We start from the raw sequence: 50850 nt of genomic DNA, 5'->3' as shown, positions 1-50850 counted from the left end.
TGCCGCACCGGCCCCCGCACCCGCTGCTGCCGCCGCACCGGCTCCGGCCGCCGCCGCTCCTTCGCCCGCGGTGCGCGAGCGGGCCCCCGCGGCCGCCCGGTCGGCAGCCCCCCGCTGAGCATGCGAGCGTCCCGCCTCCGGCGAGGCGGGACGGCCCGGATATCCGATAGGCCCCGGCGGCCCGTACGGCCCCGGGCTCCGCCGTCAGAGTGCCCCGCCCTTCGTCGCATGGCGGCCGAACTGCTCGTCCAGGACGGACAGTCGGCGCCAGTACTCGTCCTCGTCGATCTCACCGGCCGCGAAGCGACGGCCCAGCACCGCGATCGGCGATCGCTCGCCGAAGTCCACGGGGCCGGGGCCGTGCCGCCAGGGGGCGCGTCCGCGCCATCCGGCGCGCCGCAGCAGGAAGACCGCGCCGCCGACGACCAGCGCCCACATCAGCGGGACGAGCAGAATCCACGGTCCGGGGCCATCGCCGTCGGCGAAGCCGTGCGCCAGGGTGTTCATGGTGATCGCGCTCCTCTGGAGTGGGTTTCTCATGGCCCTCGTCTCGTGGCCACTCCCGAGGATCACTCCCTTACGGCGCCCTGGTCGTCGTACGGCCGACGACAGTTCCGGTACCTCCCGGGGAGTACGCGCACCGGCGCGACCTCGTTCTGTACCTACTAGTGTGTACGATCGGGGCCGAGGACGACCGCGTGCGAACGCACGCCCCGCCGACAGGAGTTCACCGATGCTCGCCATGCAGTACCGGATCACCCTGCCCGCCGACTACGACATGAAGATCATCCGGCACCGGGTGGAGACGAAGGGGCCGCTGCTCGACGACTTCTCAGGGCTGGGCCTCAAGGCGTACGGGATCCGGGAGCGCGGTGTGGACGGCTCGCCGGTCCATCAGTACGCCCCGTTCTACCTGTGGACCGCGCCCGAGGCCATGAACCGCTTTCTGTGGGGCCCCGGATTCCAGGGCATCGTCCGGGACTTCGGCAGGCCTCCGGTCGAGCACTGGCAGGGGCTCGCCTTCGAGCGGGGCCCCGCCGCTGGCGCCGTTCCGCGCGCCGCCACCCGCCACGCCGAGCCGGTTCCGCCCGCCGCCGATCCCGCCTCCGCCGTCGAGGGCGCGCTGGCGCGGCTGGCCGAGCGCGCCCGTAAGGACGGCGTCCACACCACGGCCCTCGGCATCGACCCGCGCGGCTGGGAGCTGATCCACTTCACGCTCTGGGAGGAGTCGGCACCGCCCTCGGTACCCGGCGACCGCTACCAGGTGCTCCATCTGTCGACCCCGGGCCTGGACGCGCTGCCCCGGGGGCGGCACTGGTGACCGCGCGGACGGCGCTACTTTCGAAACACGCTTAGGCGGGTCAGCCCACGCCCAGGACCGCCAAGGGGTCGTCCAGCACCGGCTGCCACGCCAACTCCGCCGCCCCGACCAGGCTGTTGTGGTCCAGCGTGCACGGCAGGATCGGTACGCCCCCGCTCCGGCCCCACAGGCTGCGCTCCGCCACCACCGCGCGCAGCCGCTCCGGGTCGGCCTCCAGGAGCTCGCGGTGCAGCCCGCCGAGGATGATGCGGTCCGGGTTGAGGATGTTGACCAGACCGGCGAGTCCGAGGCCGAGGCGGTCGATGAGCTGCTCGGTGGCCGCCCTTACGGACGCCGCCGTGGCGTACTCCTCACGCAGCAGATCGCGGGCCTGCTGCAGCAGGGACACCTCCGGGCCCGGTTCGCGCCCGGCCGCCGTGAGGAAGGCGAGCGGATCGGCCTCGATGTCCAGACAGCCGCGGCTGCCGCAGTGGCAGGGCGGGCCCTCGGGGTTGACGGTCAGGTGGCCCACCTCGAGGGCGAGCCCCGCGCTGCCCGTGTGCAGCCGTCCGTCGAGCACCAGCGCCCCACCGACGCCCCGGTGCCCGGTGGCGACGCAGAGCAGGTGCTGGGCGCCGCCGCCCGCGCCATGCCGGTGTTCGGCGAGCGCTGCCAGGTTGACGTCATTGCCCGCGAAGCCGGCGACCGGCTCCCCGTCGTCGCCGCGGATCCCGGCCGCGGCCAGGCTGCGGCTGAACAGCTCGCGCACCGGAGCGCCCGCGGGCCAGGCGATGTGCAGCGGGTTCAGGGCGGTGCCCTCGGGTTCGGCGACCGCGGACGGGACGGCGAGCCCCGCGCCCACACAGCGGCGGCCGGTCTCCCGCAGCAGCCGGGCACCGGCCTCGACGACCGCGTCGATCACATGCGCCGGGTCCGCGGGCACGGTCATGCAGCCGGGCGCGGTGGCCACCGTCTGCCCACCGAGCCCGACCAGCGCCGCGCGGAAGCCGTCGGCGTGCACCTGGGCGGCGAGCGCGACCGGCCCGTGGGGGGCGATCGACAGCCGGTGCGAGGGACGGCCCTGTGCCCCGGCGGCCCCGAGCGGCCGCGAGTCGACCTGGATCAGGCCGAGCGCCTCCAACTCGGCGGCGACGGCGCCCGCGGTCGCGCGGGTCACCCCGAGTTCGGCGGTGAGCACGGCGCGGGTGGGGGCGCGGCCGGTGTGGACGAGTGCCAGTGCCGGGCCAAGAGCGCTTCGGCCGCGCTCGAGCCTTGTCCGTGTCTGGGTCACGCCTCTATTCTCACTTTGTGCCGACTCCAAACAAAACACGGACGGCCACCCCGGGCGCGCGCCGCTCCGTGTCCACGGATCGCGACCTCACCCGACTCCGCGCCGCCATCACCGCGTTCTTCTTCCTCGACGGATTCGTGTTCGCCGGGTGGGTCGCCCGGATCCCCGCGATCAAGGACCAGACGAGCGCCTCGGAGGGCGCGCTGGGGCTGGCGCTGCTCGGCGTGTCGGCGGGCGGCACGGCCACGATGATGGCCACCGGACGGCTGTGCCGCCGCTTCGGCAACCATCCGACGACGGTGGCCGCCGGTGTGCTGCTCGCGGGCTCCGTCGCGCTGCCGCCGCTGACCCACTCCGCACTCGCCCTCGGGCTGGTGCTGCTGGTCTTCGGCACCGGGTTCGGCGCGCTCAACGTGGCCATGAACAGCGCGGCCGTCGACCTCATAGCCGCCCTGCGGCGCCCGGTCATGCCCGGCTTCCACGCCGCCTTCAGCCTGGGCGGGATGGCCGGGGCCGGGCTGGGCGGGCTGATCGCCGGCCATCTCTCCCCCACCCGCCATCTGTCGCTGCTCGCGGCCTTCGGGCTGCTGCTCACGGCCGCCGCGGGCCGGACGCTGATCTCGCTGCCGGTGCCCACGCCGCGGGGCGGCACGGGGCCCGCGGCCGCGTCCGAGCAGGCCGCCGGCCTCGAATCGTCCCCCGGTGTACGGCGGCCGGGCCGGGCCCGGTGGCTCGTCGCCGTGTTCGGCCTGATCGCGCTCTGCACGGCGTACGGCGAGGGCGCGATGGCCGACTGGGCCGCGCTCCACCTGCACCAGGACCTCGACGCGTCGGCCGGGCCGGCCGCCGCGGGCTATGCCGTCTTCGCCCTGATGATGGCCGTCGGACGGCTGAGCGGCACCGCGCTGCTCGAACGGCTCGGCCAGACCAGGACATTGATCGCGGGCGGTGCCACGGCCGCGGCCGGAATGCTGCTGGGCTCGCTCGCGCCCACGATCTGGCTCGCGCTCCTCGGCTTCGCGGTCACCGGGCTGGGCCTGGCCAACCTCTTCCCCGTCGCCATCGCGCGGGCGGGCGCGCTGACGGGGCCGGGCGGGGTCGCCGCGGCCTCCACGCTCGGCTACGGCGGCATGCTGCTGGGCCCGCCCACGATCGGCTTCCTCGCCGACTGGTACTCGCTGCCGGTCGCGCTCACCACGGTCGCGGCCCTGGCCGCCGTGGCGGCCGTGGTCGCCTACGGGACGCGGAACGCCGCGCGCACGGCCGGAAGCTGATGTTCCCTCGGCCCGGCCCGGGGTTGTCAGAGGCGGCTGGCATGATTCCGCCATGGAGACTGCCGAGTTGATCGAAATCGTGGACCGCGAGGGCCGGCTGCTGGCCGACGCCGCGGCCGAGGCCGGGGTGGACGCCCCGGTGCCCACCTGCCCGGACTGGCGCGTCCGGGACCTGCTGTCCCACATCGGCCGGGTGCACGGCTGGGCCGCCCGGTTCGTCGCCGAGGGCCTGACCGAGCCGGTCCGGCCGGCGGTCGAGGCGGCACCGGCCGACGGAGAGCTGGTGTCGTGGTACCGCGAGGTCCATGGCCGTCTGGTCGACGCCCTCACCCATGCCGACCCCGAGGTGAAGTGCTTCACCTTCCTGCCCGCGGAGTCCCCGCTGGGGTTCTGGGCGCGGCGCCAGGCCCATGAGACGGCCATCCACCGGATCGACGCGGAGTCGGCGCGCGGCGGGGACTTCTCCCCGTTCACCCCGGAGTTCGCGGCCGACGGGGTCGATGAGCTGCTGACCGGATTCCACAGCCTGGACCGGTCAAGGGTGCGCACGGACACCCCGCGCACGCTCCGGGTGAGGGCCACGGACCAGGGCGCGGTCTGGACGATGCGGCTGTCCCAGGACGCTCCGCGCACCGAGCGGAGCGGCGAGGGGACGGCCGACTGCGAGCTCAGCGGCCCGGCCGGCGATCTCTATCTCGCCCTCTGGAACCGGCTGCCGATCACCGCGCTGACCACGGAGGGGGACGAGAAGCTGGCCGATCTGTGGCGGGAGCACTCGGGGATCTGACCGCCCGGCCGCCCGGGGCGCGACCGCCGCCCGTGGCGCGCCCACCGCTCAGGTTGCGCGCCCCGCCCGGGTTGCGCGCGCCGCCCGGGTTGCGCGTTGCTCGCGCAGCGCGCGCCACTCGGTCGCGCCCACCGCTCGGGTACGCCGACCGCCGGGTTACTGGCGAGTAATAACCCGTGTTAGCTTCCTGTTATGTCACGTCGATCGATGTCGCCGCGCGGACTGCGCCGCGCGATGAACTGGTGGCCGCCCTATCTCTTCGCCGGAGTGCGGGTGGTCCACCTCGCGGAGGACTGGAGCAGCGCCCGCGTCAGGCTGCGGCTGCACCGCTTCAACTCCAACTACGTGGGGACCCATTTCGGCGGTTCGCTGTTCTCGATGAGCGACCCGTTCTGGATGCTGCTGGTGATGCGGCGGCTGGGCCGGGACTACACCGTCTGGGACAAGGCCGGCGAGATCGACTTCGTCTCGCCCGGCCGCGGCGACGTGTTCGCCGACTTCGAACTCACCGAGGAGCGGCTGGAGGAGATCCGCGAGGCCACGGCGGACGGCGGCAAAGCGCTGCCGTGGTTCGAGAACGAGGTGGTCGCCGCGGACGGTACGGTCGTGGCACGCGTGCGGAAGCAGCTGTATGTGCGCCGGAAGCAGCGCGACGGGCAGCGCGGGCCGGGGCCGGGGAGTACCAACCCGGCGGCGGCCGCCGGACACCAGGCGAAGGGCTGAGACGAGATGACCGGACCCCGTACCCAGAACGAACGCGACGCGCTCACCATCGAGATAGTGTTCGCCCTGGTCACGGCCGGTCTGCTGGCGGCCGTGCTGTACGTCGCGGTCGCGAGCCCCGCCCTCTTCGGCGACCTGGGCCGGGCCCAGGAGCGGGCCTGGCAGGGAGCCGCCGTCGCGGTGGCCACCGTCGGATTCGCCGTCCGCCTGGTGCGGGCGCTGTGGCTCTTCTCCCGGCAGAAGCGCTGATGCCGCAGGGCCGGGGCCAGAGCCAGGGCCGGGACCAAGGCCAGCACCCGCGGCCCGCACGGTGGCAGTGCGCCGGGGCGCGCTGGGGCCACGGCGGGCCCGAGCTGGTCTGGCGCCATCCGGCCCAGGGGGAACGGCTCTCCCCGCTGACGCCGGACCGCCCGCTCTCCTTCACCACCGGGCCGCGACGCGCCTGCGTCGGCGTCCGCAGGGGCGCCCGGCACACCCCGTGCCCGGCCGGGGCCGAGGTCCCGGCCTCCGCGGTGTCGGCGCAGTGCCCGGACTGCGCCCGGCTGGACCGCTCGTACTCCGTGGCCGCCGACACCCGTACGGACGATCCGCGCCCCTACGACGTCTATCTCGCCTGGTTCGGCCCGGAGCTGGTCAAGGTCGGGATCACCGCGGCCGAGCGGGAGGGGGCCCGGCTGCTGGAGCAGGCCGCGCTCTCGTACTGCCTGCTGGGCCGTGGCCCGCTGATGGCCGCGCGCCGCGCCGAGGCCGTGCTGGGCGCCGCGCTCGGCGTCCCGGACCGCTTCCCCTACGCCGCCAAGCGCACCGCCCGCGAGACCCCACCGCCAGCTGAGCGGCGGGCCGCCGACCTCGCCGCGCTCCACCAGCGGGCGCGCGGCCTGGGCGGTCTGCCGGAGTCGCTGGCCCTGGCCCCGTTCGAGCCGGTGCACCATGACGCGGCGTTCCATCTGGACCGGGTGCGCCCCGCGCCGGGGCTGATCCGGCTCGTCCCCGAGGCCACCGTGGCCGGTCGCATCGACGCCGTGGCGGGCCCGGACATCCATCTGACCTCGACGGACGGCCGGGCCCTGCTGCTGGACACCCGTCAGCTGGCGGGCTGGGCACTGGCGGCGGCCGCGGCGGACGCCCCGACGACGGCGCCGGTGGCGGCACGGGAGCGGGAAGCGGAGGCCCCGGAGGGGCTGTTCTGAGCGGAGGGGTCGTTCTGAGCGGAGGGGCCGTGCTGAGCGGAGGGCTGGGCAAGGGCTGGGCGAGGGGCCCGGAGCACGAAGCCCGGACCGCACAGCCTCGCTCAGCCGAGCCAGCCCGGCCGGACCAGGCCCGACTCATAGGCGAGCACGACGAGTTGGGCGCGGTCCCGAGCGCCCAGTTTGACCATCGTCCGGCTCACATGGGTCTTGGCGGTGAGCGGGCTGACCACGAGCCGCCGGGCGATCTCCTGGTTCGACAGCCCCATGCCGACCAAGGCCATCACCTCCCGCTCCCGCTCGGTCAGCTCCGCCAGCGCCGCCGCGGGCGCGGGTTCCCTGGAGCGGGCCGCGAACTCGGCGATGAGCCGGCGGGTCACCCCGGGCGACAGCAGCGCGTCGCCGCCGACGACCGCGCGCACCGCCCGCAGCAGCTCATCCGGTTCGGTGTCCTTGACCAGGAAGCCGGAGGCACCGGAGCGGATCGCCTCGAAGACGTACTCATCGAGTTCGAAGGTGGTCAGCATGACCACCTTCACCTCGCCGAGGGCCGGGTCCCCGGTGATCCCGCGGGTGGCGGCGAGGCCGTCGAGCACCGGCATGCGGATGTCCATGAGGACGACATCGGGGCGCCGCTCCCGTACGAGCGTCAGCGCCTGCTCCCCGTCGGCCGCCTCGCCGACCACCTCGATGTCCGGCTGCGCGGCCAGCAGGGCGCGGAATCCGGCGCGGACGAGGAGCTGATCGTCGGCGAGCGCGACACGGATCACGGTCTCGGGCCCGTCCTCATCCCTCATGGGGTCTTCCTCCCACCCTTGAACGGGATCCTGGTCCGGACGCGGAAACCGCCGTCCGGGCGCGGGCCCGCCTCCACTGTGCCGCCGAGCGCGGCGGCCCGCTCACGCATGCCCACCAGGCCGTTGCCGCCGCCCGTCGCCCCGTCCCCGGTCGCGGGGCCGTCGTCGTCCACCCGCAGCTCCAACTCACCGGGGGCGTAGCGCAGCAGCACATGGGCGTTCCGGGAGCCGGAGTGGCGGACGATGTTGGTCAGGGCCTCCTGCACGATACGGAACGCCGCGAGATCGGCGCCGGGCGGCAGGGCCGTCCGTACGCCGTCCACCTCCACCCGCACCGCGAGCCCCGCGTCCGCCGCCTGCCCGGTCAGCTCCTCCAGCCGGTCCAGGCCGGGCGCGGGTGAGCGGGGCGCGGCGCCGGGCGCGCCGGAGCCGGAGGTCCGCAGGGTGTCGAGGACCTGGCGGACCTCGCCCAGCGCCTCCTTGCTGGCCGCCTTGATGGTGGTCAGCGCGGTGCGGGCCTGCTCGGGGTCCTGGTCGAGGAGGGCGAGCCCGACGCCCGCCTGGACGTTGATGACGGAGATGCTGTGGGCGAGGACATCATGCAGTTCGCGGGCGATCCGCAGCCGCTCCTCGTCCGCCCGGCGCCGCGCCGCCGCCTCCCGTTCGGCCCGCTCCCGGGCCCACTGCTCACGCCGTACGCGGACGAGTTCGGAGGCGGCCACGATCGCCGTCGCCCAGGCGGCGACCGCCAGCTCCTGCCCCCATCCGACGGGCCCGTCACCGCCCGGCGGCAGCCAGCGGTAGAGCCAGTGACCGATGAGCAGATGGCTCCCCCACAGCAGCCCGAGCGCGCTCCACGCGGCGATCCGCCGCCCGGCCGCGACGGCCGCCACGCAGGCGACGACGACGCTGAGGAAGACGGGCCCGTACGGATATCCGGCGGCGAGGTAGACGGCCATCACCGCCGCCGTGCCGACCACGACCGTCCCGGGGCGGCAATGGCGCATGAGCAGCAGCGCGGGCCCGGCGAGCAGCAGCGCGGCGCTCCCGGGCCCGAGGCCCATCCGGTCGGGCTGATTGTGAGCGGCGAACCCGGTGCCCACCATCTGGATGGCGGCGATGGCGACCGAGGAGCGCCAGGGCACGGCCGAACGCGATGGGTCGAAGGGCGCCCCGCGCCACCATCCGCCCGGCCGCTGCCCCGGGCCGTGCTCCCCCGTGAATCCGTGCATACGGGCAACGCTAAACCGGCCGGGAGCCCCCGGCGTCCCCCCTGCGCGGTGCCCGCGCCTACTCCCGGCGGAGTAGGCGCCCCTGCCCTGCCGGGCAAATCGCGGGACAGCTCGCGGGACGGGGCCGAGCCGAGCCCAGCCCCCCGCCGGGGTGCGGCGGGCGTGGGGAAGCCCGACCCGAACCTCCGCGGCGCCCAGCGACGAGCCGCGCGGGCGCGCGCAGGGGCAGCGGGTCGCCCAGCATGCCCGCCAGGGCCCTCGCTTCGCCCGTCCCCGGCAGCGCGGCCTCTTCCCGTACGGGCGGGGCGCCCCCGGCATGGGCGTCGCGGGCCCCGCGAAGATCAGCCCGATGCCGCCGAGCCCGGGCCCCAGGGTCTTGTCGTCAAAGGGGGCGCCCGGCCGCGAGCAGGGGGCACCTCCCAGCGGTAGCTGGGGGAGGCTGGTGCGGTCGACCGCAAGGCGGAGCGTCGCCCTCGTTACTTGGGCGTACTCGGGTGACGCGACAGCGCGGCGAGCGGCCGTGCCAGGCGTCGGGAACGGGGCGCCCCCTTTGTCGCCCTTTGTCGACAGACCCTAGCCCCGGTCCATCGCCGCCAGGGCGCGGCGGGCGGCCGGGTGGGTGCGGACGAGGTCGCCCAGCGTGGTCGTACCGCGGGTGATCTTGGTGAAGGCGCGCCACGCCGGGCGGAAGCCGGTGATCGCCGCGTGGAACATCCCGGGGCGGCGGGCGAAGACCGTGTGCAGGCGGCGGCCGACACCCATCTCCACGCCGAGCCCCGCCTTGATCGCGAAGGCGTAGTTCAGGGCCTGGCGGCGGGCGTCCACCGCGTCATGGGCCTCGGCGACGCGCACCGCCCACTCCCCCGCGAGCCGACCCGAGCGCAGGGCGTAGGAGATGCCCTCGCGGGTCCACGGCTCCAGCAGCCCGGCCGCGTCGCCGCACACCAGGACCCGGCCGCGCGACAGCGGCGAGTCGTCGGAGCGGCAGCGGGTCAGATGGCCTGAGGAGATGCTCGGCTCGAATCCGGCGAGGCCGAGCCGGGCGATGAAGTCCTCCAGGTAGCGCTTGGTCCCGGCGCCCTCGCCGCGCGCCGAGATGACGCCGACGGTCAGGGTGTCGCCCTTGGGGAAGACCCAGCCGTAACTCCCCGGCATCGGGCCCCAGTCGATGAGCACCCGGCCCGCCCAGTCCTCCGCGACGGTCTGCGGAACGGGAATCTCCGCCTCCAGACCGAGATCCACCTGGTCCAGCTTCACGCCGACATGCGCGCCTATGCGGCTCGCGCTGCCGTCGGCACCGACCACGGCCCGGGCCAGCACCGTCTCACCGTCGGAGAGCACCACGGCGACCGTGCGCCGGTCGGGCACGGCCGGGCCGTGCTGCTCGACGCGGGTGACCGCGACGCCCGTACGGACCTCGGCGCCCGCGTCCCTGGCGGCGTCGACCAGGGCCGCGTCGAACTCCGGCCGGTTGATCAGCCCGAAGAGCGCCTGCTTGGAGCGGCGGGTGCGGGACAGCTTGCCGTTCAGCGAGAACGTGACCGCGTGCACCCGCTCCCGCAGCGGCAGTTCGAAACCCGGCGGGAGGGCGTCACGCGAGGGGCCGATGATGCCGCCGCCGCAGGTCTTGTAGCGCGGCAGCTCGGCCTTCTCCAACAACAGCACCCGGCGCCCGGCGCAGGCGGCGGCATGGGCCGCGGAGGCACCCGCGGGGCCCGCGCCCACCACGACGACGTCCCATACCGTCTCATTGTCCGGGGCTGCGTTGTCGCTGCTCACGTGTGGATCCGCTCCCAATCGACCGACCTGATGCGCCTACCCGGCATCCTACGGCTCCCCGGCGGATGACCCCGCTGTGGGATGATCGGCCACGCGGTATCAAGCCGTACATACGTGCCCATCGCCGCGCATCCCGCCGCCAGCCCGTCGCACCCCAGGAGGGTCCCCCCATGGAGAAGGCGCCTCTCGCCGCCACCGTCGCCGCCCTGCAGCCGCGCGCCAGGGCCGAGCTGGCCGAGCTGGTGGCCTTCAGGTCGGTGGCGGACCCGGCGCAGTTCCCGCCCGGCGCATGCGAGGCCGCCGCCCGGTGGGTGGCCGACGCCCTGCGCGCCGAGGGGTTCGAGGACGTGGCGCTGCTGGACACTCCCGACGGCACCCAGTCCGTCTACGGCTTCCTGCCCGGTCCGGCCGGGGCCCCGACCGTGCTGCTCTACGCGCACTACGACGTGCAGCCCCCGCTGGACGAGGCCGCCTGGCACACCCCGCCCTTCGAGCTGACCGAGCGCGACGGCCGCTGGTACGGGCGGGGCGCCGCGGACTGCAAGGGCGGCGTGATCATGCACCTCACCGCCCTGCGCGCGCTCAAGGCGAGCGGCGGGGTCCCGGTCAACGTCAAGGTGATCGTGGAGGGTTCGGAGGAGCAGGGCACGGGCGGTCTGGAGCGCTACGCCGAGGCCCACCCGGAGCTGCTGACCGCCGACACCATCGTGATCGGCGACGCGGGCAACTTCCGGGTCGGGCTGCCGACGGTCACGGCCACGCTGCGCGGGATGACGCTGCTGCGGGTCTCGGTGGAGACCCTGGAGGGCAATCTGCACTCCGGCCAGTTCGGCGGGGCGGCCCCGGACGCGCTCGCCGCGCTGATCCGCGTCCTGGACTCGCTGCGCGCCGAGGACGGCTCGACCACCGTCAAGGGGCTCGACGCGGACGCGGAGTGGGACGGGCTGCAGTACGCGGACGAGGAGTTCCGCAAGGACGCCAAGGTGCTCGACGGGGTCGGGCTGATCGGCTCCGGCACGGTCGCCGACCGCATCTGGGCGCGCCCGGCGGTCACCGTGCTCGGCATCGACTGCCCGCCGGTGGTCGGCGCCACCCCGTCCGTCCAGGCGAGCGCGCGGGCGCTGATCAGCCTGCGGGTGCCGCCGGGCGTGGACGCGGCCGAGGCCAACCGGCTGCTCGCCGAGCACCTGCGGTCCTCGGTGCCGTGGGGCGCGCGGCTTTCGGTGGAGCAGATCGGCCAGGGCCAGCCGTTCCGCGCGGACACCACGAGCCCGGCGTACGCGGCGATGCGGGAGGCGATGCGCCTGGCGTACGACGGCCAGGAGATGGCGATCGCCGGGCAGGGCGGCTCGATCCCGCTGTGCAACACGCTGGCCTCGCTCTACCCGGAGGCGGAGATCCTGCTGATCGGGCTGAGCGAGCCGGAGGCGCAGATCCACGCGGTCAACGAGAGCGTCTCGCCCGAGGAGTTGGAGAAGCTCTCGCTCACCGAGGCGCTGTTCCTGGGGATATACGCGGCGGGCAAGGGCTGAGCCGCCCCCTTCCCCTCGCACCCGGTCAGCGGGCGGCCCCGCGGGCCGGGCCGGTGTGATCAGCCCGTGGGGACGCCCGCTTCGAGGTACAGCGGGCGGCCCTGCTCCCGGGCGCGCAGCGCCCAGCGCAGCCGGCTCAGCCGCACCGGTGGCAGCAGCGCGGCGGCCTCGCTCTCGGTGACGAAGCGCCAGCCGCGCAGTTCGGAGCCGGGCAGCAGCACCTCCCGGGCGGCCGCGCTGGAGAGCTTGCCGCCGTCGAAGAGCAGCCGCAGGCCGCCGTAGCCGGGCGGCTGGGGGCGCTCCCAGTCGGCCACCAGCAGCCGCAGCGGTTCGTCCAGCCGTACCCCCAGCTCCTCGGTGACCTCGCGCACCCCGGCGCACATCGGGGGTTCGCCCGGCTCGACGACGCCGCCGGGGAACTCCCAGCCGGGCTTGTAGGTGGGGTCGACGAGCAGCACCCGGTCCTCCTCGTCGAAGAGCAGGACCCCGGCGGCCAGCGTCTCCGCCCTCGGCTCCGGGGTCTGCACGATGTCGCAGATCCCGGCGCCCTCGCGGACGGCGTCGGCGATGTGCTGGGCGGTCTGGCGCGGGGTGAGCCCGGTGGTGTCCACGACATGGGCATCGGTGGTCAGCCAGGTCAGGGCCGCCCGGTAGGGCGCGAGATGGGCCAGGCACCACTGGCGTACGGACTCGCTCGCGCCCGCGTCCCCGGGTATCTCCTCGCGCTCGGCTATCCGCTCGCGAAGGATCGTTTCATCGGTGTGCAGCAGAACATGCCGTACGGGGATGCGGCGGGCCGCGAAGCCACCGAAGATCTCATCCCGGTACTCCTGTCTGAGGACCGTCATCGGGACCACGAGCGGGCCGCCGACCTCCGCGATCAGCGCCGCTCCGGTGTCCACGACCAGCCGGCGCCAGGAGGGCAGATCCTGGTAGTCGGACACCTGTTCAAGGCGTTTCCGCGGGAGCATCATCCGCAGACCGTTACCGACCAGCTCCGGGTCGTAGAACGTACTGCCGGGCATGAAGTCCACCAATTCGCGGGCCGCGGAGGTCTTACCCGCACCGAACGCACCGTTCAGCCAGACGATCACATTTCCCCCTATTCCATCGCCTCCTGACAGTTGCCCGCATCACCCTGCCACGGAAACGCGCGAAGACGACCGAGTGACGGATCGCGTCGCTCCGGAGCGATGGGCGCGCGGGACGCGGGGCGGGGGGCTGGTGCGGGATGAGCCGGGGCTGGGCGACGGCGGCGCGTGGTCGAGGATCCTATGGCCCCTGTGTCATAGGGGCCATAGGGGCCATAGGGGTCACAGGGGCCACCGTGGCCACGTGAGCCACAGTGCCCCCTGTCGTATCAGCCCTTGCTGGCGCCGAGGGTGAGTCCGGCGATGAAGTGGCGCTGCAACAGCAGGAAGACCAGCACCGTGGGAAGCGCCACGATCACCGAGCCCGCCGCGAGCAGGTTGTAGTCGGTGAAGAACTGGCCGCGCAGATTGTTGAGCGCGGAGGTGATGGGCAGCTTGTCGCCGTCGGAGATGAAGACGAGCGCCCACAGGAAGTCGTTGTACATCCAGGTGAATTGCAGGGTGGCGAGCGCGGCCAGCGCGGGCCGGCACAGCGGAAGCGTGATGTTCCAGTACTGCGTCCAGACCCCCGCCCCGTCCACCCGCGCCGCCTCCACGATCTCATCGGGAATGGTGCGCATGAAGTTGGCGAGGACGAAGACGCAGAATCCCACCTGGAAGGCGACCTGAACGGCGAGCACGGCCCAGTAGGAGTCGTACATCGTCATCGAGTCCGACATCCAATAGGGCAGATCGATCTTGGTGAAGAGCACATAGAGCGGGGTGACGATGACCTGCTGCGGCAGCAGATTGCCCGCCGTGAACACCATCAGCAGCACCAGCCCGCCGCGTATTCTCAGCCGGGTCACGCAGAAGGCGACGAACGAGGCGAGAAACAGCGTCAGCAGCACCCCGGGCACCGCGATGATGAGCGAGTTGACGAAGTACTTGCCCATCCCGGAGTCGTTGAACGCCTGGGCGTAGTAGTCGAACGACAGATGGCGCGGCAGCGAGAAATAGCCGTATTTCGCGGTCTCCTCGTACGGCCGCAGCGAAGCGTAGACGGCGAGCAGCAGCGGGGCGAGGAAGGCGAGCGACACGACCATCAGAAAGGCGTGCAGCCCGAGCCGTCCGCGGGTCACCCGGCGCTTGCCGGTGCCGGTCACCGGGGTCACGGTCCGTACGGGGGCGGGCGGAGTGGTGACGGTCATCCCTTCTTCCCCCCTCGCAGTTCCTGGACCAGATAGGTCACGATGAATCCCAGGGACACGGTCAGCAGGACGACGGCGATCGCGGAGCCGAATCCGATCCGGCTGGCCTCGCCGATGATGTTGTCGGTGACCAGCACCGAGAGCAGTTCGAGCCCATTACGGCCGTGATTGATGGCGTAGACGATGTCGAAGGCGCGCAATGCCTCGATCACGGTGATGACGCCGACGATGATGTTGACCGGCCGCAGGGTGGGCAGCACCACCCGGAAGAAGGTCTGGGTCTCACTGGCGCCGTCGATCGCGGCCGCTTCCTTGAGCGAGGGATCGACGGATTTCAGCCCGGCCAGATAGAGGATCATCACATACCCGGTGTGCCGCCAGGCGGCCGCCAGCAGCACCATCCAGATATTGAGGTCCGGGTCTCCGAGCCAGTCCACCGGGTCGTGTCCGTTGGCGAGGATCGCGTTCAGCGCACCCTGGTCACGGGAGAAGACCAGCTGTGCGATGAAGCCGACGATGGCGAGGGAGAGCACCACCGGCATATAGAGGGTGGACTGGTAGAAGCGGCTGAACCGGACACCCTTGTCCAGCAGCACGGCCAGCAGCAGTCCGAAGGGCGTCGCGACCAAGCCGAGAAAGGCCACCCAGAGCAGATTGTTGCGGACCGCGGGCCAGAACGGCGGATAGTCGGTGAAGAGGGTCTTGTAGTTGTCGATGCCCACCCAGTGGATATCGCCGATGCCGTCCCAGTTGGTGAAGGACAGGCCGATGGAGGCGAGGGTCGGGCCCCAGATCAGGGCCAGGTCGAGCAGGATGGGTATGCCCAGCAGCACGCCGATGACGGCGAGGTCGCGGGAGGTGAATCTCCGCGGACCCCGCCGTTTGGCACGCCGCGCGGTCGTGAGCGGCACGGCGCGAATCTCCTAGTCGCTGGCGAAGATGGTCTTCTTCTGGGACTCGATGTCCCTGGTGAGGGTGTCGATGTCGTTCGGCTTGTTGATGAACTGCTGAATGGCCCGGATCATCACCTGGGACGCGAAGTCCGGCCGGGTGTCGCGGTCCATGAACTGCGATATCTGCTTGGCGTTCGAGACGAGGTCGACGGCCTTCTTCTGGAGCGCGTTGTACGACGCGGTGGACGCCTTGTCGTTGACCGCGATGTTGTTCGGGTCCCGCTTCAGGTAGATCTCCTCGGCGGCGGGGGTGGCGAGGTACTTCATCAGCTCCTTGCCCTCCTTCTGCCGCTTGGACTTCTTCGCCAGCAGAAAGCCGTCGATCGGCGCCTCCACCGCGTCCTGCCCATAGGCGGAGTCGATCTCGGGGAAGGGGAAGAAGTCCAGATCCTCGCGGTCGGCGGCGGAGAACTGCTGCCCGGGGTGGGGCAGCCCGAAGACCGCCATACCGGACTTCTTCTGCGCCAGGCTCTGGGCGGCCTCCTGCCAGGTCCGCCCGTTGGCGCCCTTCTGGTGGTACGGCATCAATCCGCGCCAGAGGTCGAAGACGTGTCGGACCTTGGGATCGGTCCAGGACTCCTTGCCGCCCATGAGGGAGATATGGAAGTCGTAGCCGTTGGCCCGCATATTGAGATAGTCGAAGGTCCCCATGGCGGGCCAGCCGTCCTTGTCGCCGAAGGCGATGGCGTCGAGACCGTCCTTGTCCATCCGCTTGGCGAGCGCCCGGAACTCGTCGAAGGTCTTCGGAACCTCGTAGCCGTGCTGGGCGAAGACGCTCTTCCGGTAGAAGACGGCCCAGGGGTAGTAGTAATACGGCACCAGGTACTGCTTGCCGTCCTTGCCGGTGGACTGCTTTTTGAGCGCGTCGGAGAAGCCGTCGAAGCCCTTCCAGAGGTCGCTGATCTCGGCGAGCTGCCCCTGTTCGGCGAAGAACTGCATGCGGTACCCGGCGAACCACATGAAGACGTCGTCGGGGGTGCCCTTCAGATAGCGGTTGATGCCCTCCTGGAAGGCCTCGTGGTTGACGGTGTTGACCTTGACCTTCTTGTCCGACTTCTTCTCGTACGCGTTGAACACCTCGGCGAACGCCTTGCGGGGCACAGCGTCGGAGGCGTTGGAGCCGATCTTCACTTCGTTGCCCGGACCACCGCAGGCGGTCAGCAGCGTCGGAAGGGCGACCGCGCCGGCTCCGGCCGCGGTGCCTCGTAGTAGCGCACGGCGGGAGATCCGATGTCCTGACGATGACGGTGCCATGTGCCCCTCCACAGAGGTTCAATCAAACACAACCGAACGCGAGTGAGGGGATCTCACCCGGCGGCCAGGCGAACCGTCAAGGGTTTTGACGAGATATCGGACAACTGTTATCGCATCTCTTCCAACAGACTCCAACAGGGTCTACCGTAAACGCTCGCATGTGACGCAGCCATGACACTGCGTTACCCCGTTGGGAACGGAGGAACCGCATCGTGCGCCACCGCTGTTTTCGACCCGCGAGACGAAGAGTCATCGGAGCACTGAGCGCCGGCCTGCTGGCCACGGTCGGCCTGGCCCTCCCGGCCGTCGCCCAGCCCTCGCATCCCGCCGAGGTCACCTCACCGGCCTCCGCCCCGGGCGCCGCGCCCGGTGACGGGCTCGCCCTCACCCCTCCGATGGGCTTCAACAACTGGAACTCCACCCACTGCCGCGCGGAGTTCAACGAGGCGATGGTCAAGGGCATCGCCGATATCTTCGTGGCGAAGGGGTTGAAGGACGCCGGATACCAGTACGTCAACCTCGACGACTGCTGGGCGCTGCCGCAGCGCGACGCCAACGGCAAGCTCGTCCCGGACCCGGTCCGCTTCCCGAACGGCATCAAGGCCGTCGCCGACTACGTCCACTCCAAGGGACTGAAAATCGGCATCTACACCAGCGCGGGCACCAAGACCTGCAACAGCGCCGGCTTCCCCGGGGCGCTCGGCCATGAGGAGTCCGACGCCCAGCAGTTCGCCGACTGGGGCATCGACTACCTCAAGTACGACAACTGCAATAACCAGGGTGTCGACGCCAAGCAGCGCTACCGCGCCATGCGCGACGCCCTGAAGGCCGCGTCCGAGACCACCGGCCGCCCCATCGTCTACAGCATCTGCGAATGGGGCCAGAACAAGCCATGGGAGTGGGCCGGGGACGTCGGCCATCTGTGGCGGACCACGGGCGACATCAGCGACAGTTGGGGCAGCATGCTGTCGATCGCCAAGCAGAACCTGCCGCTCGCGAAGTACGCCGGGCCCGGCCACTGGAACGACCCCGACATGCTGGAGGTCGGCAACGGCGGGATGACGGCCACCGAGTACCGCAGCCACTTCTCGCTGTGGTCGATCATGGCCGCACCGCTGCTGATCGGCACCGATCTGCGCAAGGCCAACGCCGAGACCTATGAGATCCTCGGCAATCGCGAAGTGATCGCCGTCGATCAGGACCCGCTGGGCAAGCAGGGCACCGTGGTCTCCTCCGAGGGCGGGCGCTGGGTCATCGCCAAGGAGATGGCGGACGGCAGCCGCGCCGTCGCGCTGTTCAACGAGACCGACCGGCCGCAGCACATCGCCACCACGGCGACCGGGGTCGGGCTGCCCCGGGCGACCGCGTACAAGCTTCGCGACCTGTGGTCGCACCAGGACTACAACACCGCCGGAGCCATCTCGGCCACCGTCCCCGCCCATGGCACCGTGCTCTACCGGGCCTCGGCCGACACCCGCTGGGCCTCCTACCCGCCCGCCGCCGAACTCGGCCTCGACGGTACGGCGCTGACGGAGGCCGGGGCCGCGGCCCAGGTCGACACCGCGCTCACCGACCTCGGCCGCACCCCGGCCCAGCAGGTCTCGGTCCGGCTCACCGGCCCCGACGGCTGGCGGATCAAGGCCACCTCCCCGACCCGGGCCGCCTCGCTGCCCAGCGGCTCGAAGCTGGCCACGCGCTGGCAGGTCACCGCGCCCGCCGGTGCCGCGCCGGGTGCGTACGACCTGACGGTCAGCGCCGACTACCGCTCACCGGGAGGCGACAAGGCCACCGCACGGCTGGTCTCGGCGGTCCATGTGGTGGTCGCACCGCGCTCCGGCACCTCGTACGCGAGCGATCTGCCCTGGCTGAGCGCGCTCAACGGCTGGGGCCCGGTGGAGAAGAACACCAGCGTCGGCGAGAACGAGGCGGGTGACGGCCATCCGCTCACCCTCGACGGCGCCCGTTACGACAAGGGCCTGGGCGTGCACGCGCCGAGTGAGGTCACGTACTACACCGGCGGCCGGTGCTCGCGCTTCACCGCGAAGGTCGGCGTGGACGACGAGGAGGGCACCGCCGGGACGGTCGGCTTCGAGGTCTGGGCGGACGACGCCAAGGTGGCGTCGTCGAAGACGCTGACCAACGCCGATCCGGCCACCGCCCTCGACGCCGCCATCGGCGGGGCGCGGACGGTCCGGCTCGTCGTCATCGACGGCGGGGACGGGGTCACCAGCGACCACGGGGACTGGGCCGACGCGGCCTTCACCTGCTGAGACGCCGTTCAGGCCGCTCCACTCCGCTGAGATCCACCGCCGAGATCCACCGCCGAGTTCCACCGTTGAGATCCACCGATGAGATCCGTCCCTTCCCGTGGCCGTCCCGGGCTCAGCACTCGGGCAGCCCGGGAAGGGGTTCGTCGTCGTTATCGCCGCCCTTGACGCAGACGACGAGCCGCCGGGCCGCTCCGGTCGCCGTTGCCGCCGTCCGGAGCGGGAGAGGCCGTGTCATCCGGCTCCGCGCCGCCCGGCCCGGCCGTGGCGCGCACCACCTTGACCGCGCGGCCTCAGTCGCCGGTGGGGCGTGCGCCCGCCGCCGGGCCGAACCCCTCCAGCCGTGCCTCCTGCGCCGCCGCGGCGGCCGCGCCCACCACGCCCGCGTCGGTGCCCATCTGCGCCGGGACGACCTCCAGCCCCTGGACGAACGACAAGGTCGCGTAGTCGCGCAGGGCGCGCCGCAGGGGCGCGAAGAGCACATCCCCGGAGCCCGCCACCCCGCCGCCGATCACCGCCACCTCGATCTCGACGAGCGCGGCGGTCGCGGCGATCCCGGCGGCCAGGGCCTGGGCGGCCCGTTCGAAGGAGGCCCGCGCGACCGGGTCACCGGACCGCGCCGAGGCGGCGACGGCCTTCGCGCTGGTGTCGCCGTCCGGCCCCGGGCGCCAGCCGCCGTCCAGGGCGCGGCGGGCGATGTTGGGGCCGCTGGCGATCCGCTCCACGCAGCCGCGTCCACCACACGGGCACGGGTCGCCGTTCAGCTCCACGCTGATGTGGCCGATGTGCCCGGCGTTGCCGGTCGGGCCCGGGTGCAGTCGGCCGCCCAGGACCAGCCCGCCGCCCACGCCGGTGGAGACCACCATGCACAGCGCGCCCTGACGGCCGCGCGCCGCGCCCTGCCAGTGCTCGGCGGCCGTCATCGCCGGCCCGTCGCCGACCAGCGACAGCGGCAGTGCGCCGGTGGTCTCCCGGACCCCGGCGACCAGCGGGAAGTCACGCCAGCCGGGGATGTTGACCGGGCTGACGGTGCCCACGGAAGCGTCCACCGGGCCCGCGCTGCCGATGCCGACGGCGGCGACCCGCGACCAGTGCGCGGTGGCCGCGAGCTCCTCGAGCACGGCGGTGACCTGGCGCATCACCGTGGCGCCGTCCTCCTGGGCACGGGTGGCACGGCGGGCCCGTACGACCAGTTTTCCGCTCCCGTCCACCAGAGCGCCCGCGATCTTGGTCCCGCCGATGTCCAGTGCGGCGATGAGGTCACGTGGCATAGGTGTCGACTCTCCTGGTGGGCATGCTGGTGGGCATGGGCGTGTTCGCTGTGCGGCAATAGTCTTCCCGGCGCTGACAACGTTGTCCAGGGGCTATGCTCGTCACTCCCTCCCCCACGACGACCAGCGACGGGACGAGCGCACTGTGACCGACACCGCCCCGGGCACCGCCAGCCGCACCCCCACACGCCGTTACGGCACCCGGCCCACTATGAAGGATGTCGCCGCACGGGCCGGGGTCGGCCTCAAGACCGTCTCCAGGGTGGTCAACGGCGAACCGGGCGTCACCCCCGACACCGAGCGCCGCGTCCAGGAGGCCATCACCGCGCTCGGCTTCCGCCGCAACGACAGCGCCCGCATTCTGCGCAAGGGCCGTACGGCGAGCATCGGACTGGTCCTGGAGGATCTGGCCGACCCTTTCTACGGTCCGCTGAGCCGCGCCGTCGAGGAGGTCGCCCGGGCCCATGGCGCGCTGCTGATCAACGGGTCCAGCGCGGAGGACCCCGAGCGGGAGCAGGAGCTGGTGCTCGCGCTGTGCGCGCGCCGGGTCGACGGTCTCGTCATCATCCCGGCCGGTCATGACCACCGCTATCTGGCGCCCGAGATGGCGGCCGGGGTCGCCACCGTCTTCGTGGACCGGCCGGCGGGGCGCATCGACGCCGACGCCGTGCTCGCGGACAGCTTCGGCGGTTCCCACGACGCCGTCGCCCATCTGATCGCCCACGGCCACCGCCGGATCGGCTTCCTCGGCGACCTGCCGGGCATCCACACCGCCGCCGAGCGGCTGCGCGGCTATCACGCGGCGATGAGCGAGGCCGGGTTGCCGGTCCATGACGCCTGGGTCTCGCTCGGCCCCACCGATCCGGAGCGGGTCCGGGCCGCGGCCACCACGATGCTGGACGCCGCCGAGCCGGTCACCGCGCTCTTCGCGGGCAACAACCGGGTCACCGTCACGGTCGTCCGGGTCCTGGCCGAGCGCCCCGCGCCCGCCGCGCCGGTGGCCCTCATCGGCTTCGACGACTTCGAGCTCGCCGATCTGCTCTCCCCCGGGATCACCGTCATAGCCCAGGACTCGGCCCAGCTCGGCCGCACCGCCGCCGATCTGCTCTTCCGCCGCCTGGACGGCGCGGGCGGGGACCCCCGGCGGGTCGTCCTGCCGACCCGGCTGATCCCGCGCGGCTCGGGCGAACTGCCCCCGCCCGCGGCATCCTGAGCACCCGCTCCCCCAACGGCACGCCGTCCCCGAACGTCCGATCGGCCTTTCCTCTCGGCCTTTCCCCGAACGGGCCCGCTTCCCCGAACGGGCCCGCTTCCCCGAACGGGCCCGCTTCCCCGAACGCCTGAACGGCCCCGCCCCGGTTGCCCCGGCCTCCCCCCGCCCCGAGGGTGGAGGCGGAGGGCCCGGGGCCGTCCGACGGAACGAGGGAGACGCGATGAGCGGGCGCCGAACGCGGACGATCTGCGCGGTGAGCCTCATGGCCGTGCTGGCGCCGGCCGCCGTCGGCTGTTCGGACGGCGGGGGCACCCCGTCGTCCAAGGTGTCCCGGGCCTCCGCCGCCATCGCGTCCGCGAGGGCGTCGGCACAGGCCGAGCTGGACAAGATCAAGGGCGGCTCCCAGGCCAGGCGCGAGGTGAAGGTCGGCCGGGTGAGCCGCGACGGCACGGGACGAGCCGTGGCCCCGCTGACCGTGACCAACGAGAGCGAGCACCCGGCCGGCTACGCCATCGAGGTCAACTTCCGCGACGCGAGGGGGCACTTGGTGGACGCCGTCGTCCTGCGCCTGTCCAAGGTGCCCCCGAACCGGCCCACCCCGGCCACCGCCCGCAGCCACCGCGAGCTCACCGGCCGCGTCACGGCGACCGTGGGCACGGCGGTGCGGTACTGACCGCCAAGACCACCGGGCCCACGGGGCCCACCGGACCTCTCAGGCGGCGAGCACCTTGGCCTTGGCGCGCTCGTACTCCTCGGGCGTGAGGTCGCCGTGGTTCTTGAGCTCCACGAGGTGCGCGAGCTCATCCGCGCGGCCCGTGGTGGCGGTCGTCCGCACGAACTCCCGGAAGTCCGCCTCCGCCTTCTCGGCCCGCCTCATCTCCCGCATGCCCATCTCCCGGCCACGTGCCACCAGATACACGAGGACGCCGAGGAAGGGCAGCACCAGGACGAAGACGGTCCAGCCCGCCTTGGCCCATCCGTTCAGCGAGTCGTCGCGGAAGAGATCGGCGAACACGCGGAACAGCAGGAACAGCCACAGGATCCACAGAAAGACCCACATCGTGGTCAGGAAAACATTCAGCAGTGGATAGTCCATCGTCTGCCTCCCGTCGGACATGCCCGGCGGGGCCACCAGGGTCCCACCAGGGCCCACGTCTTCAGCTTACGGCGGCCCCCGGTCGGCGCAGCAGCGGATGCCACGCGGGCGGGCGGTGCGTACCAATGGGAGGAGGGCGGGGCGTCACCACGCGGCGGAGGCCGGAAGGGCGGGTGGGCCATGGAGCTCCAGGTCCTCCCCCTGGCCGTCACGATGATGGCGGGGCCGCAGATCGTGGCCGCCGTCGTCCTCGTGACCACGGCGCGGCCGGTGCGGGTGGGCCTGGCGTTTCTGCTGGGGGTGGCGATCGCCACGGTGGCGGGAGTCGCCCTCGCCCGGGGGATCTTCGCACTGCTGGGGCAGGCGTTCGCACCGGGCAACTCCTCCGATCGGGGTGTGGCCGCGGTCGTCGTCCAGCTGGTGCTGGTGGGGCTGCTGGCGCTGGTCGCGGTGAAGAACGTGGTGAAGCGGCGGACGGTCGAGCCGCCGAAGTGGCTGGGCTCGCTGATGGAAGCCGGTCCCCGTAAGGCGCTCAGGACCGGCCTTCTGATCATCCTGCTCATGCCGTCCGACATCGCGGTCATGCTGACCGTGGGGGCGAATCTGGAGCAGCATGACGCGGGGTGGACGGCGGCGCTGCCGTTCGTCGCCGCCACCGTGCTGCTCGCGGCACTGCCGCTGCTGTTCTACCTCCTCCTCGGCGACCGGGCGCGGCGCGCGATGCCCCGGCTCCGGGAATGGCTGACCACCCACAGCTGGGTGGTCAACGTCGCCGCGTGTCTGATCTTCATCGTGCTCATCCTGGCCCCCTGACGGCGTGTGCGCGGGCCCCGGCTGACGGCGTGTGGAACGGACGACCGGCTTCAACCGCCCCGGCCGTGTGCGCCGGTGCGGCCCGTGGCGGCCAGGAGGGCGATCACGGCGAGGGCGGCCAGCAGGATCAGCACCAGGAAGAGCACCGTCAGCACGGTGGGGTGGTTCCACAGGGCGAACACCGCGACCGGCACCAGCAGGGCCGTCGTCGTCAGTCCCCGCCGGTGGTCGGCGGTCCAGGTGCCGGCCCGGCCGGTGCGCATCCCATGGGCCGCGCCCCAGCGGGCCGCGCTGTCGGCGAGGACCTCGGCCCGGCCGCGCACCGTGCTCGGCAGCCGCCCCGGTCCTGCCAGATAGGCGCCGAGCGCGACCACGAGGCCGAGCACCAGCACGGTGAGCACGGTGACCCGCAGGAAGCGCACCACCGTGTCGAAGAGGACCGAGGCGGCCGCCCGGGACAGCACGCTCGTCGGCACATGGTCGAGGTAGTAGCGGCGGCCCACCACGAGGGCCAGGGCCAGGGCGAGGGAGGTGAGCGCGGTGCCCAGGGCCGCGCGGGCGAGCGCCCGGCGGCGCCGGCGGGCGAGCAGCACGCCCGTGCCGCCGAGGGTCACCGTCAGCGCGGGCAGCCAGTTCCCGGCCAGGTCGAGCAGGCGCGCCGACCGCCGAAAAGTGTCGAGCCGGTCGGAGTGGAAGAGGACGAGCCGCTGGTGGATGTCGGGGATGCCGGTCACCGCGGGGAGCCCGGCGTCCACCAGCTGCTGTCTGACCCGCTCCACGGCGGCGCCGACGTTGAGGGTGACGGTGTGGCCCTCGACGCCGACCGGCCCGCCGCCCTTGCCGGTGAGGGCGCCCACGACGGCGGTGTGGGCGGCCCGGTTGGCGCCGGTCCACACGGCGGGGAACTGCTCGCTGCGCACGATGTGGGCGGCCACCTTCCGCACCGCCTGGTCCAGGGCCGAGTCCAGTTGCGGGGCCAGCCCCTCGATGGTGTCGGCGGCCCGCTCGGGAAGGCCGTGGGCGCGCAGCCAGGAGGCGATGTCGGCGGTGATCTCCTGGCTGTTGTGGCGGATGTCGACGGCCTGGCTGACCTGGTCCACGGCGGTGTCCTGGATCGCCGGGTCCTTCGCGAGCGGGGCGACGGTCGCCACGTAGCGGTCGGTGTCCAGGACGATGTCGTGGACCCACACCGTCAGCACGGACACCGGTACGAGGAGGCAACCGAGCAGGATCAGCAGGGCCGACACGGCGCTTCTGGCCATGACACCCATCTCCCGCCCTCACCGGCGGGGCCGCATCCCGGGTGACACGTGCGGGTGAGCGGATGTGGCCAAGCGGATCAGCGGGGCGGGCCGATCCGCGGGCTCCCGCGGCTCTGGTGTTCCGGGGTCAGGAGGCGGCGGGGGCGACGCGGCCCGCCAGCGCGTCGAGTTCGGCGCGGCCGAGCCCGGTCAGCCGCTCGACCTCGGCGCCGTCGAGGGCCCCGCAGTCCAGCCCGCGCACCAAGTGGCCGCTGAGCGCCTTCGCGGTGGCCGGTTCGTCGGCGATGCCGGTGCCTGTGGCCGTACGGTCCACATACGCGGCGAGCCGTTCCGCCGCCGCCTCCAGGCCCTCGCGGTAGAACGCGTAGACGGCGGCGTAGCGGGTCGGGAGGTGGCCGGGGTGCATGTCCCAGCCCTGGTAGTACGCGCGCGCCAACGACCGCCGGACCAGCCGGTGGTGGAGCCGCCAGGCGTCGTGGACCCGCTCGGTGGGGCCGACCGGCAGCACGTTGGTGGAGCCGTCGGAGAGCCGTACGCCGGTGCCCGCGGCGGCGACCTGCATCACGGCCTTGGCGTGGTCGGCCACGGGGTGGTCCATGGACTGATGGGCGGCGCCGACGCCACAGGAGGCGCTGTAGTCGAAGGTGCCGTAGTGCAGTCCGGTGGCCCGCCCCCCGGCGGCGTCGATCATCCGGGCGACGGTGGCGCGGCCGTCCGGGCCGAGGATGGCCTGGGTCGTCTCGATCTGGATCTCGAAGCCGATGCGGCCCGGGGCGAGCCCGTGCGCCTTCTCGAACTCCCCACACAGCCGGGCCATCGCGGTGACCTGCTCGGCGTACGTCACCTTGGGCAGGGTGAGCACCAGGCCGTCCGGCAGCCCTCCGGCCGCCATCAGCCCGGTGAGGAAGATGTCCAGGGTGCGGATGCCGCGGTCGCGTACGGCGGCCTCCAGGCACTTCATGCGGATGCCCGCGTAGGGCGGCGCGGTGCCCTCGGCGCGGGCGGCCGCGACGAGCGAGGCGGCGCGGGCGGCCGCGGCGTCCTCCTCGGCGTCGGGGCGGGTGCCGTACCCGTCCTCGAAGTCGATCCGCAGATCCTCCACGGGCTCGCGCTCCAGCTTGGCCCGCACCCGGGAGTGGACGGGCTCGGCGAGCTCGTCGGGGAGGCCGAGGACGGCGGCGAAGGAGGCGGCGTCGGGGGCGTGCCGGTCGAGGGCCGCCAGCGCCTGCTCGCCCCAGTCGCGCACCGTATCGGCGGTGTAGAGGTCGGCGGGGACGTAGACGGTGTGGACGGGCTGGCGGGTGCCCGGGTCGCCGGGGTAGCGGCGGGCGAGCTCGGCGTCGACGGCGGCGAGGGAGTCGGCGATGGACGCCCGTACGGCATCGGGCAGGCTGGTCCGCACCGTCTTCCGAGGCTCCATGTCCTTCGCCGCCCTTCTCGCCATTTCCGCTGTACGGAAACGATGATCCGTGCGGTGAAGTTAGCCAGCAACGGAACGGCGGGTCAACACCCTCCTGGTGGCCGCGAGGCCCCGCACGCGCATCGCATACGGGGCCTCGCGGGGGTCCGGCGGGCGTCAGCCCTTGCGGGACTTGACCTCCTCGGTCAGCTGCGGGACGACCTCGAAGAGGTCGCCGACCACGCCGTAGTCGACCAGGTCGAAGATCGGGGCCTCGGCGTCCTTGTTGACGGCCACGATGGTCTTCGAGGTCTGCATACCGGCGCGGTGCTGGATCGCGCCCGAGATGCCCGCCGCGACGTAGAGCTGCGGCGAGACGGTCTTGCCGGTCTGGCCCACCTGGTTGGTGTGCGGGTACCAGCCGGCGTCCACCGCGGCGCGCGAGGCGCCGACGGCCGCGCCGAGGGAGTCGGCGAGGGCCTCGACGATGGGGAAGTTCTCCGCGCCGCCCACACCGCGGCCGCCGGAGACCACGATCGCGGCCTCGGTCAGCTCCGGGCGCCCGGTCGACTCGCGCGGCGTGCGCGAGACGACCTTCGTGCCGGTCGCCTTGTCGGAGAAGGAGACGGTCAGTGGCTCGACCGCGCCCGCGGCCGGGGCGGCCTCCACGGCGGCCGAGTTCGGCTTCACCGTGATCACCGGAGTGCCCTTGCTGACCCGGGACTTGGTGGTGAAGGCGGCGGCGAACACCGACTGCGTGGCCACCGGACCATCGTCACCGGCCTCCAGGTCCACGGCGTCGGTGATGATGCCCGAGCCGATGCGGACCGCGAGCCGGGCCGCGATCTCCTTGCCCTCCGCGGAGGACGGGAACAGTACGGCGGACGGCGACACGGCCTCGTACGCGGCCTGGACCGCGTCCACCTTCGGGACGACGAGGTAGTCGGCGAACTCGGGAGCGTCGGCGGTCAGCACCCGCACGGCGCCGTGCTCGGCGAGGGTGGACGCGGTGTTCTCGGCACCGGAGCCGAGGGAGACGGCGACGGGCTCGCCGATGCGGCGGGCCAGGGTCAGCAGCTCCAGGGTGGGCTTGCGGACGGCACCGTCCACGTGGTCGACGTAGACAAGGACTTCAGCCATGGGAATCGCTCTCCTGCGAAATGCGAAAGATCTGGGACGGGCGGCGGGAACCGGTCAGATGAACTTCTGACCGGCCAAGAACTCGGCGAGCTGCTTGCCGCCCTCGCCCTCGTCCTTGACGATCGTGCCCGCGGTGCGGGCCGGACGCTCGGTGGCGCCGTCCACGGCGGTCCAGGCGCCTTCGAGACCGACCTCGTCCGACTCGATCTCCAGGTCCTCCAGGTCCCAGGACTCCACCGGCTTCTTCTTCGCCGCCATGATGCCCTTGAACGACGGGTAGCGGGCCTCACCGGACTGGTCGGTCACCGACACGACCGCCGGAAGCGACGCCTCCAGCTGCTCGGTCGCGGTGTCCCCGTCACGGCGGCCCTTCACGGTGCCGTCCTCGACCGACACCTCCGACAGCAGCGACACCTGCGGCACGCCGAGGCGCTCCGCCAGCATCGCCGGGAGCACTCCCATGGTGCCGTCGGTGGAGGCCATCCCGCAGACCACCAGGTCGTAGCCGGCCTTCTCGATGGCCTTGGCCAGCACCAGCGAGGTGCCGAGCGCGTCGGTGCCGTGCAGATCGTCGTCCTCGACGTGCACGGCCTTGTCCGCCCCCATCGACAGCGCCTTGCGCAGCGCGTCCTTGGCGTCCTCCGGGCCGACGGTCAGCACGGTGATCTCGGCGTCATCGGCCTCGTCGGCGATCTGCAGGGCCTGCTCGACCGCGTACTCGTCCAGCTCCGAGAGCAGGCCGTCCACGTCGTCGCGATCGACGGTCAGGTCTTCGGCGAAGTGCCGGTCGCCGGTGGCGTCGGGCACGTACTTCACACAGACAACGATCCTCAAGCTCACGCCGGCTCTCCTACTGCATCGTCTCTACCGAGCTGCCTTGTTGCTGGCAGCATAGGCGCCTTCGGGGGCGGGACCCGGGCGGTACCGCGGGCGGTTTCCCGCCCGGGCGGCCCATGCACCGCGGCAAAATATTACTCGTCAGTACACCCAGCTCATTCCCCGTACGCAACCCGCGTGAACTGTGACCTTGCCAACGGTAGTGATCAACACGAGGGGTACATGCCAACCAGCGAGGCACGGGCGGGCCGCGGAGCGCGGCGAGGGTCAGTCGCGGAGCGCGTTGAAGCGCCCCTGGTGGTACAGCAGCGGACGGCCGGCCCCGGCCGCGGTACCCGTGGTGACCTCGCCGATCAGCACCCGGTGGTCCCCGGCGGGTATCCGGGCCACCACCCGGCACACCAGCCACGCCAGCACCCCGTCGAGGACCGGTACGCCCTCCGGCCCCGAGCGCCAGCCGGTGGCCGGCCCGAAGCGGTCGGCGCCGCTGCGCGCGAAGGTCGCGGCCAGCTCCCGCTGGTGCTCGCCCAGAATGTGGACGCCGACGTACTCGGCCTCGGAGAGCACCGGCCAGCTCGAGGAGCCGGTGCCCACGCCGAAGGAGAGCAGCGGCGGCTCGGCGGCCACGGAGGCGAGGGAGGTGGCGGTGAAGCCGACCGGGCGGGTGCCCTGGGCGGTGATCACGGCGACGCCTGAGGCGTGCCGGCGGAAGACGGAGCGGAAGAGGCCGGATGTCGTCAGCGGGGACGTGCCGAGGTCGTGCGTCGCCGTCATGGAGTCGTCCTTCTTCTGGAGGTACGGGCGGGGGGCTGCGCTTGTCCTCGTTCGCTCACCCGCCCGGACACCGTGCGCCGGCGGTCCGCAGCAGGTCCACGTGCACACGTCCGTAAAGAAGGGGTCCAGGCCGCATGCCGTTCACCCTGACCACGCCGGGTGCGGACCGTCAAGTGGGGCCGGGGCACGGTGGCTCACACGGCATCACCCAGAGCGGCGATGACATCGGCCCGGCGCGGCGGCCCGGAGGCCCGCCGTACGACCCGCCCGGCCGCGTCGAGCACCAGCACGGTGGGGGTACGGGCGATGTCCAGCGCCCGCACGAGCTCCAGCCGCGACTCGGCGTCGATCTCGATGTGCGCCACGCCGTCCACCATCGCGGCCACCTCGGACAGGGTCCGCCGGGTGGCCCGGCAGGGCTGGCAGAAGGCGCTGGAGAACTGGACCAGCGTGGCCCGCTCCCCCAGTTCCGCGCCGAGCTCGGCGGCGCCCAGCCGCCGGCTTCCGTCGCCGTCTCGCACCTGTCTCCTCCCGGTCGGGCCTCCCTGGTGCAGCGCCCTGGGCGGCCCGGGGATTCCCCGGCGGCGCCCCGACGTGATGAGGATCTCTCGTCCGGGCCGCGCCGCGCGGTAGCACAAAGAGACGACATCGGGCACCATCTGCCAGAAGCCGGATACCTACGGCCGCGTAACTTCCGCCGGGAGAACCCTCCCCAGGCATACGACGAAGGGTCCTCAATGGCAGAGCTCGTCTACCCGCCGGTGATCGGCATCGCCCGCACCATGTTCAAGGCGCTCGATCTGCGCTTCGACATCAAGGGCACCGAGAATGTCCCGCAGCGGGGTGGCGCGGTTCTGGTGAGCAACCACATCGGCTATCTCGACTTCGTCTTCTGCGGGCTGACCGCCCGTCCGGCCAAGCGGCTGGTGCGGTTCATGGCGAAGGAGTCGGTCTTCCGGCACAAGGTCTCCGGGCCGCTGATGCGCGCGATGAAGCACATTCCGGTGGACCGCGCGGCGGGCATGGACGCGTACAAGCACGCCCTCAAGTCGCTGCGCTCCGGCGAGATCATCGGCGTCTTCCCGGAGGCGACGATCTCGCGGTCCTTCACGCTCAAGAACTTCAAGTCCGGCGCGGCCCGGCTGGCGCAGGAGGCGGGCGTCCCGCTGCTGCCCATGGCGCTGTGGGGCACCCAGCGGCTGTGGACCAAGGGCCAGAAGCGGGCGCTGGGCCGCCATCACTTCCCGATCACGATGCGGGTGGGCGAGCCGATGGAGGCCGACCCGACCGAGCCCTCGGACACCCTGACCGAGCGGCTGCGCGGCCGGGTGCAGGAGCTGCTGGAGGCGGCGCAGCGGGCGTATCCGGTGCGGCCCAAGGGCCCGGACGACACCTGGTGGGTCCCGGCCCACCTGGGCGGCACCGCCCCCACCCCGGACGAGGCGCTGGCCCTGGACCGGGGCCGTTAGGACGGACGGCCGCGGGGCGGGCCCGACGGCCCGCCCGTACGCTCCGCGGACGGCCTACCGGCCCATCTCCTCCTTGAGGGCCGCGATGAAGCCGTCCACGTCCTGCTCCGTGGTGTCGAAGGAGCACATCCAGCGCACATCGCCCGCGGCCTCGTCCCAGAAGTAGAAGCGGTAGCGCTTCTGGAGGCGTTCGCTCACCTCGTGCGGGAGCCGGGCGAAGACCGCGTTGGCCTGGACCGGGTGGAGGATCTTCACCCCGTCCACCGCGCGCACGCCGTCGGCCAGCCGCTGGGCCATGGTGTTGGCGTGGCGGGCGTTGCGCAGCCACAGGTCCTTGGCGAGCAGGGCCTCCAGCTGGACGGAGATGAACCGCATCTTGGACGCCAGCTGCATGGACAGCTTGCGCAGATGCTTCATGGCGCCCACCGCGTCCGGGTCGAGGACGACGACGGCCTCGCCGAAGAGCATCCCGTTCTTGGTGCCGCCGAAGGACAGGATGTCGACGCCCGCCGCGTTGGTGAACGCGCGCATCGGCACGTCCAGGGACGCGGCCGCGTTGGCTATCCGGGCGCCGTCGAGGTGGACCTTCATCCCGCGCTCGTGCGCGTGGTCGCAGATGGCCCGGATCTCGTCCACCGTGTAGACGGTGCCCAGCTCGGTGTTCTGGGCGATCGAGACCACCTGCGGCATCGCCCGGTGCTCATCGTCCCAGCCCCACGCCTGGCGGTCGATGAGCTCGGGGGTGAGCTTGCCGTCCTCGGTGGGGACGGTGAGCAGCTTCAGCCCGCCGACGCGCTCGGGCGCCCCGCACTCGTCCACGTTGATGTGGGCGGACTCGGCGCAGATGACCGCGCCCCAGCGGTCGGTGAGGGCCTGGAGGGCGACGACGTTGGAGCCGGTGCCGTTGAAGACCGGGAACGCCTGAGCGTGCGGGCCGAAGTGGCTGCGCATGACGAACTGCAGATGCGCGGTGTAGTCGTCCTCGCCGTAGGAGACCTGGTGGCCTCCGTCGGCGAGGGCGAGCGCGGCGAGGATCTCCGGATGGGTGCCGGCGTAGTTGTCGCTGGCGAAGCCGCGCACCTCGGGGTCGTGGTGGCGGCGGGCGTCGGTCCTCACGGCTTGGGGGTCAGCCACTGGCGGGTTCCGTTCACTTCCCGGGCGGGCCGGTCCCAGAGTCCGGTGATGGCCTCGGCCAGCTCCTTGACGTCCGTGAAGCCCGCGAACTTCGCGTTGGGGCGCTCCGCCCGCATGGCGTCGTGCACCAGCGCCTTGACCACCAGGATGACAGCGGCCGCCGGCGGACCGCCCTCGCCCCCCAGTTTGCGGAAGGAGTCGGCGAGCGCGAGCGTCCACGCCTCGGCGGCGGCCTTTGCGGCGGCGTACGCGGCGTTGCCCGCGGTGGGCTTGGACGCGCCCGCCGCGCTGATCAGCACATAGCGGCCCTTGCCGCTGCGCAGCAGGGCGTCGTGGAAGGCGAGGGAGGTGTGCTGGGCGGTGCGGATCAGCAGATTGTGCAGGGTGTCCCAGTCGGCGAGCGGGGCGTCGGCGAAGGTCTTGCTGCCGCGCCAGCCGCCGACCAGGTGGATCAGCCCGTCGACCCGGCCGAACTCCTTCTCGGTGCGGTCGGCCCAGGCGCGGGCGGCGCCGAGGTCGAGCAGGTCGACCGTCTCGCCGGTGACGACGGCCCCGCCGTGGGCGTAGCGCGCCGCGTCCACGGCCTCGGCCAGCCGCGCCGGGTCGGCGTCGGAGGCGACGACGGTGGCGCCCGCCTCGGCGAGCCGGAGCAGCGTGGCCCGGCCCGCGGGGCCGGCCGCGCCGGCCACCGCCACCACCGCACCGTCCAGCGGCCTCTCGCCCGGCTCGTTCGGGCTGGGGCTCGATGTCGGTGTGGTCATGCTCGCCGCCTCCTCGTCCTGCGCCGCCTGGGGGCTGTGCGCCTCCGTGCTCATGCCGCCGCCGGTAGATCGCTGCCGGCCGTGATCCCCTTGGTGGAGGCCACCACGTCCCGCAGCTTCTTCCCGAGCGCCTCGTAGAACATGCTCAGCGGAAACTCGTCGGGGAGCACGTCGTCGACGAGTTTGCGCGGCGGCTGGCTCAGGTCCAGGGCTTCGGGGCCCTTGGCCCAGACCGAGCCGGGGTGCGGGGCGAGATAGGTCGACACCAGCTCGTACGCCTTGAACCAGTGGACGAGCTTGGGGCGGTCGATGCCGTCGCGGTAGAGCTTCTCGATCTCGCCGCACAGCTGGTTGGTGACCTGCGAGGCGCGGGACCAGTCGATGTGCAGGGTGTTGTCCGTCCAGCGTACGACGTCGTGCTGGTGGAGGTAGGCGAAGAGCAACTGGCCGCCGAGCCCGTCGTAGTTGCGGACCCGCGCGCCCGTGACCGGGAACCGGAACATCCGGTCGAAGATCACGGCGTACTGGACGTCACGGCCCTGGGCGACGCCCTCGGCCTCCAGCTTCACGGCCTCCTTGAAGGCGGTGAGGTCGCAGCGCAGCTCCTCCAGTCCATACATCCAGAACGGCTGCCGCTGCTTGATCATGAAGGGGTCGAACGGCAGGTCGCCATGGCTGTGGGTGCGGTCGTGGACCATGTCCCACAGGGCGAACGCCTCCTGGCAGCGGTGCTGGTCGGCGAGCATGTCCCGGATGTCGTCCGGGAGTTCGATCCTCAGGGCCCGGACGGCGGCCTCGCTGACCCGGCGGAACCGGGCCGCCTCGCGGTCGCAGAAGATGCCGCCCCAGCTGAACCGCTCGGGGGCCTCGCGGACGGCGATGGTCTCGGGGAAGAGCACCGCGGAGTTGGTGTCGTAGCCGGAGGTGAAGTCCTCGAAGGCCAGTCCGCAGTAGAGCGGGTTGTCATAGCGGGTGCGCTCCAGCTCGGCCAGCCAGTCCGGCCAGACCATGCGCAGCACCACGGCTTCCAGATTGCGGTCCGGGTTGCCGTTCTGTGTGTACATGGCGAAGACCACGAGGTGCTGGAGGCCGTCGGCGCGCGTGCGGGCGGGCTGGAAGGCGAGCAGCGAGTCGAGGAAGTCGGGGACGCCGAAGCCGCCCTCGGACCAGCGGCGCAGATCCGCGACGAGCGCCCGGTGGTAGTCGGCGTCGTGCGGCAGCAGCGGGGCGAGCTCCTCGATGGCCCCGATCACCCGGGCGATGGTCGCCGCGGCGGTCTCCCGAGTGGGTGCGCCCTCGGCGTCGAAGTCGATGGAACCGTCCTTGGACTGCCACGGGCGAAACGTTTCGACAGCGTCCTTGAGGGTTGGCCATGCCGGATGATCGACCACACGCTCTGCGGACAGAACGACACCTTCAGCTATCGCAGACGAAAGGATTTCCGTCATGACCACTCCTTCGCCGGAGAAACTCGCGTATGACCACCGTATCTATGGACGCTCCCTCACTCAAGCGACGGTACGGGAAATCATCCTGCGCCACACCCGCACCACCGCAGTTTTTCCTGCCCCCATCGGCTCGGCTCATGCCACGGCCCCGCTTGAACGGTCCTGTCATGAGCGGCCGGTATGGTGTGCGCCGGTCCGGGCGGCCCGTCCGCCGCGTGCCGATGCATCAGCCACCCCACTGCCTCCCCCGACCCGACGAAGACGACCCGACGAAGGCCGTCGAGGGCCGTCAGAAGAGCGAGACAGCGTTGACTTTTCTCACCATCGGACACCGCGGAGTGATGGGTGTCGAGCCGGAGAACACCCTGCGGTCCTTCGTCCGCGCCGAGCACGAGGGCATGGACGTCATCGAGCTGGACCTCCACCTCAGCAAGGACGGCGCGCTCGTGGTGATGCACGACGCGGACGTCGACCGCACCACCGACGGCAAGGGCCCGATCAGCGACTTCACCCTCGCGGAGCTGCGTGAGCTGGACGCCGGGGAGGGTGAGCGGATCCCGGTCTTCGAGGAGGTCGTGGACGCCGTGGAGGCGCCGCTCCAGGCCGAGATCAAGGACACGGCGGCCGCCCGGGCGCTGGCCGAGGTGCTGACCCACCGCGATCTGCTGGACCGGGTGGACATCCTGTCCTTCCACGACGAGGCGCTCGCCGAGATCCGCACCCTGCTCCCGACCGCCCGCACCGCCCTCGTGGCCAGCCGCTACGGCCTCGATGTGATCGACCGGGCGCATGCCGTCGGCGCCGGGATGCTGGTGCTCAACATCCGCAGGCTGACCCTGGAGCTGGTGGAGAAGGCGCACGCCGACGACCTCAAGGTCATCGGCTGGACCGTGAACACCCCCGACCATCTGAAGCTGGCCCGTGGCCTCCGCCTGGACGGCGCCACCACCGACTTCCCGGAGATCCGGCGGGCGGCGCGCTTCACGGCGTGACGCACTCAGCGCTCCGCTGGAAGTGCCGCGATGCGTCGTCGGCCGTCTGCGGCGCCGTCGTGGCTGAGTGGCGCTCCGGGGTCCTTGGAGGCCCGCAGAGGCGTCCAGAAGGGCTGGATCGAGGGCTTGAACGCTCAGACGAGGGGCTTGATCAGCAGCTCGAACTCGAGGTCGGCGCGGCGCGGCACGCCGAAGCGCTCATCGCCGTACGGGAACGGGGTCATCCGGCCGGTACGGGCGTAGCCGCGCCGCTCGTACCAGGCGATCAGCTCCTCGCGGGCGGAGATCACCGTCATATGCATCTCCTTGGCGCCCCACTCCGCCCGCGCGAACCGCTCGGCCTCGGCGATGATCACCTTGCCCAGGCCGCCGCCCTGGAGCGCGGGACGGACCGCGAACATGCCGAAGTAGGCGTGGTCGCCGCGGTGCTCGAGCTGGCAGCAGGCGATCAGCTCACCGTTCCGCTCGACGATCATCATCCGGCTGTTCTCGGCCCCCACTACTTCCGCGACGCCCTCCGGATCGGTGCGCTGCCCGTCCAGGATGTCCGCTTCCGTGGTCCATCCGGCGCGGCTGGCGTCCCCGCGGTAGGCCGACTCGATCAGGGCCACCAGCGCCTCCACATCGGCCTCGGTGGCCGTGCGGAAGGTGAGGGGGTCGGTGGCTCGTACGGTGGCGTCCGCGGTGTCCATGGCGTCGGCGGGGTTCCCTTCGGTGACGGCCGGTGGCCGGTGGCCGGTGGCTGGGTGGCTGCTGGTGTGGCGGCCGGTGGCCGGTGTGGCGGTCAATGGCTGGTGTGGCGGTCAATGGCTGGTGTGGCGGTCAATGGCGGCGAACAGACCTTAACCTGCCCCGAAGGGGCCGGGTTGCGTAGGGTCGCGGGCATGGTTCACGTACTGAGCAGCCGCATCCTGCTGCGGCCGACGGACCCCGAGCGCTCCCGGGCGTTCTACGGCGAGGCCCTGGGCCTGGCGGTGTACCGGGAGTTCGGGACGGGCCCCGAGCGCGGCACGGTCTACTTCCTCGGCGGGGGCTTCCTGGAGGTCTCCGGCCGCTCGGACACCCCGCCCGCCCCGGGCCTCCAGCTGTGGCTCCAGGTGGCGGACGCGGCGGCGGCGCACAAGGAGTTCATCGCGCAGGGGGTCGAGGTGCTGCGGCCGCCGAAGAAGGAGCCGTGGGGGCTGGTGGAGATGTGGATCGCGGATCCGGACGGCGTGCGGATCGCGGTCGTGGAGGTGCCGGAAGACCATCCGATTCGATACCGGCCGGGGATCTAACAGCAGCCAGACACAAAAGAGCCCCGCCCGGCACCACGGGGGTGAGCACACGAACGGGGCCGCTGGTGGGACTGATGACCTACGGAACGACGCCCTTACCGCCACACCTGTTGCACGGGACGGCGTAGGCGATCCCACCGACCGCGATAACCGTCGCCGTCATCCGCGGTCCTCGTCGACGCGTACACCCGCAGGCGTTCGCAGGGCGAGGCTGGGGGCCACGAAGCCGCTCAACGACAGCCACGAGCCCTCTCCGATCGGGGTTCACCCACTGTATCGACATAGCCACCTCCCGTGGTGATGGTACGTGCCGTCCCTCCGCCGGTCAGTCAGTTGTCAGTTCGGGCCGCTCGGACCGTCGCCCTCGCCGCTGCCCGTGCAGCTCCCCTCCGGACCGCCGGGGCTGTGCTGGCAGTGAGCCGCGACCGGGATGGAGGTCTCGCCCGGCGCGAGCCACAGCACGTCATCCACGGTGTAACCCATCGCGACGATCTGGGCTCGGGTCTTCGTCAGTGCCGCGGGGTCTCGGTTCTCCGGGTCCGGGCGCTCCGGGACGTGGTGGATGAACGTGCCGACCTTGTCGCACAGCCGTCGGTAGACGCGGGTGTGGAGGATGAGCGCGTGCCACCCCTCGTCGACGGCCCTGGACGGGGTGAGCGGTTCCGGGGCGGTTGCGACGGCCGCGACGTATTTCACCGCCTCGTCGACGATGCGACCGGCCAGTCCCGGCGCCATGTCGGGGTTGCTGACCATCACCGTGTCGATGACGGCTGCACGGTCCTCGTCGGACAGTAGAGCTGTACCGTTGCTCATGCGCGTGCCTCTTCTCTGTGAGTGGTGCGCTGTCCTCGTCCCGGTCGTCAGCCTCCAAGCACTCGACCGGGGCGGGGTTGGCTACGTTCGGCCCCCGCCCCTCATCCCGTCGCATGTCACCGGGCTCGGAGCGGGGACCACGGTCCGGGAGGAGCCGACCAAAGCACTCCCGGACCGCTTCCTGCCTGCCTGGCTTTCCAGCGCCCGACAGTCAGGGGTCTTCATGCGGGGGGCCTTGAGAACGTCCCTTCCACGTCTCAAGAGCCCCCGCCGGCGGCGTGGGCATGACGCGCGAGGAGCGTCCGCCGCCGACTCTCGTCCCCTCTGCAGCCGGTGAGGGTGGGGACGAGGAAGTCATCAAGCGGGGTGGCTGGCAGCTTCCTGGAACTGCACCAGCCGTCGCTGTCGGTCTTCCGCGACCATAATCAGGTCCGAGAGAGCAAGCTGAAGCAGCTTGATCGCAGCCTGCGCGTCTTCGAGCGACGTCGACGGATCAGCCAGGTAGCGCGACGATGCCCTGATGGCTGCGCGCCCCCGGTCCTCGAACGTCACAGCGGCTTTTTCGCAAGGCGTCATGGTCGCAACTCGCGTAATCGCCTCTCGCCGCGACATGCGGTCGTCGTCTCTGCTGGAGTACCAGGTCACGACGCCGTCCCATCGTGACGAACTAGCGTCGTCCCCGGACGGACCTGAACCCCGCTGGCACGGATCCGACGCAGGACCGCGTCTCGGGAACCAGGCGGAGACAGAGGGGCCGCAGCGTCTTCGACGGCTACGCAGGTTCCACCGATGTCGGTGACGAGCTGCCGCAGATGAGCACGAACGACCGGGAGATACGCGATGCGGTTCCAGGTCGCCACCAGACACACGATGCGGCGTCCCCGGCCTTCCTGCTTCATTGCCGCGATCATCCCTTGCCAGAACGGCCGACGTTCACCCACGGCGGCATCCCCGCGATCGACCCATTGACCCGCAACGTCCCATTTCATCTCGGCCGCGTAGGCTCGACAGAGGCTGATGCGGGCGAGCAATCGATCCGTCTGACTGGTCCCTTCGCGGTCGTAGATGAATACGAGGGTGTTTGACTCGTCGGTGGTCATTGCGGCTCCCCGGTCACTGACTTCCCCTGTGTGACCAGATAACTACGGGTGACTCCTGATCAGTTAACACAAAACTTGCACAACGGGGCGTCAGAACCCTTGGGAGGGAGGGACGAACGGACTTTCCCGTGCAACAGTTGGGCCATGCACAGCGCACCGTCAGCGGGCGAGAACATCGCGGTATTGCGTAAGGTCCGTGGGCTGAGCCAGACGGCTCTCGCCCGGCAAATGGGGATCACGCTCTCGTATCTGAGCAAGATCGAGACTGGACTTCGCCCGGCTACTCCGCCGAACGTGGCAGCAGCGGCGAGCGCCCTGAAGGTCACGACGGCCCGCATCTACGGCGATCCATTCGCTGATCCGTCGAAGCAGCACGAGCTGATGGACGCCCTCCGAACCGTCGTACGTCGTCACACGCTGCCGCGTGAGGACGTTCCGCCTCCTGGCGAACTGGCGGCGTCCCTCAAGCGGGCCGCCCAGCTCCGTGCCGATACCGACTATCTGAAGCTGCTCCAGCTCCTCCCCAAGCTTCTCGGTCAGGTCACCGCAACGGCCATGGAGAGCGACGGTGACGCAGTGGCGTGGGGGCAGGTGGCCGACGTCTATAGCTGTGCCTACGCCTGCGCTCACCGTTTCCGTCAGCCGGACCTGGCGGACATGATCGTGTCACGTCAGCAGTGGGCAGCTCAGCAGACATGGAATCCCGAGGCCGTGGCTGCTGCGGCATGGAACGAGGCGGGGACGTACCAGTCAGCCGGCGAGTACTCCGACGGGCTGGCCATCATCGAGCGCGCCATCGTCCAGTACGAGCGGACGCCGGGCGACGACCTGGAACGCGTCGTCCATCTGGGATCGCTCCATCTCCGCGGCATCGTCCTGGCCAGCCGCCACGAGGACGCCAACGCCACCGCGGACCACGTCAGGCGGGCAAAGGCGATGGCGGAGAGGATCAGCGGGCCCGACGTTCTTCAGCACAACCTGACGTTTGGCCAAGGCAACACCGCGCTGTACGAGCTGGCTGCGCAGATCGAACTGAACCACCCCGACAAGGCGGCCGAAGTAGCGGCCCCGCTGCTCAAGAACCCTCCCGCAGGGCTCAAGCCGTCACGGGTCGGTCGGCTGGCCATCGACGCTGCGCGTGCTCGCCTGGCAACGAAAGATCTCGTCGGGGCCGAGGACGCGCTGAAGTACGCCTTCCACGTCGCTCCGCAGATGGCGGAGATCCACCCCATGGCGCGGGAAGTGCTCCGCGTCCTCTGGACCCTCCACCAGCGCAGCCGACCGGATCTGCTGGCGATGGCCAAGCGGTCCGGACTGGCGTCCTGAGAACGCGAAAAGCCCCCGCCGGATGATCCGGACGGCGTGCGGATCGCGGTCGTGGAGGTGCCGGAAGACCATCCGCTGCGGTACCGCCCCTGATGGCTCGATCCCGGGATCGCCGGACGATGCATGGGGTCGCCGGACGATGCCCGGGATCGCCTGGGGGTACCCGGATCGCTGGCGCCGTCCGCCCGCCACGGCTCGCGGTGGCCGGAGGGGGTGGTGGGGCGGACGGCGGACGGTGCCGGAGGGGAGGTCAGCCGGGCTGGCTGTTCTCCTTGTGCTCGCCCCAGCCGTGCCAGCGGTCGATCTCGATCCAGGCGCTGACCCGGCCGCGGTCCCGCCGCGGGTAGTCCTTGCCCAGGTATTGCTGGGCCAACCGGTCGATTCCGGCCAGGTCCTTGTCGTCCTGGAGCTCGACGACCCGGCCGATGAGGGTGATGTGGTTGTACCAGTTCGCCTCGTCGATCACGGTGAGCGTGACCCTGGGGTCGTTGCGGATGTGGTCGAGCCGCTTGCGCCCCTCGTCCATGTTGACCAGGACCCGGCCGTCGTCCCAGAGGTACCAGGTGGCCGTGGACACCGGCTGACCGTCGGACCGGATCGTCGCGATCACGGCCGGATTGGGCTTCTCGAGCATGGCGACCGCGGCCTCGGGAAGCGGTGGATTCGACACGGGCTCTCCTCCTCTTTGGACACCTGTTCACGTCCCGTGGTGCGGCTGGGGCCTGCGTGATCCACGGGCCGTACCTCTCACCGTGCCATACCGCTCCTCGCGCTCCCCACTACTCCGCACGCCTCGCGCTCCCTCACTGCGCCCGTGCGCTCCCGTGTGTGGTGCCGCGGCAGGGGATGTCTCCTGGTACTACGTCCCTCTTCGGGAGGTGTGGCCGTGCACGGACCTCCACTCATCGGCTGGCTGCTGGTCGCGCTGTGCGCGGCCACGGGTGGCTACTGTCTGCTGCAGATGCGCGGTGAGCCGCCCGGGCCGGGGCGGCGGATCGCGGGCGCCGAGGCGCTGATGGGGTGGGGGATGGCCGTGATGGCGGTGCCGTCCACCGTGCTGGACCCCCGGCCCTGGGGTCCGCCCGCCTTCGCGGCGGTCTTCGCCGTGGCCGCCGTAAGGGCGCTGCTCCCGGTGCCGCACGGCGCGGGGCTCCCGGGGCACCGTCTGCACCACGCCGTCGGAGCGCTGGCGATGGTCTATATGGCGCTCGCGATGATGGTGGGCACCACGGGCGGCCACCATCACACCGGCGAGACGGCCCCGGGCCGGATGGCGCTCGGGGTGCCGCTGCTGACCGGGGTACTGCTCGTGTACTTCGCGGTCTACGTCGTACGGTCCGGGCTGCGACTCGTACCGATGACGGACGGGGCCGTGGACGCGGCCGTCGAGGGGGCCATGGACGGCGCCGGGGCGGGACCGCCCGGCGCCGGCTGGTCGCGGCGGCCCGAGCTGCGACATGCCTGCAGGCTGTCGATGGGGATCGGGATGTTCGCCATGCTGCTGACCCTGTGAACGGTGGCGGGCCGGGCCGTCGCCCGATGCGCAGCCGCATCCGTAGCCGCATCGTGGTGTGCGTCACTTCCCCGCCGTGACCGTACCCGGCCCGAGCCTCGCGATCATAGGCTGACGGCCATGATGGTCCCGTTCGCGCTGATGGGCCTCGGCGCACTGGCGGCGGCAATGGCGCCGCGCCTGTTGTCCCGCTCCGACTGGATCGACCGCGAACCGGTGCTCGCCCTCTGGGTGTGGCAGTGCGTGGTCGTCGGGGTGCTGCTGTGCTGCGCGCTGACCATGGCGCTCACCGGGGCGGCCGCCTGGGACGCCGTGCGCGGCAATGTCTTCGCCCCCGCGCCCAAGGGCGTCGTGGAGGCGTACGCACTGTCCGGCTACGGGCCGTTGGCCGCGCCCGTCGCCCTCGTGCTCGCCTTCGGGGCCGTCTGGAGCGCGGTGATGCTCACCCGCGAGATCGGCCGCGCCCGCGCCTGGCGCAGGCAGCACCGCGCCGAACTCCTCGTCCGCTCCCCCGTCTTGCCCGGTGAGGAGCCCAGCGGAGAGCGTCTGGTGGTCCTTGAAGGCGACAAGCCGGACGCCTGGTGGCTGCCGGGGCCCACGCCCCAGCTCGTCATCACCACGGCGGCGCTGCGCCGCCTCAAGGGCCGTCGGCTGGACGCCGTCATCGCCCATGAGCAGGGCCACGCCCGCGCCCGCCACCACTGGCTGCTGCACTGCTCGGGCGCGCTGGCCAGTGGCTTTCCGCAGGTGACCATGTTCGCGGCGTTCCGCGACGAGGTGCACCGGCTGGTCGAGCTGGCCGCCGACGACTCCGCGTCACGGCGCTTCGGACGGACGACCACCGCGCTCGCGCTGGTCGAACTCAACGAGGACCGTGGAGTGTTCGGCCCCTGCCCGAGCGCGCTCGCCCAGGTTCCGCAGCGGGTGGACCGGCTGCTGGCCCCGGCCTCCCGCCTCCCGGCGGCGCGCCGCTGGCGCCTTACGGCCACCGCGGCGCTCGTCCCGGCGGTCCCGCTGCTGGTCACGTTCGTCCCGGCGCTGCGGGTGCTGGGGTAGGTTCTCGGCGTTCTCGGCGTTCTCAACGCTTTCGGAGTTCTCGCCGTTCTCGGCGCTCTCGGCACACCAGCGGCTCCTCGCTCCGGGGGGATCGGGGGCCTCCTGGCCCCGGGACCCGCCCGTCGGCGATCATCGACTCATGCAGCCCGCGCCCCTCCACCGCCGAGCCGCCCGCGCCGCGGCCGTGCTCACCGTGCTCTTCCTGGTGCTGCTCGCCCTGGTGGCCGCCCATTGGGGGCCCCTGTGGACCGTCGACCGGGACATCGCCGTCGCCCTGCACCACTCCGCCGTCCGGGACCACGGATTCACCCGGGCCAACAGGGTGCTCACGGACTGGTTCTGGGATCCCTGGACGATGCGTGCGCTGCTGGCCGTGGCCGTGGGGTGGCTGCTGTGGCGGCGGGAGTGGCGGCTCGCCCTCTGGGTGGCCGTCACGGCGGCGGTGGGCACGGCGCTGCAACAGGCGGTGAAGGCCGCGCTCGACCGGGAGCGTCCCCGGTGGCCGAACCCGGTGGACTCGGCCCACTACGCGGCCTTCCCCTCCGGCCACGCCCTGACCGCCACCGTCGCCTTCGGGCTGCTGCTGTGGCTGCTGACGCTGCACGGGGCACCGGCGAAGTGGCTGCGGCTCATGGCCGCCGTAGGGGCCGTATCCGTGCTGGGCGTCGGCTTCACCCGCCTCTATCTGGGCGTCCACTGGCCCAGCGACGTCCTGGCCGGCTGGCTGCTGGGCGCGGCGCTGGTGTACGGGGCGATCGCCTCGTACGGCTACGCCCGGAGCCGTACGAGCGAGCGTGAGGCGTCCCCCGAGGGGAGAGTGCGCCCCTGACCCCCGAAACCCCGTCCGGCCAGCGGGAACGGTAGCCGCACCCGGGTGCTGAGCGCTCCGCTGGAAGTGCCGCGATGCGTCGTCGGCCGTCTGCGGCGCCGTCGTGGCCGGTCGCGCCCGCGCGGCGGAGCCGCACATCGACACAGCCCCGCGCCCCTTCGGGGCGCTGCCGAACGCGCTGCCGAACCATAGCGAACTTCCTCCGACCTGCTCAGCCGAGCCGCACCGCGGCCAGGATCCCGTGCGCGACCCCCAGGGGCAGCGAGAGATAGCCGCTCGCGGGGTCGACGAGGTACTCCCGCATCTCCCGGTGCATGTCGAAGCCGAAGTCCATGTCCATGTCGTCCACGAGCACCAGCGCGCCCCGGCGCAGCCGGGGTTCCACCACCTCGAGCACCGCCCGGTTGAGGTTCGGCCAGCCGTCCATGAGCAGCAGGTCCACCGACCCGGGCAGGTCCCGCAGCGTCTCCCGTGCGTCGCCGACGCGGACGGTGGCGATGTCGGAGAGTCCGGCGGCGGCGATGGCCTCCGTGGCCTTGGCCACCTTGTCCGCCTGCAGCTCCGTGCCGATCACCTGCCCGCCGCCGTTGTCCCGCACCGCGCTGGCCAGGTAGAGGGTGGACACGCCGAAGGAGGTTCCGTACTCGACGACGGTCCGCGCGCCGGTCGCACGGGTGAGCAGGTAGAGCAGCTCACCGCCCTCCTTGGACACCGACATGGAGGCGTCCTTGAACGTCTCGGCCATCTGACTGGCGTCCAGCTCGGCCCAGGCCGACTTGGGGTCGGTCACACCCGTCTCGGCGAACGCGCGCTCGTCGCCTTCTCGCTCGGCCTCCAGCAGTCCGTCCAGGACGGTCGCCACGGGCTCGGTGTGCAGTGTGGACGGCATGCGATCTCCTTCGGGGTCGGTGCGGTCACCGGATAGATTCTTCTTCCGGCGGCGATCCGGCCGCCCCCTAAACATCCCCCTGGCTCCCCCTGAGCTGCCCGGGGCGATGGGAGAGTGCGGTCATGAGCAATCTCGATATGAGGCCCGCGCCGACCGTGTGCGGCGGCCGCCAGGACGTCACCGCCCGGCCGGTCCGGGAACTGCTGGCCGCCAAGCAGGTCCCGCTCGGCGAGTCCACCCTGGTGCGCCGGCTCCTGCCGAACCTCGGGCGGCGCATGGTCGGCGCCTGGTGCTTCATCGACCACTACGGCCCGGACGACATCGCCCAGGAGCCGGGCATGCAGGTCCCTCCGCATCCGCACATGGGGCTCCAGACGGTCAGCTGGCTGCACGACGGCGAGGTGCTGCACCGTGACAGCGTGGGCAGCCTGCAGACGGTGCGCCCCGGCGAGTTGGGGCTGATGACCTCGGGCCGGGCCATCGCGCACTCCGAGGAGTCCCCGCGCGAGCACGCCCGGCTGCTGCACGGGGCACAGCTGTGGGTCGCGCTGCCCGACGGCGACCGCCATATCGCCCCCATGTGGGAGCACCACGCCGAGCTGCCCCGGGTGACCGGCGGCGGCGGGCTGCGGGCGACGGTCGTCCTCGGCGAACTGGACGGCGCGGCCTCGCCCGGCACCACGTTCACCCCCCTGATGGGTGCGGACATCGCCCTCGCGGCCGGCACCGACACCCGGCTGCCGGTGCGGCCCGACTTCGAGTACGCGGCCCTCACCATGTCCGGCGAGGCCGAGGTCGACGGGGTGCGCCTCGCTCCCGGCTCCCTCCTCTACCTCGGCTGCGGACGCGCCGAACTACCGCTGCGGGCGAACGTGGACAGCGCGTTCATGCTGCTGGGCGGGGAGCCCTTCGAGGAGAAGATCGTGATGTGGTGGAACTTCATCGGGCGCTCCCACGACGAGATCTCCCAGGCCCGCGAGGACTGGACGTCGGGCTCCCGCTTCGGCGAGGTCCACGGCTACGACGGCAGCCCACTGCCCGCCCCCGAACTCCCCCCGGTACCCCTCAAGCCCCGTGGCCGCACACGCTGACCCGCAGCGCCGTCAGCGCCATCGGGTGGCACCTCGGCCACCAGGCTCACGTCGCACGGAGTGCCGGACAGGTGGTTCTGGCGCCGTAAGGGGCCTCAACGCCGTGCGTGGCGGATCTTCAAGCGTCCGAACCCCACGGCGCCGGAGACCCGGATCTTCGGGCCGCCCGGACCAGCCAGGCCGCCCGGAGCACCCGGACCACCCAGGCCACCCGGGCCACCCGGGCCGGTGGGGAGGGAACCTTGCCGCCGGGGCTTGTAGCGCAGGTCCTTCCACCCGGTGTGCAAGCCCTCGACGTCGACGATCGCGTCGCGCGGCACCGTGATCCTGGCTCTGCCGGTGCCGAGCTGCAGCTCGATGTCGACGATCGGATGCTCGAACGAACCCGTGCGGTCACGGCGTCAGCCATGGGCAGGCGGGATGTCCTCCGGTTCGGGGTCGGAGGGGGCGAGGAGGTAGGTATGGAGCTGCCCGAGCAGCTCGGCGATGCCTTCTCGGTCGGCGCGGTAGCGGACCAGCTTGCCGCTGCGCGTGGACTGGAGCAGGCCGCCGCGCCGGAGGACCGCGAGGTGCTCGGAGGTGGTCGACGGGCCGAGTCCGGCGCGCTCGGCGACCTCGCCGACGGTCAGTTCCTCCCCGTCGGCGAAGTGCGCGAAGAGCTTCTGACGGGTTCCGCTGGTCAGCGCCTTGAGGAAGACCTGGAGGTCGTCGCCGGGTACGGCGGCCCCGGGACGTACCACCCGTCCCGTACCGGAGTCCGCCCGCCCGGACAAACGGTCGCCGGCCGCCTGGGGGAGCGCGTCCGGGGCCCGGTACGGGCGGGGGACGCGGAGGGGGCGGTGGAGGTCGAACTCGGTCGGGGGGATGTCCAGGGCCGAGCACGCCTCGCGGACGACGTCCCGTTCGCTGTCGTCGAAGTAGCCGTCGGCACAGCCGATGACGATGCCGATCTGGATGACGGCCCGTGCCTCGGCGGGCCTCCTCTTCGCCTTGCCGATCTCCCGCATGGCGCTCGCCCTGCCGAGGGCGAAGTCCGTGGTGAGCCCGTCGAGGTGGTCCTCGAAGCGGCGGTGCAGATCGGCCGGGGGGAAGTTCTGGAGCACGTCGTTGGTGACGATGAGCTGGGCGACGCGCTGCCGCTCGGACGGGTCGATCGTGCCGTCCGCCGCCGCCACCAAGGCGCACATCGCCATGCTCGCGTCCCGGAACGCCCCGCTCTGCAACTCGTGCTTCTTCGCCGTGAGCTGAGCCTGCATCGTCTGGACCGAGTCCTTGAGGCGGTCCCACAGCGTCATCTGCATCTCCTTCTCAGTAATACCTCCATTGTGGGGAGAAAACAGAATCTACAAGTTTGTAGAGCCCCCTGGCGCGCCACCACGACATCCTCGGCGACGTCCAGCGTGGCACACGGCCGGTGGCGCCCATGATCCCGGCCCCGCCGCGTCGACCGGCGTACGCCCCACAGCGCCATTCCTCCTGACCGCCGCTGCCGCCACCGTGGTCAGGGGGAATGAGGGGGATGTTTAGGGGACGGCGCGCTCGCTGCCGGAACAAGAATGTCAACAACAGCGGCGAGCTTCTTCGAGCTCGTTCGAGCTTTCTCTCCCGGCCTTCTTTCCCTCAGGCCGCGCAACCGGAGCGCGGCTGTCCCGCGCACGGGGCGATCCCGCGCGGGCCGGTCGCTGCTCCCGCGCGCCCTGCTTCGAACCGAGAGGTGTGGCGGCATGCTACGGACTGACCTGATCCGGCCGGTGCCGGAACTGCTCCAGGCCAACGCGGATCGCTTCGGTGACAAGCCGGCCTGTTCCGACGGCCACCGTACGGTCAGCCATGCCGAACTCGAGCGCCGTACCCGACGGCTGGCCGGTCATCTCGCCGGGCTGCGGCTGCACCCGGGCGACCGCGCGATGATCTGCCTGGGCAACCGCGTCGAGATGCTGGAGAGCTACTTCGGCGTCCTGCGCGCGAACGCCATCGCGGTGCCGGTCAACCCGCGCTCGACCGATGCGGAGCTCTCGTATCTGCTCGCCGACAGCGGCGCCCGGCTGGTGCTCACCGACATCGCCCACGCCGACCAGTTCGACCGGCTTCGGGAGCAGTTCCCGGAGCTGAGGGTGGTGGTCAGCGGAGAGGGCCCGCTGCCGGAGGGTTTCGTCGCGTTCGAGCCGCTGCCGGACACGGAGCCGGAGCTGGCGGCCCGCGACGACCTGGGGCTGGACGAGATCGCGTGGATGCTCTACACCTCGGGCACCACCGGGCTACCGAAGGGCGTGCTGTCCACGCAGCGGAACTGCCTGTGGTCGCTGGCCGCCTGCTACGTACCCGTGACGGGGCTGACCGCCGAGGACCGCGTGCTGTGGCCGCTTCCCCTCTTCCACAGCCTTTCGCACATCGTATGTCTACTGGCGGCGACCGCCGTCGGGGCCAGCACCCGGATCGTGGACGGGGTGTCGACGGCCGATGTGCTGGAGGCGCTGCGCGAGGACCGCTCGACCTTCGTCGCCGGAGTGCCGACGCTCTACCACCACCTGATCGAGGCGGCGCGGGAGCGTGACTTCGCCGCACCCCAGCTGCGGATCGCCCTCGTGGGCGGGGCGGTGGCCACGGCGGACCTGGTCAGGTCGTTCGAGTCCACCTTCGGGGTGCCGCTCGTCGACGCGTACGGCAGCACCGAGACGTGTGGCGCGATCGCGGTGAACTGGCCCACCGGCCAACGGGTCGAGGGCTCGTGCGGACTCCCGGTGCCGGGGCTGACGGTGCGGCTGGTGGACCCGGACACGGGTGTGGACGTACCGGCCGGGCAGGAGGGCGAGTTCTGGGTGTCCGGGCCGAACATCATGGCCGGGTACCACAACCAGCCGGAGGCGACGGCCGCGGCGCTGCGCGACGGCTGGTACCGCACCGGGGACCTCGGCCGCCGCGACAAGGCCGGGTTCTGCACGGTGACGGGCCGGATCAAGGAACTCATCATCCGCGCCGGGGAGAACATCCACCCGGGCGAGGTCGAGGCCGTGCTGCGCACCGTGCCCGGTGTGGCGGACGTGGCCGTGGTGGGCAAGCCGCACGCGGTGCTCGGCGAGGTGCCGGTGGCCTTCGTGGTGCCCGGCCCGGACGGCTTCGACCCGTCGGCGCTGCTGGCCACGTGCCGCGAGCGGCTGTCGTACTTCAAGGTCCCGGAGGAGATCTACGAGATCGCGCGGGTGCCACGCACCGCCTCGGGGAAGATCACCCGGCACGTGCTGCTGGAGCTGCCCGCACGGCTGCGGGCCGCCGGGGACGGCCAGTACGACTCGCTGCTGCGGCTGGACTGGGTTCCGCAGGCGGCGCTGCCGGACGCCCCGGCGGGGAACGGCACGTGGGCGCTGATGGACGCCGACGCGCTCGGTCTCGCGGAGGGGCTGCGGGGCGTGGGGGTGGACGTACGGGTGGTGGACGGCGCTGTCGTGGCGGACGGCTGCCCGAGCCCGGATGTGGTCATGGTGTCGCCCGCGGTGCGGGACACACCCGGCGAGCGGCAGGATCCGACCGGCGAGCTGTCGGCCCGGCTGGGCGCGTGGCTGGCCGACGACCGGCTGGCCGGGACGAGGTTCGTGGTGGCCACGACGGGCGCGGCGGCCACCGGCGCCGAGGAGGCCGCACCGGAGCCCCTGGCGGCGACGCTGTGGGGTGTGGTGCGGTCGCTGCAGGCCGCGTACCCGGGGCGTCTGACGCTGGTGGACGTGTCCGGGGACGTGGATATGTCCGCGGACGGGGATGTGTCCGCGGACGGGCACGGGGACGGGTACGTGGACGTGTCCGCGAACGGGGACGGGGACGTGTCCGCGGCCGCCGACGGGGACGTGTCCGCGTACGTCGAGGGGGAGGACGGCCGGGAGGCCGCGCTGCGGCGCGCCGTCGAGGACGGACACGACCAGGCGGCGATCCGTACCGGCGTACTGCTGGTGCCACGCCTGACCCGGGTCTCGGTCCCCCCGGAGCCGGACCCCGCCCCGGCCCTGGACCCGGACGGACTGGTCGTGATCAGCGGTGGCGACACCGCCCGCGGCACCGCCCTGGCCCGCCACCTGGTGACCGCGTACGGCGCCCGCCACCTGCTGCTGCTCAGCGCGAACGGCCTGCCGGAGGAGGCGGCGGCCGCGTTGCGCACCGAGTTGGGGCGGGACGGGGCAGAGGTCTCGATGGCCGTGTGCGACCCGGCCGACCGGACGGCGCTGGATGCGGTGCTGGACGCCCAGGACCGGCCGGTGACCGCCGCGGTGCACATCGAGGAGCCGGGACCGGGGCGGTCGCTCGACGCGTCGCTGCGCGGCATGACGCACCTGGAGGAGCGGACCCGGCGGGACGACCCGGCACTGTTCGTCGTCGTCACCTCCGCCGCGGGGGTGCTGGGCTCGCCGGGCCGCCCGGAGCGGGCGGCCGCCGACCAGTTCGGCGAGGCCCTGGTGCGGCGGCGCCGGGCGCTGGGCCTGGGCGGGCTGGCCCTGGCATGGGGCCCGCTGCCGGGCGAGCACGGCACCGCGCCGGTGGCCGGTGCCGTGCCCCTGCCCGAGGCGCTGGCCCTCTTCGACGCGGCGCTGACCGCCGACCAGGGCCCGCTGGTACTGCTCAGGCCGAGCACCACGGGGCTGCCGGGCGGCGAGCCGGTGCCCGCGGTGCTGCGCCACCTGGTGGACACGCCGTCCGGCGTACCGACGTCGGACGAGTCCGCCGCCGTGGAGTTCCGGCGGCGGCTGGAAGCCGAGAGCGAGTCCGGACGACAGCGCACCGCGCTGGCGCTGGTGCGCGAACACGCCGCTGCGGCGCTGGGCTTGGCCTCGGCCGACGCGGTCGAGGCCGACCAGGCGTTCAGCGCGTTCGGCTTCACCTCGCTGACCGCGGTCGCGCTGAGGAACCGGCTGAACGCGGCCACCGGGGCGCGCCTCGCCGCCACGGTGGTCTTCGACCATCCGACCCCCGCCGCGCTGGCAAGGCATCTCGTACGGGAGATCACCGGGAGGCGGAGCGAGCAGGCGCCGGTGCGGGCGCGCGGGGTGTCCGACGAGCCGGTGGCGATCGTCGCGATGGGCTGCCACCTCCCGGGCGAGGTCAGGACGCCCGAGGACCTGTGGCGGTTGGTGGCCGACGGCCGGGACGCGATCGCCGGGTTCCCGGACGACCGGGGCTGGGACCTGGCCGGGCTGTTCGACTCCGATCCGGACGCGGTGGGCACGTCCTACGTGCGCGAGGGCGGCTTCCTCAGCGACGCGGGGGGATTCGACGCCGCCTTCTTCGGCATCTCGCCCCGTGAGGCGCTGGCCATGGACCCCCAGCAGCGGCTGCTGCTGGAGACCGCGTGGGAGACCTTCGAGAACGCGGGCATCGACCCGACGTCGCTGCACGGCACCGACGTCGGCGTGTTCAGCGGGGTGATGTACCACGACTACGGGGCCGACGCCGGGAGCGCGGCGGAGGGCTTGGAGGGCCACCTCGGCGTGGGCAGCGCCGGGAGCGTCGTCTCCGGACGCGTGGCCTACGCGCTGGGTCTGACCGGGCCCGCGGTGACCGTGGACACGGCCTGTTCGTCCTCGCTGGTGGCGCTGCACCTGGCGGTTCAGGCGGTGCGTACGGGTGAGTGCTCGTTGGCGCTCGCCGGGGGTGTCGCGGTGATGAGCAGGCCGACCTCGTTCATCGAGTTCTCCCGCCAGCGCGGCCTCGCCCCCGACGGCCGCTGCAAGTCCTTCGCGGAGGGGGCCGATGGCACGAACTGGTCCGAGGGTGTCGGTCTGGTGCTGCTGGAGCGGCTGTCGGACGCCCGCCGCAATGGACATCAGGTGCTCGCGGTCGTACGTGGCACCGCCGTCAACCAGGACGGGGCGAGCAACGGCCTGACCGCGCCCAACGGCCCCTCCCAGGAACGGGTGATCCGGCAGGCAGTGGCGAACGCCGGACTGACGGTGGCCGACGTGGACGCGGTCGAGGCACACGGCACCGGTACGAGTCTCGGCGACCCGATCGAGGCCCAGGCCCTCCTGGCCACGTACGGGCAGGAACGGTCGGAGGATCAGCCGCTCTGGCTCGGTTCGTTGAAGTCCAACATCGGGCATGCGCAGGCGGCGGCGGGCGTGGCCGGTGTGATCAAGATGGTGCTGGCGATGCGGCACAACACGCTGCCCAAGACGCTGTACGCCGACGCGCCCACCAGCAAGGTGGACTGGGCGTCGGGCGCGGTGTCGCTGCTGTCCGAGGCTCGGGCATGGCCGGAGACCGGCCGCCCGCGCCGCGCGGGGATCTCGTCGTTCGGCGTCAGCGGGACGAACGCACACGTCATCCTGGAGCAGGCGCCGGAAGCGGACGCGTTGTCCGAAGCGGATACGGACGAGGAGGGTACGCCTGGTCTCGTGGCCACCGGCGGGGTGGTGCCGTGGCTGCTGTCCGCCAAGACCCCGGCGGCGCTGCGGGCTCAGGCGGAGCGTCTGGTCGGCCACCTGGAGGCGGGGGATGCTCCGCGTGCGGTCGATGTGGGCTGGTCACTGGCCACCACCCGCGCCGCCCTGGAACACCGCGCGGTCATCCTCGCCACGGACACCGACGGGGGCATGACGACCGCCCGCGCCCTGGCCGAAGGACGACCCGACCCACTCCTGGTCACCGGACAGACCGAGGCAGACGGCAAGACCGTGTTCGTCTTCCCCGGCCAGGGCGCCCAATGGG

At 72.1% G+C, this 50850-nt stretch carries 48 protein-coding genes and 3 pseudogenes; 21 read left to right on the top strand and 30 right to left on the bottom strand.

What is annotated here, in order from left to right; genetic code table 11:
- Positions 1-204: 204 nt before the first annotated feature.
- The gene (locus IEJ02_RS42730) at positions 205-507 is read right to left on the bottom strand and encodes an SHOCT domain-containing protein (protein ID WP_191069707.1); all 303 of its coding nucleotides are present in this window, start codon (positions 505-507) and stop codon (positions 205-207) included.
- 226 nt (positions 508-733) lie between these two features.
- On the opposite strand from IEJ02_RS42730, the gene IEJ02_RS42725 reads away from it, so the two are divergent.
- Positions 734-1321, top strand: a complete 588-nt coding sequence (locus IEJ02_RS42725) for a DUF4865 family protein (RefSeq protein ID WP_191069706.1) — start codon at positions 734-736, stop codon at positions 1319-1321.
- A gap of 40 nt (positions 1322-1361) precedes the next feature.
- Here IEJ02_RS42725 and IEJ02_RS42720 read toward each other — a convergent pair whose 3' ends face one another.
- Complete coding sequence (locus tag IEJ02_RS42720; RefSeq protein WP_191069705.1) at positions 1362-2591, bottom strand: ROK family protein; 1230 nt, start codon at positions 2589-2591, stop codon at positions 1362-1364.
- A gap of 17 nt (positions 2592-2608) precedes the next feature.
- Between IEJ02_RS42720 and IEJ02_RS42715 the strand changes: the two genes are divergently transcribed.
- The 5 genes from IEJ02_RS42715 to IEJ02_RS42695 all read left to right on the top strand — a co-directional run bounded on the left by IEJ02_RS42715 (position 2609) and on the right by IEJ02_RS42695 (position 6565).
- A complete protein-coding gene (locus IEJ02_RS42715; RefSeq protein ID WP_191069704.1) occupies positions 2609-3865 on the top strand; it encodes an MFS transporter in 1257 nt (418 codons plus the stop codon).
- Positions 3866-3917: 52 nt separating this feature from the next.
- The gene (locus IEJ02_RS42710; protein ID WP_191069703.1) at positions 3918-4652 is read left to right on the top strand and encodes a maleylpyruvate isomerase family mycothiol-dependent enzyme; all 735 of its coding nucleotides are present in this window, start codon (positions 3918-3920) and stop codon (positions 4650-4652) included.
- 192 nt (positions 4653-4844) lie between these two features.
- Positions 4845-5375, top strand: a complete 531-nt coding sequence (locus tag IEJ02_RS42705; RefSeq protein ID WP_223865369.1) for a DUF4442 domain-containing protein — start codon at positions 4845-4847, stop codon at positions 5373-5375.
- 6 nt (positions 5376-5381) lie between these two features.
- Positions 5382-5624: a DUF6332 family protein gene (locus IEJ02_RS42700; protein WP_191069702.1), complete on the top strand. Its 243-nt coding sequence runs from the start codon at positions 5382-5384 to the stop codon at positions 5622-5624.
- Entirely contained in the window at positions 5624-6565 is a 942-nt protein-coding gene (locus IEJ02_RS42695; RefSeq protein WP_191069701.1) for a DUF2797 domain-containing protein, read from the top strand. The genes IEJ02_RS42700 and IEJ02_RS42695 overlap by 1 nt, the downstream gene beginning before the upstream one ends.
- 101 nt (positions 6566-6666) lie before the next feature.
- Here the strand turns inward: IEJ02_RS42695 and IEJ02_RS42690 are convergent, their stop codons facing one another.
- The 3 genes from IEJ02_RS42690 to IEJ02_RS42680 form a co-directional block, all read right to left on the bottom strand.
- Entirely contained in the window at positions 6667-7332 is a 666-nt protein-coding gene (locus tag IEJ02_RS42690; RefSeq protein ID WP_191069710.1) for a response regulator transcription factor, read from the bottom strand.
- Between the two features lie 23 nt (positions 7333-7355).
- On the bottom strand, positions 7356-8591 hold the full coding sequence (locus tag IEJ02_RS42685) for a sensor histidine kinase (protein WP_191069700.1): 1236 nt from the start codon (positions 8589-8591) through the stop codon (positions 7356-7358).
- Between the two features lie 573 nt (positions 8592-9164).
- Complete coding sequence (locus IEJ02_RS42680) at positions 9165-10370, bottom strand: geranylgeranyl reductase family protein (RefSeq protein WP_191069699.1); 1206 nt, start codon at positions 10368-10370, stop codon at positions 9165-9167.
- Positions 10371-10540: 170 nt separating this feature from the next.
- On the opposite strand from IEJ02_RS42680, the gene IEJ02_RS42675 reads away from it, so the two are divergent.
- Complete coding sequence (locus IEJ02_RS42675) at positions 10541-11902, top strand: dipeptidase (RefSeq protein ID WP_191069698.1); 1362 nt, start codon at positions 10541-10543, stop codon at positions 11900-11902.
- Between the two features lie 59 nt (positions 11903-11961).
- Here IEJ02_RS42675 and IEJ02_RS42670 read toward each other — a convergent pair whose 3' ends face one another.
- The 4 genes from IEJ02_RS42670 to IEJ02_RS42655 all read right to left on the bottom strand — a co-directional run bounded on the left by IEJ02_RS42670 (position 11962) and on the right by IEJ02_RS42655 (position 16390).
- Positions 11962-12996 carry an NUDIX hydrolase gene (locus tag IEJ02_RS42670; RefSeq protein ID WP_137976757.1) on the bottom strand — a complete coding sequence of 345 codons (1035 nt, stop codon included), beginning with the start codon at positions 12994-12996 and terminating at the stop codon, positions 11962-11964.
- Between the two features lie 266 nt (positions 12997-13262).
- Positions 13263-14183 carry a carbohydrate ABC transporter permease gene (locus IEJ02_RS42665; RefSeq protein ID WP_174890102.1) on the bottom strand — a complete coding sequence of 307 codons (921 nt, stop codon included), beginning with the start codon at positions 14181-14183 and terminating at the stop codon, positions 13263-13265.
- The gene (locus IEJ02_RS42660; protein ID WP_191069697.1) at positions 14180-15094 is read right to left on the bottom strand and encodes a carbohydrate ABC transporter permease; all 915 of its coding nucleotides are present in this window, start codon (positions 15092-15094) and stop codon (positions 14180-14182) included. The genes IEJ02_RS42665 and IEJ02_RS42660 overlap by 4 nt, the downstream gene beginning before the upstream one ends.
- 12 nt (positions 15095-15106) lie before the next feature.
- Positions 15107-16390, bottom strand: a complete 1284-nt coding sequence (locus tag IEJ02_RS42655) for an ABC transporter substrate-binding protein (RefSeq protein WP_191069696.1) — start codon at positions 16388-16390, stop codon at positions 15107-15109.
- 212 nt (positions 16391-16602) lie between these two features.
- Between IEJ02_RS42655 and IEJ02_RS42650 the strand changes: the two genes are divergently transcribed.
- Positions 16603-18660 carry an NPCBM/NEW2 domain-containing protein gene (locus IEJ02_RS42650; RefSeq protein WP_191069695.1) on the top strand — a complete coding sequence of 686 codons (2058 nt, stop codon included), beginning with the start codon at positions 16603-16605 and terminating at the stop codon, positions 18658-18660.
- Positions 18661-18950: 290 nt separating this feature from the next.
- Here IEJ02_RS42650 and IEJ02_RS42645 read toward each other — a convergent pair whose 3' ends face one another.
- Positions 18951-19928 (bottom strand): ROK family protein, encoded by a 978-nt coding sequence (locus tag IEJ02_RS42645; RefSeq protein WP_191069694.1) that lies wholly within the window; start codon positions 19926-19928, stop codon positions 18951-18953.
- Positions 19929-20073: 145 nt separating this feature from the next.
- On the opposite strand from IEJ02_RS42645, the gene IEJ02_RS42640 reads away from it, so the two are divergent.
- Positions 20074-21141 carry a LacI family DNA-binding transcriptional regulator gene (locus IEJ02_RS42640; RefSeq protein ID WP_191069693.1) on the top strand — a complete coding sequence of 356 codons (1068 nt, stop codon included), beginning with the start codon at positions 20074-20076 and terminating at the stop codon, positions 21139-21141.
- A 220-nt stretch (positions 21142-21361) separates the two neighbouring features.
- The gene (locus IEJ02_RS42635; RefSeq protein ID WP_191069692.1) at positions 21362-21814 is read left to right on the top strand and encodes a hypothetical protein; all 453 of its coding nucleotides are present in this window, start codon (positions 21362-21364) and stop codon (positions 21812-21814) included.
- Positions 21815-21853: 39 nt separating this feature from the next.
- On the opposite strand, the gene IEJ02_RS42630 is transcribed toward IEJ02_RS42635, so the two are convergent.
- The gene (locus IEJ02_RS42630; protein ID WP_191069691.1) at positions 21854-22237 is read right to left on the bottom strand and encodes an SHOCT domain-containing protein; all 384 of its coding nucleotides are present in this window, start codon (positions 22235-22237) and stop codon (positions 21854-21856) included.
- A gap of 180 nt (positions 22238-22417) precedes the next feature.
- Between IEJ02_RS42630 and IEJ02_RS42625 the strand changes: the two genes are divergently transcribed.
- Positions 22418-23050: a GAP family protein gene (locus IEJ02_RS42625; RefSeq protein ID WP_191069690.1), complete on the top strand. Its 633-nt coding sequence runs from the start codon at positions 22418-22420 to the stop codon at positions 23048-23050.
- A 50-nt stretch (positions 23051-23100) separates the two neighbouring features.
- Here IEJ02_RS42625 and IEJ02_RS42620 read toward each other — a convergent pair whose 3' ends face one another.
- The 7 genes from IEJ02_RS42620 to IEJ02_RS42595 form a co-directional block, all read right to left on the bottom strand.
- On the bottom strand, positions 23101-24312 hold the full coding sequence (locus IEJ02_RS42620) for a hypothetical protein (protein WP_191069689.1): 1212 nt from the start codon (positions 24310-24312) through the stop codon (positions 23101-23103).
- A gap of 127 nt (positions 24313-24439) precedes the next feature.
- Complete coding sequence (locus tag IEJ02_RS42615; protein ID WP_191069688.1) at positions 24440-25732, bottom strand: DUF6986 family protein; 1293 nt, start codon at positions 25730-25732, stop codon at positions 24440-24442.
- Between the two features lie 156 nt (positions 25733-25888).
- Positions 25889-26851: an electron transfer flavoprotein subunit alpha/FixB family protein gene (locus IEJ02_RS42610; RefSeq protein WP_191069687.1), complete on the bottom strand. Its 963-nt coding sequence runs from the start codon at positions 26849-26851 to the stop codon at positions 25889-25891.
- A gap of 54 nt (positions 26852-26905) precedes the next feature.
- A complete protein-coding gene (locus tag IEJ02_RS42605) occupies positions 26906-27691 on the bottom strand; it encodes an electron transfer flavoprotein subunit beta/FixA family protein (protein WP_191069686.1) in 786 nt (261 codons plus the stop codon).
- A gap of 264 nt (positions 27692-27955) precedes the next feature.
- Entirely contained in the window at positions 27956-28462 is a 507-nt protein-coding gene (locus IEJ02_RS42600) for a flavin reductase family protein (protein WP_191069685.1), read from the bottom strand.
- 55 nt (positions 28463-28517) lie between these two features.
- On the bottom strand, positions 28518-28598 hold the full coding sequence (locus tag IEJ02_RS50595; protein WP_317986063.1) for a putative leader peptide: 81 nt from the start codon (positions 28596-28598) through the stop codon (positions 28518-28520).
- Positions 28599-28656: 58 nt separating this feature from the next.
- The gene (locus IEJ02_RS42595) at positions 28657-29016 is read right to left on the bottom strand and encodes a TlpA family protein disulfide reductase (protein ID WP_199334534.1); all 360 of its coding nucleotides are present in this window, start codon (positions 29014-29016) and stop codon (positions 28657-28659) included.
- 183 nt (positions 29017-29199) lie between these two features.
- Here IEJ02_RS42595 and IEJ02_RS42590 point away from each other — a divergent pair, with 183 nt between their 5' ends.
- On the top strand, positions 29200-29931 hold the full coding sequence (locus IEJ02_RS42590; protein WP_137976770.1) for a lysophospholipid acyltransferase family protein: 732 nt from the start codon (positions 29200-29202) through the stop codon (positions 29929-29931).
- Positions 29932-29985: 54 nt separating this feature from the next.
- On the opposite strand, the gene IEJ02_RS42585 is transcribed toward IEJ02_RS42590, so the two are convergent.
- From IEJ02_RS42585 to IEJ02_RS42575, 3 genes are read right to left on the bottom strand one after another with little or no spacing between them, the layout of a single operon-like run.
- Complete coding sequence (locus IEJ02_RS42585) at positions 29986-31047, bottom strand: threonine aldolase family protein (protein WP_191069684.1); 1062 nt, start codon at positions 31045-31047, stop codon at positions 29986-29988.
- Entirely contained in the window at positions 31044-31826 is a 783-nt protein-coding gene (locus IEJ02_RS42580; RefSeq protein ID WP_191069709.1) for an SDR family NAD(P)-dependent oxidoreductase, read from the bottom strand. Before IEJ02_RS42580 ends, IEJ02_RS42585 begins: the two co-directional genes overlap by 4 nt.
- Positions 31827-31876: 50 nt before the next feature.
- Complete coding sequence (locus tag IEJ02_RS42575; protein ID WP_191069683.1) at positions 31877-33274, bottom strand: DUF6421 family protein; 1398 nt, start codon at positions 33272-33274, stop codon at positions 31877-31879.
- A 308-nt stretch (positions 33275-33582) separates the two neighbouring features.
- Between IEJ02_RS42575 and IEJ02_RS42570 the strand changes: the two genes are divergently transcribed.
- Positions 33583-34266, top strand: coding sequence for a glycerophosphodiester phosphodiesterase (locus IEJ02_RS42570; protein WP_191069682.1), 684 nt, complete (start codon positions 33583-33585; stop codon positions 34264-34266).
- Between the two features lie 134 nt (positions 34267-34400).
- Here the strand turns inward: IEJ02_RS42570 and IEJ02_RS42565 are convergent, their stop codons facing one another.
- Positions 34401-34958: a GNAT family N-acetyltransferase gene (locus IEJ02_RS42565; protein WP_191069708.1), complete on the bottom strand. Its 558-nt coding sequence runs from the start codon at positions 34956-34958 to the stop codon at positions 34401-34403.
- A gap of 192 nt (positions 34959-35150) precedes the next feature.
- Between IEJ02_RS42565 and IEJ02_RS42560 the strand changes: the two genes are divergently transcribed.
- On the top strand, positions 35151-35543 hold the full coding sequence (locus IEJ02_RS42560) for a VOC family protein (RefSeq protein WP_191069681.1): 393 nt from the start codon (positions 35151-35153) through the stop codon (positions 35541-35543).
- A gap of 336 nt (positions 35544-35879) precedes the next feature.
- Here IEJ02_RS42560 and IEJ02_RS42555 read toward each other — a convergent pair whose 3' ends face one another.
- The 3 genes from IEJ02_RS42555 to IEJ02_RS42545 form a co-directional block, all read right to left on the bottom strand.
- Positions 35880-36356, bottom strand: a complete 477-nt coding sequence (locus IEJ02_RS42555; RefSeq protein WP_191069680.1) for a glycine-rich domain-containing protein — start codon at positions 36354-36356, stop codon at positions 35880-35882.
- Positions 36357-36713: 357 nt separating this feature from the next.
- On the bottom strand, positions 36714-36908 hold the full coding sequence (locus IEJ02_RS42550; RefSeq protein WP_191069679.1) for a hypothetical protein: 195 nt from the start codon (positions 36906-36908) through the stop codon (positions 36714-36716).
- 89 nt (positions 36909-36997) lie between these two features.
- A complete protein-coding gene (locus tag IEJ02_RS42545) occupies positions 36998-37456 on the bottom strand; it encodes a recombinase family protein (protein WP_191069678.1) in 459 nt (152 codons plus the stop codon).
- 144 nt (positions 37457-37600) lie between these two features.
- On the opposite strand from IEJ02_RS42545, the gene IEJ02_RS42540 reads away from it, so the two are divergent.
- Together IEJ02_RS42540 and IEJ02_RS50590 are read left to right on the top strand one after the other, a co-directional pair.
- Positions 37601-38782, top strand: coding sequence for a helix-turn-helix domain-containing protein (locus IEJ02_RS42540; protein ID WP_191069677.1), 1182 nt, complete (start codon positions 37601-37603; stop codon positions 38780-38782).
- Between the two features lie 24 nt (positions 38783-38806).
- Positions 38807-38875 (top strand): annotated as a pseudogene (locus IEJ02_RS50590) (VOC family protein); the annotation flags it as partial.
- A 157-nt stretch (positions 38876-39032) separates the two neighbouring features.
- Here the strand turns inward: IEJ02_RS50590 and IEJ02_RS42535 are convergent.
- Complete coding sequence (locus tag IEJ02_RS42535; RefSeq protein ID WP_191069676.1) at positions 39033-39452, bottom strand: PPOX class F420-dependent oxidoreductase; 420 nt, start codon at positions 39450-39452, stop codon at positions 39033-39035.
- Between the two features lie 216 nt (positions 39453-39668).
- Here IEJ02_RS42535 and IEJ02_RS42530 point away from each other — a divergent pair, with 216 nt between their 5' ends.
- From IEJ02_RS42530 to IEJ02_RS42520, 3 genes are all read left to right on the top strand, one after another.
- Complete coding sequence (locus tag IEJ02_RS42530) at positions 39669-40295, top strand: DUF5134 domain-containing protein (protein WP_191069675.1); 627 nt, start codon at positions 39669-39671, stop codon at positions 40293-40295.
- Between the two features lie 120 nt (positions 40296-40415).
- A complete protein-coding gene (locus IEJ02_RS42525; protein WP_191069674.1) occupies positions 40416-41351 on the top strand; it encodes a M56 family metallopeptidase in 936 nt (311 codons plus the stop codon).
- 139 nt (positions 41352-41490) lie between these two features.
- Complete coding sequence (locus IEJ02_RS42520; RefSeq protein ID WP_191069673.1) at positions 41491-42180, top strand: phosphatase PAP2 family protein; 690 nt, start codon at positions 41491-41493, stop codon at positions 42178-42180.
- A 211-nt stretch (positions 42181-42391) separates the two neighbouring features.
- Here IEJ02_RS42520 and IEJ02_RS42515 read toward each other — a convergent pair whose 3' ends face one another.
- Positions 42392-43069, bottom strand: coding sequence for an O-methyltransferase (locus IEJ02_RS42515; RefSeq protein ID WP_191069672.1), 678 nt, complete (start codon positions 43067-43069; stop codon positions 42392-42394).
- A 122-nt stretch (positions 43070-43191) separates the two neighbouring features.
- On the opposite strand from IEJ02_RS42515, the gene IEJ02_RS42510 reads away from it, so the two are divergent.
- On the top strand, positions 43192-44160 hold the full coding sequence (locus tag IEJ02_RS42510) for a pirin family protein (RefSeq protein WP_191069671.1): 969 nt from the start codon (positions 43192-43194) through the stop codon (positions 44158-44160).
- A 95-nt stretch (positions 44161-44255) separates the two neighbouring features.
- Here IEJ02_RS42510 and IEJ02_RS49450 read toward each other — a convergent pair.
- The 3 genes and pseudogenes from IEJ02_RS49450 to IEJ02_RS49440 all read right to left on the bottom strand — a co-directional run.
- Positions 44256-44537: pseudogene (locus IEJ02_RS49450) on the bottom strand (hypothetical protein); the annotation flags it as partial.
- 24 nt (positions 44538-44561) lie between these two features.
- The gene (locus IEJ02_RS49445) at positions 44562-44900 is read right to left on the bottom strand and encodes an ArsR/SmtB family transcription factor (RefSeq protein ID WP_275560526.1); all 339 of its coding nucleotides are present in this window, start codon (positions 44898-44900) and stop codon (positions 44562-44564) included.
- A gap of 102 nt (positions 44901-45002) precedes the next feature.
- Positions 45003-45455 (bottom strand): annotated as a pseudogene (locus IEJ02_RS49440) (tellurite resistance TerB family protein); the annotation flags it as partial.
- A gap of 429 nt (positions 45456-45884) precedes the next feature.
- On the opposite strand from IEJ02_RS49440, the gene IEJ02_RS42500 reads away from it, so the two are divergent.
- On the top strand, positions 45885-50850 hold a 4966-nt coding region (locus IEJ02_RS42500; RefSeq protein WP_191069669.1), incomplete at its 3' end, for a beta-ketoacyl synthase N-terminal-like domain-containing protein.

Origin of the sequence: Streptomyces sp. 5-10, assembly GCF_014712245.1 — a bacterium.
GTDB classification, from domain to species: Bacteria; Actinomycetota; Actinomycetes; order Streptomycetales; family Streptomycetaceae; genus Streptomyces; species Streptomyces violaceusniger.
This window is presented reverse-complemented; position numbering and strand designations above follow the sequence as displayed.

Bases quoted from the DNA above. Each gene is read 5' to 3' on its own strand.
- IEJ02_RS42565 (WP_191069708.1), bottom strand. From the start codon at position 34,958: ATGGACACCGCGGACGCCACCGTACGAGCCACCGACCCCCTCACCTTC.
- IEJ02_RS42520 (WP_191069673.1), top strand. From the start codon at position 41,491: ATGCAGCCCGCGCCCCTCCACCGCCGAGCCGCCCGCGCCGCGGCCGTG.
- IEJ02_RS42655 (WP_191069696.1), bottom strand. From the start codon at position 16,390: ATGGCACCGTCATCGTCAGGACATCGGATCTCCCGCCGTGCGCTACTA.
- IEJ02_RS42615 (WP_191069688.1), bottom strand. From the start codon at position 25,732: ATGGAGCCTCGGAAGACGGTGCGGACCAGCCTGCCCGATGCCGTACGG.
- IEJ02_RS42705 (WP_223865369.1), top strand. From the start codon at position 4,845: ATGTCACGTCGATCGATGTCGCCGCGCGGACTGCGCCGCGCGATGAAC.
- IEJ02_RS42635 (WP_191069692.1), top strand. From the start codon at position 21,362: ATGAGCGGGCGCCGAACGCGGACGATCTGCGCGGTGAGCCTCATGGCC.
- IEJ02_RS42620 (WP_191069689.1), bottom strand. From the start codon at position 24,312: ATGGCCAGAAGCGCCGTGTCGGCCCTGCTGATCCTGCTCGGTTGCCTC.
- IEJ02_RS42730 (WP_191069707.1), bottom strand. From the start codon at position 507: ATGAACACCCTGGCGCACGGCTTCGCCGACGGCGATGGCCCCGGACCG.
- IEJ02_RS42610 (WP_191069687.1), bottom strand. From the start codon at position 26,851: ATGGCTGAAGTCCTTGTCTACGTCGACCACGTGGACGGTGCCGTCCGC.
- IEJ02_RS42580 (WP_191069709.1), bottom strand. From the start codon at position 31,826: ATGACCACACCGACATCGAGCCCCAGCCCGAACGAGCCGGGCGAGAGG.
- IEJ02_RS42575 (WP_191069683.1), bottom strand. From the start codon at position 33,274: ATGACGGAAATCCTTTCGTCTGCGATAGCTGAAGGTGTCGTTCTGTCC.
- IEJ02_RS42600 (WP_191069685.1), bottom strand. From the start codon at position 28,462: ATGACGGCGACGCACGACCTCGGCACGTCCCCGCTGACGACATCCGGC.
- IEJ02_RS42545 (WP_191069678.1), bottom strand. From the start codon at position 37,456: ATGACCACCGACGAGTCAAACACCCTCGTATTCATCTACGACCGCGAA.
- IEJ02_RS42695 (WP_191069701.1), top strand. From the start codon at position 5,624: ATGCCGCAGGGCCGGGGCCAGAGCCAGGGCCGGGACCAAGGCCAGCAC.
- IEJ02_RS42560 (WP_191069681.1), top strand. From the start codon at position 35,151: ATGGTTCACGTACTGAGCAGCCGCATCCTGCTGCGGCCGACGGACCCC.
- IEJ02_RS42630 (WP_191069691.1), bottom strand. From the start codon at position 22,237: ATGGACTATCCACTGCTGAATGTTTTCCTGACCACGATGTGGGTCTTT.
- IEJ02_RS42685 (WP_191069700.1), bottom strand. From the start codon at position 8,591: ATGCACGGATTCACGGGGGAGCACGGCCCGGGGCAGCGGCCGGGCGGA.
- IEJ02_RS42525 (WP_191069674.1), top strand. From the start codon at position 40,416: ATGATGGTCCCGTTCGCGCTGATGGGCCTCGGCGCACTGGCGGCGGCA.
- IEJ02_RS42540 (WP_191069677.1), top strand. From the start codon at position 37,601: ATGCACAGCGCACCGTCAGCGGGCGAGAACATCGCGGTATTGCGTAAG.
- IEJ02_RS42625 (WP_191069690.1), top strand. From the start codon at position 22,418: ATGGAGCTCCAGGTCCTCCCCCTGGCCGTCACGATGATGGCGGGGCCG.
- IEJ02_RS42665 (WP_174890102.1), bottom strand. From the start codon at position 14,183: ATGACCGTCACCACTCCGCCCGCCCCCGTACGGACCGTGACCCCGGTG.
- IEJ02_RS42710 (WP_191069703.1), top strand. From the start codon at position 3,918: ATGGAGACTGCCGAGTTGATCGAAATCGTGGACCGCGAGGGCCGGCTG.
- IEJ02_RS42675 (WP_191069698.1), top strand. From the start codon at position 10,541: ATGGAGAAGGCGCCTCTCGCCGCCACCGTCGCCGCCCTGCAGCCGCGC.
- IEJ02_RS42515 (WP_191069672.1), bottom strand. From the start codon at position 43,069: ATGCCGTCCACACTGCACACCGAGCCCGTGGCGACCGTCCTGGACGGA.
- IEJ02_RS42510 (WP_191069671.1), top strand. From the start codon at position 43,192: ATGAGCAATCTCGATATGAGGCCCGCGCCGACCGTGTGCGGCGGCCGC.
- IEJ02_RS50595 (WP_317986063.1), bottom strand. From the start codon at position 28,598: ATGCGGCCTGGACCCCTTCTTTACGGACGTGTGCACGTGGACCTGCTG.
- IEJ02_RS42700 (WP_191069702.1), top strand. From the start codon at position 5,382: ATGACCGGACCCCGTACCCAGAACGAACGCGACGCGCTCACCATCGAG.
- IEJ02_RS42555 (WP_191069680.1), bottom strand. From the start codon at position 36,356: ATGAGCAACGGTACAGCTCTACTGTCCGACGAGGACCGTGCAGCCGTC.
- IEJ02_RS42725 (WP_191069706.1), top strand. From the start codon at position 734: ATGCTCGCCATGCAGTACCGGATCACCCTGCCCGCCGACTACGACATG.
- IEJ02_RS42590 (WP_137976770.1), top strand. From the start codon at position 29,200: ATGGCAGAGCTCGTCTACCCGCCGGTGATCGGCATCGCCCGCACCATG.
- IEJ02_RS42645 (WP_191069694.1), bottom strand. From the start codon at position 19,928: ATGCCACGTGACCTCATCGCCGCACTGGACATCGGCGGGACCAAGATC.